This is a genomic window from Legionella longbeachae (assembly GCF_004283175.1).
Lineage (GTDB): Bacteria > Pseudomonadota > Gammaproteobacteria > Legionellales > Legionellaceae > Legionella > Legionella longbeachae.
The window spans coordinates 1-57,671 of sequence record NZ_RXNW01000002.1 but is presented as its reverse complement, the minus strand read 5'-3'; the positions used below and the strand labels follow the sequence as shown (position 1 = coordinate 57,671).

Sequence of the window (57,671 nt, the reverse complement as noted above, 5' to 3'; positions counted from 1 at the left end):
TGAGCGGTGCGATTATGTCCGGTTCAGGCTCCCTCACTGGCGGATTAACATCACTCAAAAACTCAAGCTCACCACTTAACTATACCGTTCCTTCCGGCTTTACTCCTCCTGTACAGGCAGCAAATAGCAGTGGCCAAGCTCCTTATACAGTCAGTCAAAATGGTGTGCTTGTAGATAATAGCGCAAGTCGCCTCAATGTAGCTAAATCCGGGGTACAAGCGATTATCAATACCTTTATGCAATCTACTGATTTTGCATTAGCTACTTATAAAACAAGTTCTGTAGGTATTTATAATACCTGGGTATACCATATGTCTCCGCAAGGCAGTAATTTTTCGTTTACCAATACACCTGTTGCCGGTAATACCTATGTGAATAACCCTTGTTACAATTACACTTCGGCCTCTTCGACGATTCAAAGCAATTGCAGTTCGATTGCAAGCTTTTATGGTTCATCGGTTCTCTCTTCCAATGCATACATGCAAATAGGAGCAACCAGTGACAACCCTGCCATTAATGATGTCCTGTATGCCGGAAGTGGTTTTCCTGGGGTATTTCTGACTTATAGTGGACCAAGCCCTGCTACGCCCTACCCTCCTAATTTCTCAATAAGCAATTATAATAATGGCAATGTGTTGATTTCCTATTCGAAATCACTACCCAATATTGGTGGTTTTGGCACCAGTCCGACTAACGCTGGCTTTGTTCCATATTCTCCCCAGGTATTATATTCCCAACGTGGATTTGGCTACTCCGGTACTCAATCAGCGACTTCAGGAAACGTACTGGTTCCAATGACTTCTGCGGGCACAAATCCAACAACAACCAGCATAAATAACGCTATTGGGATATTTACACCCTATTTGCAACCCGAAACTAATTCAACATCAACCAAAGAAATTAAAGCCAGTGCGGTACAATCACCTGTTGCCGGTTTGATGACCACAGCAAAAACTTACCTTACCTCATTAGGTAACACCAGCGGTAATGGTTGCCCACAAAAAAAATATGTCATTTTAATTTCCGATGGTCTTCCTACCCAGGATCTAAATGGTAAGTTATGGCCACCATTAGGGAGTGCCGCTGCTACAGGCTATGGTATCACAGCTACTTTTAATCCTGACGGCTCTCTGCAAAGTACTAATTGTCAAGCATTAACAGACGCAATTAGTGCGATTACTGCACTAAAACAACAAGGAATTCCAACTTATATTATAGGGCTTGGTGCAGGCGTTAATCCCTCCTTGAACCCGCAAGCAGCAGCATCACTCACAGCAATGGCTGTAGCTGGTGGTACAACTAATTACTATCCAGCAACGAATTCAACTGATTTGGTTAATGATCTCAATGCAATCATGATATCAGTGCAAAATGGCTCTTTTACGACATCAGCGGCAGCAGTAAGCTCCACACAACTTAATAACAACAGTGTCGAATATGAAGCAAACTTCATTTCAAATGATACCCCTTATCAGGATTGGACTGGAAATTTGCTTGCTATGCCTTTAAACCCTACGACTGGCTTGCCAACTGGTGCAATAAACTGGCAATCCCAGCCCTTATTAGACACTTTGGTATCTGGCTCAGGATGGTTCACAAATCGTTTTATAGTTACCTGGAATCCCTCAACCAATTCGGGTGTTCCCTTCGAATGGACCGATATAAGTACCACACAACAGGCAGAACTCCAACCCTCAGACTCTCTTGGCCAACAAAGATTACAGTATCTTCGTGGTAATACTTCCCTGGAAATGCGAAATGGTGGGAGCTTTCGCAATCGCTCTCACATTTTAGGGGATATTATAGATAGTCAAGTTATTTATATAGGCCCACCATCAGCACCTTACACCAGTAGCAGTTATCTTTCTTTTGCACAAACTTATGCCAATCGTACTCCCCTACTTTATGTAGGGGCAAATGATGGTATGTTGCATGCCTTTAATGCAACAACCGGCAATGAAGTTTTTGCATTTATTCCTAACGCTGTATTTGCTAATCTTTACAATCTTACCAATCCGCTTTACAACTTAAGCCATCGTTATTTTGTTGATGGATCGCCTCAAACAGCAGATGTTCAATTTTCAGACAGTAGCTGGCACACTCTACTTGTAGGAGGAGAAAATGCTGGAGGGAACAGTATTTATGGGTTAGATATTACCAATCCCAATACTTTTCTTAATGAAACTAATCTTGCGCAAAAAGTACTGTGGGAATTCACTGACAGCGATATGGGCCTTAGTTATAGCCAGCCTCAAATTGCACAAATTGGAGCAAATACCAATCCGGCTACTTTTGCCGTTTTTTTTGGCAACGGCTATAACAGTCCTAACAACACTTCGGTACTATACGCCATTAACCCGCAAACAGGGACTCTCATTAGCAAGATAAATCTGTGTAATGCAGTTCCTGGAGCCTGCAGCAGCTCGCTTCCACAAGGACTATCATCAGTAGCAATAGCAAATCAAAATGGGTTTCAAGGAGCCCCTATAACCAATGTTTATGCAGGTGATTTACAAGGAAATATGTGGTCGGTCAATGTAAGTGATCCCAGTCCCACAAATTGGACAGTGCGCTTATTATTTCAAGCAAAAGATTCTTCAGGAGCAATACAACCGATAACAACAACTCCCGTGGTGACCCTTAACCCCGCTTATCCACGTGTTCCCGGGTTATTCGTACTGTTTGGCACTGGACAATTACTGCAAACCAATGATTTGATAGATAACCAAACTCAGACAATCTATGGTGTTTTGGATAAACCATTAACGAGTGCTACATACACGCGAGCTAACCTGCAACAACAAACACTAAATCTAATTTCAACTTCAACTTCTGGTCTATCTGTACCCATAGTTACCGCCTCATCAACACCAATTAACTGGTACAGTCAAGTTGGTTGGTATGATGATCTTGTTGTCTCAGGACAACGCGTAGTGACTAATCCCACAGTTTTTAATGGTGCCTTTATTAGCACTCTAAATACTCCACCCCAATCATGCAGCACGACATTTACCTCTATGCTTCTTGAACTCAACTTCAAGACAGGGGGAGCGTTTTCTAATCCTCAAATTATAGGAGTTAATGCAAATGGAACACCTAATAATCAATATAATTATTCAGGAGTTGTAGGGGTTCAATTGTCAAATAGCTTTGCTAATGCAGCAACTTTGGTTGGCCCTAATCAAAGCAATAATATCGTTCTGCTGATTACCCAGTCTAATGGAAGCCAATCTACTATACTTAATCCAAACAGTACACGAAGAAAAACGGGATGGTGGCAACTGCAATAAGGGAATTGCACAATGAAACAACCTCGAATAAATGGTTTTACCTTAATTGATTTAATGATAGCTTTAGTGGTTATGGCGATACTGGTGACTATTGCCTATCCCTATTACGTGGGTTTTTTGCTAAAAACACGACGTTCTGATGCTTTGGCCACACTAGCCCAAGATCAAATCTATCTTGAACGCTGCTATGCACAAAATTTTTCTTATAATACATGCACATCCTTACCCGCATTTCCGCAAATATCGGCGCAAGGATTCTACAGCATCACCCTAAGTAATCTTGGGCCGACAACATATACCCTCACGGCAACACCGCGAGGAAGCCAGACCGAAGATACGACATGTGCACGTATGACAGTGGATCAAGCCAACGTAAAAACCGCGGTAGATTCCTCAGGAACTACGCAAACTATTTGTTGGAATCCTTCATGAAACCTTCATAAGACATGGCCAATATTTTAAGTGAGAAGTGTAAGACTTAATTTATGAATTCAACGTGCCTTCAACAATACCGAGAGACACGTTGAAATAGTATAAGTACATTCCAAAAGAACTCATTAATGTGGGTTCGATAAAAATTGAAATTCCATTTTTTATGTCGAACTGAATTCATTTAAAATTGAACTCTGTATAAATGCCACGCATTTTATAGGATATCGTTCGTTTAGCAACGTAAAGGCAGCATGATGGAGCTACCCTTACGCAGAACTTATGTTAATCAGCAGAAGTTGTTCAAACCAGAAGTTTTGGAGTCTTCTTTCTTTGTCACAACTGTTTTTGAGGATGCAGCAAGGAAAAATCCTCTTCTAAAGCCTCCGAAAGTAACTTCATCATCTTTCTGTTTCACAGATGGTTTTTTAGAAGGTGTATCACCTGGAGCTACTTGACTCTTTTCTTGTTCTATAAAGACCACTTTTGTTGAACTTGTAAGATCAAGAGGAATAGTATTCGCTTCATGGTAAGCCCTGATGAAACTCTCATGCTCTTCCGATGAAATCAGATTATGCTTCTCTAATATTCCTAAAATATCTTCTAATTTAATTTCATCAATAGTTTTCGCAAATTGCGCATGATAATGATTGTCATCCATATTAAAATTATCTTGATGATACAAATGATGATCGTAGTCATCACGATGTACAAAGCGATAAACACCCAGTTCATTTTTGCGCATATCAAACATTTTATCTATTTGCGCACTCACACAATCCATTTGCGAAAACAATAAAACCATGAGTAAATCCAACTCGGTACGTATCGGCGGAAAAGACATTTTTGATTTTGTATAAACAGTAAGGGTATTGTCATACAAACTTAAATTAACATTTTTGCATAAATGGGTGAACGCCTTAGGCATATAAAACTCCTAATTATAATAAACACAAACTGACTAAATTGTGAGCCCGAAGTTTAATATAGAAACATTAAGGTTTTATTAAGAGCTCCACACATTAAGAAAAAATTTTGACCGCCACTTTTCAAAAAAAGTATTGAAACAGGTCCCCTGGAATGCATCGTCAACACATCAAAGAAGTGGAGGGATATAAGCTCACAATGCACCTGAAAAAAATAATCTAAACGTTAATAACGCTATAAAACTAAAAAGCCAGCTTTAATTGTTCCCAATACCGGTTATAAAGCATTAGTGTATCTTCTCCAACATCGCGTTGGAATTGGCCTTTTTTCATGATGTCTTCAGAAGGATAAATCATGGGATTATCTTTAACTGATAAAGGCAACAAAGCACGACCTTTCTCATTAGTGATAGCATGTCCTTCCTTTAATGCCATTTGTGCGCTTGCCTCAGCTTTAAGCATAAAATTAATAAATTGGAGCGCCTCTTTAGGATGCGGGGGATTTTTAGGAATTGCGAAACAATCCACCCAAATCACAAAACCATCTTCAGGATAAACAAACCCAATAGCCTTGTTTTCAGCCTGAGCTTTAAATGCATCACCATTCCATGCAGAGCCAACCAGGGCATCCTCATCAATAATAATTGCCTGAATACTGTCACTCGCAAATAATTTAATATTAGGCACAAGTTGCAATAAATGCTCATAAGCTTTTTTAATATGCTCTGGATTATTGTCATTTGGGTCAAATCCCAAACTCATTAACGCAATTGCAAAAATCTCCCGCGAATCATCCAGGAGCATAAGCTGATTGCGCCAGTTTTTATCCCACAACTCGCTCCAGGCTTTCGGTGGTTGATGTATCGCATTACTGTTATAAAAAATACCCGTTGCTCCCCATATAATAGGTACACTATAATGATTGTCCTTATCATAATCATTATTAACAAAACGTTTATCCAAATTATCAAGATTTGGCAGTTGTTTATGATCCAGCGGCTGCAGCATATCTTGTCTTTTCATCCGCTCCACGAAATAAGCAGAGGGAAGAATCACATCATAAATTGTTTGTTGGCTTGCTTTTAACTTTGCATACATTGTTTCATTACTGTCATAGGTTGAAAAATTAACCTTGATTCCAGACTCTTGTTCAAATTGTTGAATCAAACTTTTAGGAATTTCCCCTCCCCAAACATATACATTAACGACTGGATTGGAAAAAATCTTGGAAGTAAAAAAAAAGGACAGTGCGAGTAGAAGATATTTCATACCAGTTTTCCTGATAATCGATGAGAAATAATAACTAAAATCATGGATAGAACAAAGATGATCGAACACAGAGCATTCAGTTCAGGGGTAACTCCTGTACGTACTAATGAATAAATGGTTAAAGGTAAAATCGTAAAATCTGGCCCCGCCACGAAATAGCTGATAATGACATCATCAAACGATAAAGTGAAACTTAAAAGAAATACACTTAAAACGGCAGGCCAAAGTAAAGGTAATAAAATCCTGGTAAGTGCCACATAACGGCTAGCGCCTAAATCTAGGGCACTAAAATAAATATTAGGATTTAACGTATGGATTCGAGCATTAATAGTTAATATCACAAAGGGTATTGAAAATGTAATATGGGCAATTAATAAACTTAAAAAACCTATAGGAACCTTAGTTAGATTAAAGAAAATTAATAAGGCAACACCAAGAACCAAATCAGGAATAATAATGAGTAACAATAACAAGGTATAAAAAATTTGGCGACGTTTTGAACGAAAAAGGAATAAATAGATTGAGGCCAAAAGCCCCATAGTGGTTGCGATTAATGCCGAGCTCAAACCCAGTATGACTGAATTTAAAAAAGCCGACCATAAATCGCGATCATGGAAGAGTTCGTAATACCATCTTAGAGAAAAACCATGCCACTGCAATGAAAATTTTGCGTCATTTATGGAATATAAAACCAATATGATAATTGGAACATAAAGTGAAGCATATACAAAAAAAAGAAAAAGACGCTGCATGAATGTTTTCATCGTATAACCTCATTTTTCTGGCGTCGGAAAAAAAACAACAACAAAAGCAGCAATAATGTGAGTATGACACTGGTTGCAGAACCTTGAGGCCAATTACTTAAAACAAGAAACTGATTTTGAATTAAATTACCTAATAAAATAGAACGAGCGCCTCCCAATACATTTGGAATATAAAACAGGGTCATCGCAGGTAATAAAACTAATAAACACCCTGATAAAATTCCAGGTGCCGTATTAGGTAAAAACACTCGCGTAAAAATAAACCATTTGCTTGCCCCCAGATCTCGAGCTGCTTCAAATAATCTGAAATCAAATCGTTCCATATTGGTAAAAATAGGAAGCACCATAAAAGGAAACAGATTATAGACCAAACCAATAATTACAGAAAAATTGGTATATAATAAGGACAAAGGTTCATGGGTTAAATGTAATTTCAATAGGAGCGCATTTAAAACACCCTTATATTTGAGGATTGCAATTAATGAATAAGTTCTTATCAAAGAGCTTGTCCAAAACGGAATAAAAATCAACAACAACAAAATCGATTGACGTTTTGATTTAATCATTAAATAACTAAAAGGATATGCAATTAACAGGCATAACAAGGTAGTAATACAGGCAATAATTAGGGATCGAAAAAAAATTTTAGCAAAAAGCGGGGTAAATAAATCCGCATAATTGTCGAATGTAAAAGGAAAAGCAACCAGATGCATACTATCCTTTGAGAGAAAACTAGAAACAAGCATCATCAATAAAGGAATAACACCAAAAAAAATTAACCAAAAATACAGGATGTAAAGCGCAATAGATCTAGTCTTCATAAGGCAATAAAACCTCCCAACCGGATAACCATTGCACCCATACATTTTCATTGAGGGTATATTCTAATTTATCATCATCTTCGTCAAAAAACTCTGATGCATAGATCATTTTTCCCGAGGGCAGTATCACTTTCAAATCTACGGTTGAACCTTTATAAATAATATCTGCGATATGTCCGGGTAACATGCCTTCTGTCTTGTCCACTTCCGATAAACTCCAGACACGAATGTCTTCTGGACGCACTATTAAATGAATACGATCACCAACCACATAATTCCCACTGTTTTTACAAAGTAGGGGTACACCTTCGATAGAGGTAATAAGATTCGCATCATCTAAAGAATGAACTTGAACATCAAATATATTGGCTTCACCAATAAATTGGGCTACATATAAATTTGCAGGCGTTTCGTAGACACATTTAGGAGTTCCAATTTGTTCGATATGACCATGATTAAACACAACAATCCGATCTGACATGGATAAAGCTTCTTCTTGATCATGGGTCACAAAAATAAATGTCATATTCAAAGTTTTCTGTAACTGTTTTAATTCTGATTGCATGGCTTTTCTAAGTCTATAATCAAGAGAACTTAATGGTTCATCTAACAAAAGTACTTGTGGCCTATTAATAATTGCTCGTGCAATAGCAACACGTTGCTGTTGGCCGCCACTTAGTTGTTTGATGTTGCGCTCTGAAAAATCCTGAAGCTGGACTAATTTTAAAGCATCAGAAACCCGTTCTTCAATTTCTTGATGAGGAACTTTCTTGCATCGCAAAGCAAAAGCCACATTTTCAAAGACTGATAAGTGTGGAAAAAGTGCATAGCTTTGAAAAACAGTATGTACATCCCTTTTTTGAGGGGGCAAGCGGTTAATACATTGACCATTAATATAAATTTCCCCCCGAGTAGGACTTTCGAATCCGGAAATAAGGCGTAATAATGTCGTTTTTCCGCAACCTGAAGGTCCAAGTAAAGTCAAAAACTCACCGTGATTAACACTTAAAGAAATATCATTCAAAATTGGGGTATGGCCATATGATTTATAAACATTTCTGATTTCAATGAGGGGTGTGGTCATGTGTTTCTTTAAAGACAAAAACTCTAATTATCCCTGCTGTTTTCTTTCTTGTCTAGTTATCTAAAGCAGATACCCAAGACTCATTGCCATTAATTTAAGGAAAAAATAGCATTCAATTTTGCTTTACAAAGATAAGATAACTCCCTACCATCTATTCCCAATGGACAGTCCAACTTGAAATGAAATGGAAATTTTTTGCTTTTTTATAGGCATATTGTATCGATATACCTTACACGGATTATTGCCTATACTTATTTTATTTATTTTTTTCATTATTCCCAGGTATGCGAATATCCTGTTTTTTCTTTTAGGCATCTTCATCGCGACTGTGCACCAATCTCAAAATTTACCAAAAGGATTACCCGATGTTGAAGTAATACCCCAAGTCAGCATCCAAGGAACAATTGCATCTATTCCGCTCCAAAGTCCATCTAAGACACTCTTTTTATTGGCTTTAGAACAATACGACAATCATCCAGCACAAGGGATAATACAATTATCATGGTATAACAAAGCCCCCAAAATCCATGTAGGGCAACGATGGAAATTTAAAGTGAAATTGAAAAAGCCAAGAAATTATCTAAATCCAGGGAGTATGGATTATGTACGTTCACTCGCAACACGCCATATATTGTGGACTGGATATATTCATTCTAGAGGAAATAAGCAACTCCCAAAAGTCCCCTCATCTTTCAATTGGCTAGAACTAAGGGAACAATTAAGCGAGCAACTCGGCTTGTTGGCACCTGATCAAAAAACCGCTGGAATTGTAGAGGCTTTAGCTTTAAATATAACAACCCATATTGACCAGAAAAGCTGGGATTTGTTTAGACGTACTGGCACAACCCATTTATTTGGTATTTCAGGTGAACATATCGCCTTAATTTCAGGTATTATTTATTGGTTACTCCGTTGGATATGGACTCGAAGCTCTCGTCTTTGCTTACGCATTCCAGCCCCTCATATTGCAAGTATGGGTGGCCTTTTGGCTGCATCAGGATATGCGTTTTTAGCAGGTTTTGCACCTCCTGTCCAAAGGGCACTTATCGGATGTTTTTTTTATACCCTTTATAGCTTGGGCTACCAGCGTTTTACTCCATGGCAAGTATGGCGCTATGCTCTATGTGGTGTCTTATTGATTGAACCACATGCCGTATTTATGCAAGGATTCTATTTTTCTTTTCTTGCAGTAGCATGCTTGCTCTTAACACAACAACGCTGGCGTTTAAAAGGATATAAAGCCTCTTTAGCCCTACAGTTAAGCTGTTTAATTGGGTTAATGCCCCTAACCTTATATTGGTATGCTTATGGCTCAATTAATGGATTTATTGCAAACCTTTTCGCTATACCTTTGGTGGGATTACTCATTGTTCCGTTGTCATTAATGACAATGACGGTCAGCTCTTTAAGCATTGCAAAGATACTAATGAAGGCCGTTTCTTTACTCATTACCCTATTGTTTAAAGGGCTATCCTTGTCAGAATATTTAGCTGCTCTAAATATTAATTGCCCCATTTATTCTATAGAACTGGCTCTTGTTCTAATTGGAGCTTTATTGATGTGGGTTTTACTACCCACTAAACCTTTTCAATGGATCGCGATGCTTTGGTTATTGCTCCCGTTTTTTCCACCGCGAACAATCATTCAAGCAGGCGAAGCCAAAATAGATGTTTTGGACGTAGGGCAAGGCTTGGCTGTTGCGATTCGAACGCAACACCATGTATTGCTTTATGATACAGGAGATCGTTTCTTTCAAGGAAATGATTTAGGGAAAATGGTTATTTTGCCTTATCTTAACACTTTGGGTATCAAAAAAATTGATACCATAGTTGTGAGCCATCCTGATAAAGATCATCTTGGAGGACTTAAATCACTGGAAAAAGAAATACCAGTAGAGAGGCTATTAGTCAATGAGCCTCATTTCTATCATCGTGGTTTAAAATGTCATGATTATCCACCATGGCAATGGGACGGTGTTTCGTTCCGTTTTCTGCCAATAAAAATTCCCCTTAGAGGAAAAAACAACAGTTCTTGCATTTTACAAATAGAAACACATGCAGGACGGATGCTCTTAGCTGGCGATATTGAAAAAATAGCTGAAGATTATCTGGTGCAGACTTATGGCAATATTCTTGAATCAGATGTGCTGCTTGTTCCTCATCATGGCAGTAAAACTTCATCATCCTACAGATTCTTATTAGAAGTTGCTCCGCTCTATGCTATAGCCTCCCTGGGCTTTGATAATCGCTTTCACTTTCCCCATGACAAGACTTTAGCAAACATGAAAAAACTGAATATCCCTTTTTACAGAACAGATACTTGTGGCATGGTACAGATTACTTTGCCTGCCCAAGGAGCACTCACTCATCCCACTTGCTTTAGTGGACAGAGGTTACAACCCGTGTAACTATGTGATTCTAAAATCATGGTTCAAACCAATAAAAATTCAATGCCTAAATTTCGGTCGCGCTTTTTTTAAAAAAAGCTATAGTAATTAAAAAGAGAATGAGCATTTTATGTTAACTGAAACAGTAAAAAATGAATATTATCAAGCAGTACTTACTAAAGACTCGGAATATGAAGGTATTTTTTATGTTGGGGTAAAATCAACCGGGATATTTTGTCGACCAACCTGTCCTGCCAAAAAACCCAAACGTCAAAATTGCGAATTCTTTCAAACTGCTCAGGAGGCACTCCTGGCATCATATAGACCTTGCTTGCGCTGCCAGCCATTATCTCATCCCAATCAAGTCTCTCCTTTGATTCAAACCCTGGTTGCTGCTGTAGAAGCAAATCCTGAAAAAAGATGGAAAAATAGCGATTTCGCCGTTTTAGGAGTGGACTCATCAACCGCTCGCAGACAATTCAAAAAGCGGTTTGGGATGACCTTTGTTGCATATGCACGTGCACGCAGAATGGGTATCGCCATGAAACAAATTCGTGAGGGTAACATAGTGATTGAAACACAACTTAATGTCGGATATGAATCAAGCAGTGGTTTTCGTGATGCCTTTTCTAAAATTATGGGCGCAGCCCCCTCTCAATTGACTAAGCATCCTGTTGTCTTGAAAGCTTCTTGGTTTGACTCTCCATTAGGACCAATCCTTGTCGTCGCTAGTGAGGAGGCATTGTATCTTTTGGAGTTTGTAGATAGACGAGGGTTAGAGCGTGAAATTGAACGGTTGAGGCACAAAATGAATGCTGCAATCATTCCCGGCAATACGCCTCCCATACATTCGATTGAAAAAGAACTCCAAGAGTATTTTGCAGGACATCTGAAAAAATTTAATACACCAATTAATATGATAGGAAGTCCTTTTCAAAAGATGGCCTGGCATGCTTTAACCATGATTCCCTATGGAGAAACCAGAAGTTACGCACAACAAGCTCAAACTATAGGAAAACCAACTGCATACAGAGCAGTTGCCAATGCAAATGGGGCAAATCAACTTTCCATTATAGTTCCGTGTCATCGTATTATTAACACTAGTGGAAATTTAGGAGGATATGGGGGTGGTATTGCACGTAAGCAATGGTTACTTGAGCATGAGAAGAAATATAAATAAATATGTATAGCAAATATTAGGATAAAAATTGATAGATACGTAGCCTAAATGTAACGAAGAAAAAACGAGATTTTAAATTATTGTAAATCCTCTACTTTACTTCCCTGCATTTATGCTACGAACTAACAATTGCGAGCGCCCTCTCCCCCAAAAGTATTAAACAACTCTTGCCAGTTTCTTTCATATTTTAAAGCATTAGCTGTTCTAATTTGGAGCTTGCTATTCGAACAATCTCCAAACATGTTGTACATAATAACAAGATAAAAACCAGCTTAAGATGCACGCTGTAATTATTTACATTTTTTTTACTATTTCGTTTTAAGTCATTAAAAAAGCGGCAAGCTAAAAAATTACAACTAAGTACGGGCACTTCTTCTTATTTCAAAAATCCGATATAAATTTAATGGTAATAAAAATGAATGTAGAATAAAAATCGGATAGAGTGTACTTCCAATCGCATACAGAATAAACGCTACATTAGAACAGATTGCTATTAAACGTAATGTCAAGATTCGTTTGACATAAAAAGTTGCAAAAACCAAAGAACAAGCCAAATATCCAATAATTTCGATCGTTGCTTCCATTTCAACTCCTACTTCCAATCCCTTCATTATTCAACATACACCTAGTATGCTTGAGCCGCAAGTGGCTTTACTTTTTTGTTATCTTTATGAAGTAAAGCAGAAAAGAACTATGTCTGCATAAGATTTATCAAAAAATTTATTACTAACCTGCGGAATGAAAAAACTGGTCTTTGTGTGCACACCAGCCTAAACAGAATCAAGAAACCGAATGTTACTAAGCACTTATTGCTCCTTCCCTTTTAGGCGTCGATGGGGCTCTATCAATGCCAAATCACCCATGGAAATTGAAGATCAGCGATTTTCTAATGCAAACTCTAAATTATCGCACTAATTTAATCGCTCTTAAGCTGGTGCCATTGGGATTTGAGCCAATGGCACTATCTATTTTTTAGGAATGATTTTCGTACTACTACGCGCAACCACCATTATAAAGACAATGGGGTTGTTGAGGGGGCAAGTGGAGGAATAAAACCTCGTTCAGGCACAAAAGTAATTGCTTCCAGTTCAAATGTAGTTTTAATGGCAGACAGTACCTCATCCCTTACTGTTGCAATATCAACACTGGACCAATACAACACTTTAAGTTCTATACCTCCTCTATCAATCATTTGTGAAAATAAAATTTTTGTACTTGGCATAGGTAAAATATGACAGCATTCGTCACAAATTTTTTGGATCAATGATTTAATATTATTAACATCATGCGCCGCATCAATTCTTAATATTATTTCATCACGTTTTTGCGGATATGTACTTAAGTTAGTGATTTCTGACTTGATTAAACCCTCATTGGGTATGCGAATCAAACGGTTATCATTTGTTTTAATTTTTGTAGATAACCAATCAATAGTCTCTACAGTACCTTTAATATCTTTAATGGAAATAACATCCCCTACTTTAAAAGGTCGTTCAAAAAGTAAAAATACCCCACTAATCAAGTTAGACGCTGCCGTTTGCGAAGCAAAGCTAAGTGCCACAGTAAACAAACCTGCAGTCCCTAACAATATAGTTAATTTGAAACCCATTTCATGTAGTGCTGAAACTAAAAATAACAAAAATAAGCTATAAAAGACCACGCGGCTTGATAACATAGCCTGATGCTTTGAAAATCTACTCTCAATAAATCTTTCAACCCAATGACTGATTTTTTTTCCAATGAAATAGCCAAAAAAAAGCAGCAACACCGCAAATACAATGCGTTCCCAGTCAACCTGTTTCAAATATTCTAAAGTGCTATCCATAATAAGACCGTTTAAATTATGAAAAATCAAACATAAATTGTATCAATTTTCACCAAAAGATACCACAAGCTTTTCCCTCAATTAGTTTAGCTGTTTGCCTATGGTAGATTGAATTACAAGGCATAAACTATCATCTATAGCGCCACCTGCTACGTATTAACTTAGGTACAAGCCCTTTCGACTCAATCATGTACTCGTGCATTCCTTCACATCACTTTACTTTTGCCTTGTTTGGAACTTGGTAGATACCCCTTTAGCATATTGTTTAAAAACAAAAAGCCCACAAAGCTATTGTGGGCTTTTTGATGTAGCTGTATTTTAATTAATAACAGGAATCTTGATACCAACAGTGCCCATAAGCATTGCAGACTCGGATAGTTTGACAAGCGGGAGGAGCATAATAATAACCCGGTACCCCTATGACAACACCTGTGCCGCCCCAGCCCCAACCACCACCATGGTAATAGCCACCATGATAGCCATAATAGCCGCCATGATAACCACCATAATAACCGCCATGCCAACCACCCCCATGATAATAGCCGCCATGATAGCCACCATACCATGCTAGACTTGTACCAGCACAAATCATACCTAGAGCAAAAACTGCAACGCATATGATTCTTTTCATAATATTTCTGCTCATAATTATTTCCCTTTCCTAATATCGATACACAAATTATAGCTTAAATAAGCTTTAAAAATAGATAGATTGCCATATTTTTGTCATCAAATAAGCCTCAGTCCAAATGAGTTATGTTCAAGAATTGGCTCAAAAAAAAGAACTGGACACAAAAATTTCTGACCAAAAAAACATCATGCAATCACTTTCCTTTATGATGCCCAAAACAAAAGGCATCGCAATAGCGTAGCCCTGCCAAATATTATAAAAAGATTAGAAAAATAGAGTTCCTTTTAAAGTTGTATTTAAAATAAAACTTAAGTATCATTTGCTAATTATTTACATCAGTAAATCATTTATGACTGAGCTAAATAAAACACATATCGAAAACCTAGTGACTCATTTTTACCAAAAAGTGCGCAAAGATGAAGTCCTTGGACCTATTTTCGATAAAGCTAAGGTTGACTGGAAGGAACATATTCCTCTCCTTTGCCAATTTTGGAATAGTGTGATGTTGAAAACTAACGAATACCACGGCAACGCTTATCAAAAACATATTTCACTACAAAAGCTTGCTCCAATTGAGGCACACCATTTTATTCGTTGGCTTAATTTATTTAAAGACGAGGCCTTATACCATTTACCTATTGAATCTGCTCAAGAAATCATACACCGAGCCTCATTAATTGCCGAATCGTTAAAATTTGGAATACTGAGTCAAAAAAAAGAGGTAGAAACATGCTAAAACCATTGGCTCGTGATATTATAGTAACCTTAATTATTAAACTTATCTTATTGATTTCCCTATGGATAATTTGCTTCAAAGATGTGGAAAAATCGCATTTAAGCAATGAACAATGGTTGCTGGGAGTGCAAGATAAAGAATATCTTCATTCTAAAGAGAAGTGAATTAGGGAAATCGATCCCCTATTTAGGGGATTATAGCAAGGACTTTATCAACAAAGTACATGACATGTGAGGTGCTCAATGATTCCTGGTAGTGAACTAGTCGATCTGTCGCGTTTACAATTTGCCCTGACAGCGCTTTATCATTTTCTTTTTGTCCCACTCACTTTAGGCCTCTCATTGCTTTTAGCAATAATGGAAACCATTTATGTCATGACTGGCCGAGATATCTGGCGACAGATGGTCAAATACTGGGGTGTTCTTTTTGGAATCAATTTCGTTTTAGGTGTAGCAACCGGCCTGACCATGGAGTTTCAATTTGGTACCAACTGGGCTTATTACTCTCATTACGTAGGTGATGTATTTGGAGCTCCCTTAGCTATTGAGGGACTCATGGCCTTTTTTTTAGAAGCTACTTTTGTTGGTCTTTTTTTCTTCGGCTGGGATAGGTTAAGTCGGTTGCAACATATGTTTTGTACGTGGCTCTTGGCTTTAGGTACCAATCTTTCAGCATTATGGATTTTAATTGCCAATGGATGGATGCAAAACCCCGTTGGGGCAGAGTTTAATTTTCAGACCATGCGTATGGAAGTGACTGATTTTGTGGCTGTTATGTTTAACCCAGTAGCTCAAGCAAAATTTGTCCATACCATTAGTGCTGGATATGTTACAGGGTCTATTTTTGTCTTGTCTATAAGTGCTTATTTTTTATTGCGCGGCAGAAACATTAATTTTGCGAAACGATCAATGACTGTAGCTGTAAGCTTTGGACTCGCTTCTGCATTGGCAGTAGTAGTTCTTGGTGATGAAAGCGGCCACCTCGATAACGAAAACCAAAAAATGAAATTCGCCGCTATAGAGGCAATGTGGCATACTGAAAAAGCCCCTGCAGCACTTACAGTTTTTGGCATTCCCAATGAAGAAACAATGCAAACTGATTATGCTATTGAAATCCCTTATGTATTAGGCTTAATAGCGACGCGCACATTCACCCAACCCCTACAAGGTATTTCAGAGTTAATTGAGCAAGGAAAGGAACGAATCAAAGAAGGAATACAGGCTTATGAAGCATTAACGAGATTACAAAAAAATCCAACTGATGAACAAGCAAAAGCCGATTTTACGGCACATAATAAATATTTAGGCTATGGTTTGTTGTTAAAAAAATACACAGAAAAAGTAGTTGATGCAACTGACGATCAAATCAATCAAGCGGCACATGATTTAAAACCACGTGTTACTCCTTTATTTTTCTCATTCCGTATTATGGTTGCCTGTGGGTTTTTCTTCATTTTTCTATTTGCAACTGGCTTTTACTTATCGATGAAACGCAAATTACATACTTCTCGTTGGTATTTGCGTGCTGCATTTTTCGCATTACCTCTACCCTGGGTCGCAGCAGAGCTAGGTTGGGTCGTTGCAGAATATGGACGCCAACCCTGGGTAGTACAAGATATTTTACCCACTGCCATGGGGACCTCTAGCCTAAGCTCTGCTCAAGTCCTTACTTCAATTACTGGATTTGTCCTTTTTTATACAATACTTGCCGTGGTTGAAATCTACTTAATGGTTAAGTACATCCGTCTTGGCCCTGATAATATGGCTCACTAGGAGAGACTCATGATGCCTTTGGATTATGAAACATTACGAATTATATGGTGGGTACTACTTGGTATATTATTGATTGGTTTTGCAATAATGGATGGTTTTGATCTAGGTGTAGCCATGTGGTTGCCTTGGCTTGCAAAAACCGACACCGAGAGACGAGTGTTAATTAATAGTATTGCACCCACCTGGGAAGGAAACCAGGTTTGGTTTATTTTAGGTGGAGGAGCCATTTTTGCGGCATGGCCAACGTTATACGCATTATCCTTCTCTGGTTTTTATTTTGCTATGCTCCTTGTGTTGCTTGCCTTAATCTTGCGTCCAGTTGGATTTAAGTATCGCTCAAAATTAACAAATCCCCAATGGCGTTTGTTCTGGGATTATTCGTTGTTTGTTGGAGGATTTGTACCTGCACTTATCTTTGGTGTTGCAATAGGAAATGTCCTGCAAGGTGTCCCATTTTATTTTGATGATTATTTACGGCCATTTTATACGGGTAGTTTTTTTAGTTTACTTAATCCTTTTGCTTTATTATGTGGCCTATTATCTGTGGTGATGTTAGCCATGCACGGCGCTTTTTTTCTTAACTTAAAAACAGAGGGGCATCTACAACAACGAGCCATTAATGCGGGACAAATAAGTGCATTATTCACTCTTTTGCTTTTTATTGTTGGTGGATTTTGGCTTCATTATGGTATTGACGGTTATATCTTAAATAGTGCCTTAGCTCATGATGGGCCTTCAAATCCCCATTATAAAACAGTAATCCAACAAGCAGATGCCTGGTTTTCTAACTACCACTCTTATCCTATTACTTTATTAGCTCCTGGAATAGGAATTATTGCTGCATTGTTGGCCCTCATTACTTCAACAAAACATACTAAAACCGCCTTCCTTTGCAGCAGCCTTTCTGTCGCTGGTATCATTACGACTGTAGGAATAAGCATGTTTCCTTTCATACTACCCTCTTCGACTCACCCAGAACAAAGTTTGCTAGTATGGGATAGCTCATCAAGCCAATTAACCTTATTTATTATGTTAGTTGCTACTGTTATTTTATTGCCCGTGGTATTACTTTATACCGCTTGGGTTTACCGGGTATTACGTGGAAAAATAACAGAAAAAACCATCATTAAAAACAAAGATACTGCTTATTAGGAGGCTTATCGTGTGGTATTTTTCCTGGATTTTAGGCACAGGCTTAGCCTGCTGCTTCGCTGTCTTGAATGCAATGTGGCTTGAATTAAGAGATTCAGATACAGAATCATCTAATAAAGACTCAAGGTAGAGAGAACTTAAATTGAGTCTAAATATGCTCTATTTTTAGAGGATATAGCCTTAAGGAACTTTTCTCCATCAGTTGCTTTAATGATAGGGATCGTTTATGTATGTATCGTTATATTATCTGTATCGCAGAATCAAACGATCAAAAGTAGCCGATGCTCCTGATCGATAGCGTTTATGTACTGCTGCTTTTCGCTCATGTAAATTCAATGAAGTATCAGTATCTTGCATGGACTGGAGTAAATTGAAGAACCTAAGAAACCATATTTTTTAAACATGTCAAAATAATATCGGATTCAATTTGAAAATTCCCTTTTGTTCCTTTGATAATTCCTGAGAATAAACAATGGACTGTTTTATAGCCATAATTTATTTTATGGACATTCAAATTGAATAAGTTCTCTGCTTGAAAAGTTAAAAAATCGTAGCATCGCTTATAATCCCACCCAGCGGATAAACTCCTTACTTGCATTTAAATTAACCGCTGGTTTTCCTTCAAAATAAACAGTGTAACTGGTAGCAGATCCATTTTCGCGAACAGAATCACCATTGACTTTAACTTCTTTAATTTTGCCTAAATTGACAATCTGCATTTGCGTTTCGTAATATCCGCCACGAACCACTTTAAGAACAGGGATAACAAAATAAATGTGACTGAGTTCATTATCGTGTCCTGGAGCTTCCACACTGTTTCTCGCTAAATAACTTAGTTCGTCGGTACTCAATGCAATGTATTCATGATGATCGATTTGGCGGCGTAACATACGTGTTAGCGGTGCTGTTCTGTGAAATATTTGCGCATAATCATCCGCTGAAATTACTGCCACAGGTTTGCTTTCCGCAAGCTTGCTTCCTTTATAACCACTACCCACAAATAAAATGGCATCTCGATGATCATCAGGAGCAGAGGCTGGAATTTGTACCGTTTGATAATTTTCATATTGGGGTAAGGAAGACTTATCGCAATTTAAAAACTTTGATTTTGCAAACCACATATCACTAGGATAATAAATAACTAATAAAGACTTATCTTTTATAGTATTGATAATTGCCTGGGAGTTTTCCATAGGAAGTGCTGGACACCCCCAACTGCGTCCAGGTCTTCCGTATTTTTTAATAAAGCTTTCCTCAACATACCAACCTGAATGCATCACTACAGCACGATTAGAGGCATTATCATTAAAGCTCCTGTCCAAACCATCTAATCGTAATGAAAGTCCATCTCGGCCATAATAAGCCTGCTGAGTTTGGTAAACACCAATACTACTCGCTTTGCTATTATATTTATTAGAAAAATAATTGGTCATTAAAGATCCAGATTTAATACCATGCGATACATAAGTATAAAACAACAGTCTTTTTGCTGTTAAATCAAACACCCATAAACGCTTTTCATTTGAAGGCAGGGAATAATCAATAACCGTTAAAATATTATTATGATCCACATTATATTGATCCGCGCATTTTAATGTTGTCATTACTTTATCAATCACCAATGGATTTAAATTAGGTGCCTCATGCTTCAACATTAATTTGATTTCGTTTAGGGACTGTTCATTAATTTGTATTGGGCCTGGAAATGGAGTAGCCTCATTAACCAATAAATCATAAATCATTGACTGTGCTTGAGAAAACCTCAAAGGCGATTGAGGCAAATAATTTGTTGTTACTGCTAAGATGAATAGCAGAATAGAGCCCATGATTTGTCCTTCTTATAGTTATCAAATCCCATATGTTTAATATAGCTCAAAAATATAATTACAATTGATATCCGGTTGAACGATCTTATCAAACGATCCAGGCTTCACACCTGCTTCCTCATCCTTCGACCAGGTTAGAAAATGAAAGCTATAAAATTTGTACGCTAAATTCAGCCAAGTTAAGGTGATGGGTAAGAAAATCAGAAACATCCCCGCGTTAAAGTTCGGTATAAGGCTGAGTGACACCGCTTAGCGCTTCTCCTCAACCCCAAGAGCAACAAGGAAATACCCCTTTATTCTACTTTTTACATAGAGGGGGTTTGAGTTGTGTTTTCGTGTTTGATCGTGTTGTCGGTTCTATAGCAAACGCTAGTTACAGCATTAGTTACATGTAAAAGCGCGTCTGCCACATTTACCATTACTGGCCGTGAAGAACCACCCGAAGCAACCCAACCATATATTGAACCTAGACTTGAAAAATTAAGTGCCGCATTTCCGATACTTGTTAATGCATTATCATTACCTTGAAATGTAATAATATTCAATGCATGCATTGCTATTTCAAAACCATTTTCCCAGATTGTCTCTGGATTGTTAATCATTTCATAAGCAGCCAGTGCAAGAACCAGACCATTGGCAACTTGCATCGTAGCACGCCATCTATTTTCTTGATTAAAAAAACCTAACATATGAAATCCTCCTTAATAACGTTAAGTTGATCGAACTTTAAACATATCGATCATAAAAATCAAGTCATTTTATAATTAATGAGAATTTACTTCTTTATTCAGGAGATTTAAAAAAGAGAGCATAAGTTGCTTTTAATGCTTTGCAATGTCAACCAATTGATTCTAAAGATGAAATCATCAGCTTAGAGCGTTTTTGAACTGGAATTTAAAAACTCATACAAATCATGGTGAATAGCATCGGATAATTGTTTTCGAGAATAATGAGATAGTGAAGTATGCGATTTATTAAAAAATGAAGATTTCTCTTTAAGCCTGTTTTTATCTTTCAAAACATCTTCAAAAATAGTTGGCAGACATTTAAAAGAACACCCGCAATGTGCACTATCTTGAAAGGCGTTAAGAATGGGATCTAATTCTTCTTGTAAAGTAAAGACTAAATTTCTTGGGAAAAAAATATGGCTACTAATCAGCTTATCCAGAATTTCTATTAAATAATCTATTTTAGAATTCAAATCGTCAATACTATCAAATTTATTTTTATAAAGTTCTTTTTTATTGGTTAAAACCATATAATCGTATTGACCTGTTAACTCTCTATCAGGAGCAGAATAGGAAAAAGAACTTGTAATTGAAGGAGTGCTATCTTCGTTTAAATAAATTGAAACACTATTTTGTATCCTGCCTTGAAGCCCTGGATCATAGAGCTTATCTTTTGAACTCAAGGCCACAATATGGGCTCCTCCGCCTATAAAGATAGGAAGAATATCTTTACTGCAAAAACTATTAATCAGTTTGGCAAACTCACTGTTAGTAACAATAATTCGTTCAGGGCTTCTTTGATATATTTCCATTTTTCTTATAACTTTTTGAGTTATCTCTTTGGCTTTATAAGAACCAAAAGGATTTGACTTTTTATTTTCCGCACCTAAAACGGGTACTCCCTCAGAAAAAGCAGCATAAATCAACTCATAAGTATCTATTGTCTTTTCTTTTAAAAAAGATGCTTTTTTTAGGGGATTAACACCTCCTTTAATCGCATTTTTTAATGAACTTTTTAAGGCAGAGTTCTCAGCTTGATTTAAATTCTCACTGATAATTATGATACGACGTCGTGAGTTGGCAAGAAGATCTAAATTGGACAAAATAGCGTCTTTAGTAGGGCTAATATCATGAGTTTCCCCAATTAAAATACTTGAAACCGAGTCATCATTTATCAACGAATTTAATAAACCCCGAAATGATGAATGAGTATTTTCTATATGAGCCCTAGCGTCAGAAGATGATAACATTTTGTGTAAATATTTAATCTATAATGCTTAAATATATACCATATATTCTCCTGATGCGAATATTTTTTGTACATATCTATATAAAAGTCAGGCGGGATACTGACCTGGTCTTTCGATCTTCCTCTTGGTCAGAGGTTAAAAATTAATGGACAAAGTCAGATTTGGATGGGAAATATTTTGGGCCCTCTAAGAAAATACTAAACCCTCTTCTTTTGTGGTTTGCGCTCCTTCTAAATGCTCTTTAACAAAATAGGTTTTTTTAGTAAATAAATCTGACAAACTGTCCATCAACAAACGTACACTTTGTTTATCAGGCACAATACAATTTTTATTATCCAGGTTCTTGTCTCGATCTTCAGCTTTAAGGCGTCTTTTTATATGATTTTTAGTCTTTTCATCAAGTAAAGGATTTTGATCCATTTGGAGCAATTTATGATCAATTGAGCTTTGATACTCTGCAGCAAGTTTATTGACTTGCTTTTTCAAAGTAGTCGCCTCATCAATCATTTGCACCTTTTCTGTTTTAAAAAACGAAAAAAATTGCGATAGAAAATGACAGATTTTAACCAGAATGGTGTCATGCAAACGAATGAACTCTTTTAATGTTTCTCTCTTACTCTTAAGATCATTAAGAAAATTTAAATTTTCCTTTATATGTACCACTAGTTTGGTGCTTTCTTGTACAGATTCTTTTAATGCGTCGTTTGCTTTCAGTAAAACAGAGAGCTGCTCCAAACTTTCATGAGCAATAAACTGTTTAATCTTTTCATCCTGATTAAAAAATCGATTATTTATCGCAATAATTTGATTTTCTTTTTTCTCTAGTTGCTTTTTCAAATCAGATACACAAATTTGTACAAGCTCTTTTAATTTGGTTTTACAATCACTATCTAAAGTGGCAGGTAGAGTAGCAGAAAATACATCCTGAATCATTTGAGGTGTGGCCGTTCTATATGCAATGGTAAGCGGCGAAGCTACCCAAGAAAGACCATTAACGACTCCAGAAGACAAATCAGGAGACTCAATCGCATTCTCTAATTGCTCTTTCTTTTCGAGTAATTGTAATTTCGCAGCTCCTTCGGTATTCTCTAAAAGAGTTGCATATAATTGCGAATGACTCGATATAAAATCAAGAAAATATTTTCTTCCAGTAATTTTTCGATCATTATCTTGTATTGCTGAAATTAATTTATTGATATGTTCTATTTTTGCTTCAATTTCCGCCTTGTTACTTTTCAGTTCAATTAAATTTTCAATACCTGAAGAAACCCTTTCTATATCGGCTTCAAATTCAGCAAGGCTTTCTAAAATCCCTTTTTTCTTCGATTTTATTTCCATGGGATAAAGCATAGATGTTTGTGGAGGGTCACGAAGCAAGGGAGTCTGGCTCAATACTTTAAAATAACGCTTGTTTAAATATATTTTAATCGAATTTAATGGATCTTTATCAGTCTTATCTACCCCTGTTTCAAGTTGCCTTTCCTCTCCTAATAGATGCTCTTTTTCTTCAATTTTTTCTAAAAAATGGGCAATCTTGAGCTTCATTTGTTCGATATCGATGATAAGAGACGCCATCATTTGCATCGACCAATTAAGTTCATTAAGTGACAGCCTTATTATGTGAAACAACATATAAGAAGAAAAAAGAAACGATTTATACTGTTTTTTATCTGTAAAGGGTATTTTGTCTAGTGCAATTAATTTTTCAATTGTATCAATTAATACAGTAATATTTTGCGTAGTATCATTTTTCCAATTCTCATACAATTGGGTCAATGTAGTACTTAAACGAATAAGTAATGCTTTTTCTTCAGCCGCCGCCTCTGGTAATTGTGCTATTGCTTCATCTATAAATAATTTAGTAAAGACCGCCGTAGCCCAGGAGCGAGAATTATCCTGATTAAAATCATTAAATTTAGATTCAGCTTCGTTCTTGATTACTTTTAGCCCATCAACAGAATTCACATACTCACTGATAAGGAGCGCGACTTCCAGAATCTGGAGTTCATCATCCGATTTAATACCACGCCATTGCTGAAAACGTTCCCTTTTACTTAGCATATTAACTCAACTCTCTAGTTGATTGGATATATCCCTTATATGGGAAAAATTATGTCATTAAGATGAATTTTATACAATATGAAATGCATCAATTATCAAGATCACTTGCTTTACGGTTTACACTGTCAATGCGAGTATTTTCTTCAATAAGTTGATTTATTAATACATTTCCATACCCAACCCATGCATTTTTTTTAATGGTTGTACCTGGTCCAACAACAGTAGACACGCCAATAAAAGCATTATCCTCAATAACAACAGGAGATAAAAGAAGTAAACCACCAATATCGGAATGGCAACTGATTGACACCTGACTTGCCAAAGTGACATTTTTTCCAATACTAATCAATGGGCAATCGACAAAATCGATATCAAACGAATTCATAATTTGAAAAGAAACTTTTGCTCCCAAGGCTCGCCAATAAAAAAACTTAATACAATGAAATGACTGGAATAAAGGATTGAGTCCCCAAATTTTAGCGGAGCGAGACAGAGCAAAATGGCAAAACCAGGCGAGCATCATTTTACTAAGCTCCCGTTTATATCGTCCTGGTTTGAGGGTAGGTAAACATAATCTAATCGCTGCGACAATGATAATAAATGAAGCAAAAAAAACAAATGGTGCCAAAGGTAATACCGCCCAGGTATAAGCATAACCATGATAAATAAATAACCCGGTTAAACTAAATGCAGCAACACCAGGCATCAAGCTCAACAAAATAGAAATAACATCACTCACTATTAAAAGTGACAACGATAACTCTGTTTTGCGAGGAGCTTTTTTAGTTTTTTTCTCGACCATAATATCTACCTTCAAATAGGACTGGTTAAACGACTTTTGCATATAAAATCATTACTTCTCAGATCACAGCTCTCGAATAACTTGTTGCGAAATTAACCTGGGTTTTGTTTGTGCGTGGTTATCTGCTAATAATTGCTTGCGTGGTAATTTCAACCAAACCACCGGAACGACTTCTTTTACAACCACACTATGTGCATAAGGCTCATTAATTTGCATTAATCCTTCATGCAATTTCATTAACAGGGCATCAGGTATTTCCACTGTATCATCAGTCACTAAAACGACCCTATTTCCCAAAAGGTTACGTGCAAAATACCAGTGAGGTGCCATTTCAAAAGCAACATCGTCGAGCACTTTCATTAATTCTTGTCCTGTGATGGAACAACTTTCCAATTTGAGCATCTGCGTCTTATAGCAAAATTCAAGTCTAGGTGCCCTATTTAAAAAACCAGTACATTTTAATACGTCCTTTAATTGATAACGAACAAATCCCATCGCCGTCGTTAAAAAAACCTCGTAACTCTTTCCTTGTTCTAATTCCCAAGATTGTAAGAGATTACCCTGATTAATCTCTTTACCTTCCTCAATGAATTCAGCTATATGCGCACCAGGATGTAAGATTCCGCCAAGTTGATTATCTATGGGGACAGTAAGCCATCCTTCGGTAGCCGAAAAAGTTCCATCAACCAGGGGAACTCCAGCCCCTAACCGTTGTTGTAATTGCTGGGCGGGGTACTCACAAAGCCCCGAAGCCCAACATCCCGCGAAGCTCATTGAAGGCCAAAAATCTTTAAAAGTACTGGGAGCGCCTTGTACGAGCTGACGCAAATGCTGCCTTCGCTTATTACTGATATGAATAGGTGGCAAGAAATCGGGAACCGCCTTTTCACCAAATAAATAAGGTAAAAATTGCTTAAAATGATTCATGCAACGCTCAAAAAGAGCATCGATCACCATAGGCGTGACTGCAAAAAAAGCGCTAAGATCATAGGCTAATGCATATAACGCAGACCATTGCTCATAAACCTCAGCATTATCGAAGACCTCATCAGGCATTGCATAAAAACGTTTAATAAAAAACGGTAAATGACGATAATTAAAATTGCTAATCCAACCTGAAGGTATACCCGCTGCAGAATTTTTATGAGCATCTACCGCAACAAGATAGAGAATTTTTTCTTTAAAAAAACCAGGGAATCGTTGCGTTAATGAATAGATATAAGGAGCCATTGTGCGCTGAAATTGTTTCTGAAAAGAAGCCGTAATTGGAAAAAATTTTCTTACTCCAGAGGTACCGGAAGTTTCTGACCAAAATATTAATCGTTCCCCATTAAAAGGCTGAATAAGGCTTTGTTGTGCTGCTAACAGCCCTTCTTGATAATCCTCATAAACGGTAATCGGAAAATCATCTAAGTGAATATTCCCTTTGTGATGCAATAAAGGTTGCCAATAGCTTGATTGTCGCAATAAAGGTACTGTTTCTTGGGTCCATAATCGCTTCCGAGCATGTTCAGGATGCATGGTGTCCTCAATAAAAGCTTGATACTTTTTTTGGGTCATTGCTGCGATTAACATTCTTTTCCAGTTCATACTCAAAACTCCACCAATTTATTTTAATCGGGTATTTGTGCGGGAAGCACTGAGAATAGTTTATTCTGTTGATAAAAAACAACTAGCTTTTTTGCCATAGATTCTTGCAGTTTCGTGTCTATTTTTGAGTTTGCATGTAATTTATTAAGAATTAACTGAATAGCCAATTGAATCCAATTTAAATCAAGAGACTCTTTACACAGTACTTCCTGATTAAAATGCCAAAAGTGCAAACAACAGCTGGCAGCAAAAATCCAACAATATTGTTCTGCCAGGCGAAAAGCAGCTAAGCTACGTGGTTCTAACTGTTTTTGTTCATGCAAATGTATTATCTGCTGATCAAGTCTATCAATTTCATGGCGAATAGCAATGATTAAAGGGGCAAGTTGTTCTGATTGCAAGATACTTAAACCAGCCAGAATACTGTCTTCCTCATGCATAAATAGACCCAAATCAGTTATGTTGAATACAGGACAACCTTTTTTAAGATCAAAAATTTGCTCCAGTTGCATGAGTTGCTTTTCTGGACAACCTCCTCTCATTCGAGCCTGGGGTAATAAACTGGATGCAATTAAAGATAAATTAACCTGGCTACTCCCATCAAATAAGCCAACTACTTTAATGTCACGTCTTATTTTCTGAAACATTGCCCATTCAGTGGTTCGTAAATAGGCGCGCGCCCCCAAAACTAATCCACACTCTTCAACGATGTCTTCGGTCATTTTAGGAATGAGGAATTTAATAATTGCAGACCAAAAAGATAATTTTTTCGGCATCACTGAACCGGCACGAGCGATGGCTAACCCCATGCAATCCGCAATAAGTAATTGAGTAAATTGCTCTCCTAATCGTTGTTTTACGACAGGAATGTCATATGCAATTTTACCGTACAACTCCCTTTTCAAGCTAAAAGAAAGGGCGTGACGTAAAGCGGTGTCTGCGCCCCCCACAGAAAAAGAAGCACATAATGTCCGTGAAACTTGTAATATTTTGTAAGTGATTTCTAAACCCTGTTTTTCTATACCTACCAACGCATCTTGAGACAAAAACACTTTATTTAAAGAAAAGCCACTAATGTCTAACCCTCTCACACCGAAAGTAGGTAGCTTAGGAGTAGGCGTAAATCCAGACTCCACAGCAGATTTATCTAAAAGGAATACTGAAAAACCTAATGGACCGCCTTTATCATGAGTACGGCAAAGAATACTCACAGCATGGCCTAGGGTAGCAAAATTAACACACCATTTTTTTCCTGATAATTGCCAACCATCATCATAAGCTTTGGCCACTACCTCATTAGCCATAATATCTGAACCGTGCTCCTCCTCAGTCAAGGCAAAAGCAACTATTTCACCACGTCGAAAAAGTGCAACTATTTTTTGTTGCTGCTTTATATTCCCTGCCAACCAAAGAGGCAAAGCACCTAAAAAAGACAACCCTACTGCAACCGCGGTAGTTAGATCGCGTCTACTAATTGACTTAACCAAAGCATAAGTAGAGTCAAGTGAATCCAGCTTCCCTCCCAGCGCGCATGGAATTAGATATTCCATAACCCCCCATTCCTGAATGAATTTGATTTGCGGCCAAGCAAGGGACTCTTGCTCATCAAAAATTAAACTGTGTTCGAAATTAACTGGTGTATTTTGAGTTTCAGGATTACCTAAATAGGCTTCAAAAGAGTGAATTAATTGCATTAAACTAATGTACGAAGGCATTTTAATCCTTAAAATAATAGGTCAATGTCTGCTGATAAATAGCCTAACATTTTAAGAATAGATCGCCACTTTCTTTCTTTTGTTCATGAAGAATATTATCTCACCCAGACTACAAATCTATAAAACTCAATATCGCACTAGAGCACCGAATCATTTGAATTTACACAGTCAATAATTATCCAAGAATACATTTAGTGCATTGATTTAAATCCTGTACCTACGTCCTGGTGGAAGCATGTGCATATCTAAATTGTATGGTGTCTGGTTTAGAATCCTATACAATAGAGTGTCTTGCCTCTCCCAGGTTATCCATTTTGCGGTATAAATACTCCAAATGTTGGGCCAAACGCCCCCGTACTAGATTTGGATTAATAATTTCATCAATCAACCCAGAAGCAAAAGCATCCATTAAGGAAAGATTTAGAGGTAAAGTTTCTGGCGTCTGAACTTGCTCATCAGTCGCTACCTGGCCATCAGTATCCTGAACTTTTTTAGTCGTTTCTTTACCCATGACTCCCAAGTTTGCTGTTTCCAAAGCTAAAACTAAATCTCCATTCTGAGAAACGGTCTGCATCATTAAAAATGCTGCGGCTCCATAGCACTTGCGCACAACAACACTCATCCTTGGTACTCGGGTTTGCATAGCAGTACATAATCGTGCACCATGCTGCAGTAATCCTTTTTGCTCTTCTCGTTTGCCCGGCATAAATCCTGGCACATCAATTAAGGTAAGAATGGGAATACAGTAAGCATCACAGATACGAATGAACTTAGAAGCTTTTTGTGCCGCATCAGAATCAATTGCGCCACTAAAACGAATACTTTGATTGGCCACAATCCCCACTGCATATCCATGGATATGCACAAAAGCACAAATCATCGCTTGGCCATAGGTACTTTTATATTGCCAAACATCAGAGTTGTCTACAATGGCTTGAATTAATTCAAGCATATTAAAGGGAACCCTGGGATCAGCAGGAACAGTGGGCATCGAATGCAGTGGTTCAAGAACCGCATGTATGGGTGGATGTTCACGATTATGTGAAGGAAAAAAATGAAGCATCGTTTTCACATGATTAATTTGCGCTGCCAAGCTGTCATCCACAAAATCAGCCAAACCAGTTGTACTCGCATGCATGGCCGTACCACCTAAATCGCTCATACTAACTTTTTCACCAATTGCTTGCTGTACAACCATAGGGCTAGTTACCATTAGATAACTACGATGTTTGTTGAAAAAAAGCAAATCCATTAATACTGCAGAATAAGCCGGTGCACCAAGTGTTGGCGCAACAAGAATAGCAAATTGTGGAATAAGCCCAGATAAATTGATATTGCGTGCAATAACCTGGGTGTATCCATCACCACTTAATAAGTTTTCTTCTAGAGAAATACCTGGTGAAGCAAGAAATGCAATAATAGGGATACGTAACTCTTTAGCCCTGTCCATTAAACGGATTATTTTTCGAGCGCCTTGACTGGTAATATAACCACGATTAACTGTATTATTATGGGCATAGACTGCGACAGGCCTTTGATTTACTTTAGCTAAACCTGTAATTACTTCAGCACCATAATGTATACGAAATTGATTATCAGGTGCATACTCTGCAAACAATGGAATAAAACTATGCTCATCGATTAGACTTTCTATCCATTTCATTGCAGTTCTATCAGCAGACAATGAAGACATATTTATTCATTTTTAAATAAAACTATATAAAATATACACCTCGTAATTATCTAGGTCAATTTTAGAAAAATAGCTATAATTGCAACACATATGCATCCATCGTTTTAAAAAATAATATAACTAAGGGTAAATTATGGTTATTTTACGACCAAATATTCGCTTTGATATTACCGCTACATCTCGAGTTCTACCTGACTCTCCCCCAATTTCTAATCTAGAAATTTTACAAAACTTTCCAAGAACATCAGATAAGTCTCCGTCCTTTTTAGAAAAGTTTGCCGAAAAAATTGGAGAGGAATTTGGGTTTTATTCACGTTATTGGTGTCATAAACCATGGGAAGCTATGGATAAGTCAAGGGAGTTAACTGCTGAGTCTTTAGCTACTGCAGCCGTACGAAAGTTATTTACAGATAATGGTACCTCCAAGATTAATGCTTTTTTACTGGGCTCTACAACTAATAAACGTTTCACAGGATCACAAGCTGCTGCTGTTTTGGGACAACTAGGAGTTGATGCTCCAGCTTACGATTTAAAAACGGGATGCTCCACCTCATTATCCACTTTGCATCTTGCTTATGCCTTAATGGCCCTTGGTTATGAAAATGTGCTGGTCAGCTGCGCAGAAACATTATCCAAGGTTATTGATCCCGAAAATGAAAAGACATGGATTGGCTTGGCTGACGGTGCTGCGGCCCTACTTCTGGAAAAAAGTCAAACGGGTGCATTTTCTGTTGAAAAGACCTTTTTTTCTACTGAGGGAAAATACGTTGATGCGTTTACAACCCAAGGTGTTTTTCCACCCACACAAGAACAGTTAGATACAATAGGTTATCATCTTGTCGGTGATGAAACACTCATGAAAGAACTCGCCTATAATAAATACAAGCACATGTTAGCTCATTTATTACCCACTGAGGAAGACAGAAAATCCATCACCTGGATTATCCCCCATCAAGTAAATCGCAAACTAATTACTCAAGTCCTTCAAGAGCATCACATGATGAACAAGACAATTATATGGGATGCAGACTTAATTGGAAACATCGGTGGTGCATCTATTCTCTATTCTTTAGCAAGAGCAGTAGAAGAAAAAATTTTTGACCGATCTGGAAAGATACTCCTGATGAGTGTGGGTGGCGGGCTCTCTTATGCAGGACAAATTTTGCAATTTCACACGAATTAAGGATAGAGATGAATAAAGAAATAATTCACTGTCCATCTCTAGTCGATGTAGTTCGACTTAGAGCCCAAAATACTCCAAACCAGGTAAGTTGTACTTTTATTAATAAAGATTTAGAAGAGAAAATGACTTATTCTGATTTGGATCAGCATGCCAGGGCGATTGCTGCCATGTTACAAAAGCATGGTGCCCAACCTGGAGATAGAATCCTATTATTATTTTCTCCTGGGTTTCCATTCATTAAAGCTTTTTTTGGCTGTCTTTACGCAGGATGCATTGCAGTTCCTATTCATCCCCCTGCTCAAAAAAAACTACTTGAAAAAGCACATCGAATTATAAGTAATGCCAAACCAACATTTGCAATTATGACCCTGGATCACGTGATTAAATTCAGTGATTCAGGCCCAGAGGAAGTCCCCCATATTGATCAAATACCATGCCTCACCATCGATACAATAAAATTAACACAAAGTCTTGAGTGGAAACCTCCTAAAGTAAACAGAGATACCATCGCCTTCCTGCAATATACTTCAGGATCTACTATGCATCCCAAAGGGGTGATAGTCAGCCATAATAATCTACTCGATAATTCACATAAGATATACCACGCTTATGCCATGAGTGATGAAACTATATTTTTTAGTTGGCTTCCCCCCCATCATGATATGGGGTTAATTGGCTGTATTCTGACGCCTATTTATGGAGGCTTTCCAGTTTTTATGATGTCTCCATTCTCTTTTTTACAAAATCCCCTGTCCTGGTTGCAAAATATCAGCAAATACAGGGCAACAATCAGTGGAAGCCCTAACTTTGCTTATGATTATTGCGTCAAACGGATTAAAGAAGAAAAAAAACAAGGATTAGACCTAAGCTCATGGGGGATTGCCTTTAATGGAGCTGAACCCATTCGCAAAGAGACTCTGGAACATTTTTATCACGCATTTAAAGATTATGGATTTAAGAAAAATGCTTTTTATCCCTGCTATGGTCTAGCAGAAGCCACTTTATTTGTAACAGGCCACACTGCTTTTACTCCTTACAACACGCTTACATTAGCCAAAGAACATTATCAAGATCATCGCGTACGTTTCGCTGAAGAAGGAAGTCCTCAGAGCCATAGCTTAGTCGGTTGTGGAAAATTGATTCAAACAGTAAAAATTGTTGATCCTGATACATTGAGTCTTTGCACTCATGATCAAGTAGGTGAAATTTGGGTACAAAGTGATAGCGTAGCGCATGGTTACTGGGAGCAAGAAAAAGAAACAAAACATGCGTTTCATGGAAAAATTCAAAATGATGCTACACTTCAAGAGTACCTAAGAACAGGCGATCTGGGCTTCATTCATGACGAAGAGCTCTACGTTACTGGTCGTCTTAAAGATTTAATTATTCTCTATGGAAAAAATCATTATCCTCAAGATATTGAATATTCTATTTTGCATCACCCAATACATAAGCATCTTGGGAAGTGTGCTGCATTTGTCATCCAAGCCGACCATGAATATGAGCTGACTGTGATGTGTGAAGTAAAAAACCGTTTTATGGAGACTGAAGAGCAAGATATGTTATTCAATACTATTTTTGAGCTGGTTTATCAAACACACCAACTTGAGATTCATCACATAGTACTAACTCCACTTAAATCCATGCCCCATACAACAAGTGGTAAAATTCGACGAAATTTTTGTCGCCAACATTTATTGGATAATACACTTCCAGTCGTAGCTACCTGGAAATTAAATAAGGTTGAGGGATAAAGCATGCAATTTCTGGCTCAAAACCTCCCTCACAAAATCGCATTAAGCAGTGCGGATCGAAATTTAAACTTTGCTGAGTTAGCTGCAGAAATACAAAAGATGTCCTTGCAATTGAAAAAACTACCTCCAGGAATACTGGTTTTGCAAGCAAGGAACGACTCCTTATTTGTCATTCAATTATTAGCCTCTTTAAATATTGGCAAACCCGTCGCTCTCATTTCTCATCAAGATTGCGACCTGCAAAAAAGAAACATTTTAAGTACCAACATGACCATTAATGCAGCTGGCGAGCTTCTAGAGCTGCAAGAGAATAAACACAATCAGCATCATCCAGAATTAGCCCTTGTACTTTTTACTTCAGGCAGCACCGGACAAATGAAAGCAGTTCAGCTTTCTTTAACCAATATTGTTGCCAATTGTCATGCAGTAATCAAAGCATTAGAGTTTCATAAGATAAAAGATCAACTATTATTTCTACCCTTATCTTACTCGTTTGGTTTACTGGGCCAATTACTACCTGGATTAATCGCTGGAATAAAAACCCAATTAATAACCCAATTTACTGACATTAAAAACCTTTTGGAAACTGAAGTAGTTCCTCAAATGTGGAGTGGCGTACCATCTCATTGGGTCGCTATGACTAAAATGGCTGCACTTTATCCCGACAGCGCAGCAAAAATAAAGGCAATAGTTTCTGCCGGAGCTCCTTTGGCCATACACTTACGTGAACACCTCATCCAAACTTTCCCTAATGCTCTCATTTATAATAATTACGGCTTAACTGAAGCGTCTCCTCGCGTTTTAACTTACTCCAGTAGCGACCCGTTATTTCTGAATGATTACGCAGGATATCCAGTAGGTGATTGGCAAGTACGCTTATCGGAGGAACAGGAGTTACTCATCAAAGGTAGCCAGCTTATGCTCGGTTATCTTGGGGAGGAAAAATCACCAAAAATCAAAAATGGTTGGTTTTACACAGGGGATTTAGCTGAAATACTCCCTTCTGGTTTGGTGAATATTAAAGGTCGTCTGGATTATGTAGTGAATATAGGTGGTGAAAAAGTAAATTTAATTGATATAGAACACAAAATTTGTCAATTTGCAGAAATTAAAGAAGCAATGGTACTCCCCATAGCTGACGAGCTTTATGGTGTGCGTTTACTTGTCTATTTGGAACAAGGGGCGTTCAGCACCAATAAGACGGAGCAAATGCTTACTGAACAAATAAAACAACATTTTTTACCCAAAAAACTTCCTATTCGTGTGCAATTATTAGAAAAGCTCCCCCGTAATCAACATGGTAAGCTTGATAGAAAAGCACTACTCTTAAGCACCCACAAGGAATAAATACATGCATACTCAACGAATTCGCAACGTACTAGAAAGAATTGGTTTAAATAAACTTTCAGAAGAGCCGCATGCTCAATTGGAACAAGGTGGACTCGATAGTTTGATGTTAGCCTTATTAATCATTGAGTTGGAGCGTGAATTCAAGATTAAAATTCCGGTAATGCCCCTAGTTAAAAAACATTATGAGACCATAGAGAGCATTGCCAAACACTTAATCGATTTGGGGGCTCAATGAAGCTTTTAATTACAGGAGGATCTTCTGATATCGCCCAAGCCATTGCGAAACGACGTTTACAATTTGGCGATAAAATCATTATAACCTGCTCTAATGAGGCCAGCTTAAACAAAACATTGGCACACTATAAGCATCAAGGTATGGATATCCAGGGTTTCGTGTATCACTTTTCCAACCCGGAAGCCAGTCAAGATGCACTGCAAAACCTACTTCAGGAACCATTGGACGGTGTCATTTTCAATGCGTTTACGCGGGTAAATCAATTGCGTAAATTACACGCCTTATCTTATCCATCATTGCGTACCTATATTGATGACAATTTGCACGGAAATATTTGGTTAGTTCATCAATTATTGCCTTCCTTATTAGCGAATAAATTTGGACGGCTCATTTTGATTTCCAGCCTTTCCGCCATCACAGGAACCAGCCGTTATGGTGCATACTGTACGGTTAAAGCCGCTTTAGAAGGTTTATTTTTAAATCTGGCAGTAGATTACAGTGCGCAAAATATTTTATCCAATATCGTGCGGGTTGGATTGATTAAAACCTCAAGAACAGAGCAATTCTGGAAAAAAGAATCCTACCAAGAAAAAATGGCGCAAATTATTCCTCAAGGAAAGATGGGAGAAACTGATCAAGTCGCTGAAGCTCTGGATCCTTTATTGTCCCAAACTTCATTTATGACCGGCTCAGTTATCACCGTAAGTGGTGGTTTACCACTCATGCGCTCAGAAGGATTACTCTCATCATGAATTTGTTGCGTGCAGAAAAAAATATTTATCTTAAAGGGCCATTCACTGCATTGCCAGAAAAGGTGATGAATAACCAAGATGTACTAAATTGGATGAGTAGCACACAAAGCCCTACTTTGATCAGTTTCTCAACAGGAATCAGAAATAGGCGCTGGGTCAATGAGGATCAAGCCTGTAGTGATTTGGCAGTGCTTGCAGCAGAAAAGCTTTTTGCGGCAAAACCTTCCGAAAAAAATAAAGTCAACCAGCTGATACTGGCCACAATTTCAGGGGATTACCTTGCCCCCCCCACTAGCCCTCTAGTGCAGCATCGGCTCGGAATGCAAAATATTGGTGCTTTTGATGTAGGTGCTGCATGTGCAGGTTTTGTTGTCGGTTTGTACACTGGGGTGGCCATTACTCAGGCAAGCATGGGAAACGTTTTATTAATCGCCAGTGAAATTCGCTCCAAATTTTTAAATAAAAATAATTTTGCGACCAGTGTTCTTTTTGGTGATGGAGCTGCTGCCTGCATTATTTCTACCGATAAGGAAAATGCAGATTTTCGTTTTATTGCCTCTTCTTTGTTTGCTGATGGAGAAGTCGGTGATACGGTATCTACTCCAGCAGGAGGATCGCGATTACCTGCAGCAAACTGCACTAACCCCGATCAGTTTTACATCACCATCAAGGAAAATACAGCCTTATTTGTTAAAGCAGTGCATGGTATGGTGGACGGAGCGCAAGAATTTCTCAAGGCATTAAACCTTTGCACTACAGACATTCAATGGTTGGTGCCTCATCAAGGAAACAAGAACCTAGTATTATCTGTAGCAAAACAATTAGGCTTTCCTGAAGAGCGCGTCATCAAAACAGTAGAAGAAACAGGTAATACATCCGGGTCAAGCGTAGGCATTGCTCTTGATTATTTGCGTGAACATGCAGACATAAAGAATAAAGATAAAGTACTATTGGTTGCTGCAGGTGGTGGTGGAATTGCTGCCAGCGCTCTTTTAGAAGTAATTTAAAACAGTTCAGGCAAACCAGAATTCAGCCAAGGGCGTTCCTTTGTAATGCCGCAAATGAAGGTTAAAATAATCTTTAGCCGCTTTTTTCTTGTTTGTTTGCAATAAACAAAGTAAATACGTTTGCGCTAAAATTTCAGATTGGGCATCACTGCCTCCAATTTCTGTACGTCTTGCAATACAAGGAGTCATAAAATCAAGCGCTGTTTGGTAATCATTGGTAACAAAAGCATGTATCCCTTTGCTCAAAGGTAAAACTACCTTTTGCCAAAGTGTCCGCCTATATCCTTTGCACAGGGTTTTAGCGTATTTTTTAATGGACAGGATGGCATTTTGCACCTCATTTTCACGCCCTAAACGCGCGAGACAATATATATAATGAACTGTATTAAAACCTATATAATGGGCATAAGGATTCGCATCTAGATAACCCGCAATTATTTTCAGTTGGTTTAATTGAGGAAATCCGGCCATGTCCAATCGCCATAATAACGATAGAGCATCTATTTGCTCAGTAATCACCTCTGGAGCGCGACCAAAAATCGCAGGGTATAAGGCCATTACCTTTTCTGCTTGTCGTAATGCAAGATAAAATAAAGCTAAATGCCAACTATTATGACCTCGTAAAAGTGGTGAAATTTCCTTCCAACTTACTTGAAACGTTTCTAATACAGCAATTCCTTTTGCCAAATTATTGGTATTAAGATAAATGTGGGCTAGAGTATGGTGAGCCCATGGCGTGAGTGTTTCGAGTAAAAGCGCTTTCTCAGCCAAACATTGTGCTTCTGATAGATGTCCCGATAACTCAGCTGCAAAAGAATGCATGGCTATAAAATGGGATTCATCTTGATTATAAGGAGCAATACGCTCACAAAATGCTAAATAATGATGGCTATTGTATGCTTGCCCAGTACAATAATATAACCATTCAGCAAATTTTGCAGCTAAAGTATCACGTGGATAAATCGTAGTCAGAGCAGCCAAAATAGTTAAAGCAGTTTCATAATCCAAACACATCCAGGCTTTAGCTGCCTGATAAACTAATTTTTCTCTTAAATTTGCTGAGTACAAAGATTTTTCAGCATGAAATAAATGTTCCTTTGCTTTCGCTGTAGTAGGATTGGTTTGCCCATAAAGGTAAAATGAGGCGGCATATACTTGGAGAAGTAAATTATCAGGATATTTTGTAACAGCCTCTAGAATCAAATGAGGTTCTTTACCTGCTGCAAGGATTTGATGATGGAAATGATCAATGCTTTCTATGACTTGCGATGACTGGGTGGTCACCAATAACCCGCGCTCGGTTTCCATGGTATTTCCTAACAAATATCCCCTCCTTATATAGAATATAGTCCTTTTTAAGATAAATGGAGAATAATAGGTTACGCCCCGACAAATGTAGAAATATAAACTCAAACAAAATGATTTAATTGCATCAATTAAAGTCATAAGATAATCTATCTGCTCAAAATTAGAAGGGAAACACGATGAAAAATCAAAAAGAATTATTCGAATTTTTAAGTCAATTGATTGATATTCAAATTAAAAAATATATTACATTAACTACTGAAAAAGTGGTTCAGGATGCACGCTATAATACAAAACTTGTCTTCGCTGAAATCAACGAATTATTGGGATTTGCAGAACAGCTGGTTACTGATATGGAAAATCCATCGGCAAGTAAATTAAACGACTCCAAACATTTTGGCGCGCTACTTAACCAAGTAAAATTTTACTTAGAGCAAGAACATACAAGGGCTTATGCCGGATGGATACTTGACGAAAAAAATTCAACAAGTGAAATTGAAAAGCAATTAATTCAACTCCATAAAATAGGAAAATCTGCTGGAATTGATTGTTCATCTGCCTCTATAGCAGTTACTGAAACTCAAAAGCTATGCGAATATGACAGTGCGCAGATTGCTTTTCAAGTATTTGATTTGGTTAAAAAAATCAAAGAAAATCCAGATATGGATCTAGATAATTCAATACCAAAACAAGCACAAATACGATTAAAACATAACGCCAAAACACGTTATAGCGAAAAAGAATTTGCAGAATCTATTGATGGCATACATCTAAAGTTTCTGGAGTTTTTTGAGCAGTCCGCTCTCGATAACAACCCGGGTACCATATCTAAAGAAGAAGCGGGGATCCATGAGGAGAAACATAGGAATCAATGGGAAAGTTTACTACAGCGCTACCAAGCTATTACCAATCCATCAAAACCTTCCCTCGTTGAGAAAGAGGAAATTCAATCTCCAGTCAGGACTAGTGACGAGCATCAAATCACAATTCCTCCTAAAGAGAAAAAAATAAAAATCCCTGACTCCCCGGATGGGAAAAAACCAGAACCAAATAGTTATCTAAAAAACTCTATATTTTATAGCGGATTAGCTTTTGCCGGAGCGGTTGCTGTTTACATGTTAATGACGTATTTTACTAAGGGAAGTAAGAGCGACTTGGGCTCTATTTTAAAACCCTAACAAAAATATCTGATAAAAGAGATTTGGACAAGCATATATTTTTTAGTTGAACTCCTGAGCTATACCTTGCTACAGGTTAAATTTGTAGAAAGAACCTGGGTTGAAGCGCGAAATGACTCTAATTGGCACATCTTACAAATTTTTAAGATGGGCCATTAGAAATTTTAAGCTTGAGTAAAATCAAATATATCCTTAAAAGTATGGAAATTCATCGCATCATCTTCGGTCACTGCTAAATTATATTCTTCACTGAGAATGGCAAGTAGTTCTACAATCTTTAAAGAATCTAAATGTAGGTCCTCTATTAAAGCGGTTCCATGATGAATTTCCTCCGCCTTACAACCAGATAACTTGGCAATAATATTCTTTAATTCACTCTCAGTAATTTTCATAAATGCACCTTAAGGTTCTTGAGAGGCTAAATAATACCATGAAACAAAAGAACTCACCCCCAAAAGGAGAAATATTGTCGCTAATGAATATTGTCCGTACCATTGGCCAAGCGCAACAATCCCCGTAGATAATGCCGCACTTAAATCCTGCATACAGGCATATAAAGCACCTACTGTGCCTGCCATATGTGGGAACGGATGGAAGGCGCCAGCAAAAGCATTAATAAAGGTAAAACCAACTCCCATACTAAAAAAAGAAACGGGAATCATAATGGATAAAACATTTTTCATTCCTAAAAAGGCGAGGCAAAGCATGGCGAGACCACCAATGATCATAAAAATTATCCCAATAAATACCATATGAGATACTCCTTTGCCCATCACCATTTGACTATTGATTATGCCACTCACACAAATTGCTCCTGCAATAAATATAGTTAATTGGCCAAACTCTATGGGACTCAATCCTAAGACATCTTGAAAAAGAAAAGGCGCAATTGCGAGATAAGCGAGTAAACCTGCGCAAGCAAAACACGCGCACAAGGCATAACCCAAAAAAACTTTTGAGCGCAATAATGTAAAGTAATTATCCCGCATGACTCGTATTTTAGTTGCCTCTGGATTAAGGTTTTTATTGGTTTCTGGAAGAGTAAATAAAGCAAAAAGCCATATGACAATCCCAAACAGGAATAAACACAAAAAATTATTGCGCCATCCAAAGTGCTCTTGAATATACCCACCTAAAACAGGAGAGGCAACCATAATAAAAACGCTCACGATGCCTACATAGGAACCAATTTTTGATAAAACCCTGTCTGTGAACAGATCACGAACTAAAGAGCGCCCTACTGAACCACAACAACCGATACCAAAACCTTGAATAAAACGACCAAGGATTAAAACAAAAACTGTAGGTGCTAAAAAGCAGCATAAGCTTCCCAAAATACTTAAACCAACGCCAAACATTAACGGAGGTTTGCGGCCAATTTTATCGGACAAAGGACCATAAAATACATGTGAAATACTTAGTCCAAGCATAAAAAGAGAAAGCGTTAATTGAATTGAAGCTTCATTCGTATTAAAAACTTTAGTGATGGCAGGTAAGGAGGGAACATACTGATCTGTAGTCATTTGCATCAACACCATGAGCATTAAAACCACAGAAACCAACAAAGGCTGTAATGAGACTTGTTGCATATTATTTTTTTCGTGCATTAAAAACCCTTTCCAACATAATTACGCGTTAATTCTTATTTCACAAAAATTAGATCATACATAACACTAAAACAGTCAAGCAACAAAAAAAACCAACAAACCAAATTGCTGATCTTAACGAAGCCATATCCATTATATAAAAAAAGCTATAAATGATTCGTGAAACAATATAAATAAGCGCCAATACTTGGACTGCTGTGCTCACATGATTTGTAGCAATTGCAGCCAATGCAGCAATGGCAAATATAAGCAATGACTCAAAACTATTTTGATGCGCAGCCAAAGCTCTTGCACCCATTCCTTTTAATCTAGACTGTTGCAATCTTGGATAATGATTGTCGTATTTCCCCTCTTTTTGCATAAAACTGGCAACAACGAACTTTAAAAGATAAGGCAACAGGGTTGCAATAAACAAACATACAATTAAAGTTGTCATCAACCAATCTTCCTGATTGTAAATAAAAATTGAATCATCATAACGGTAATGTCACCCCAGTACAATAATCTCTCGCTTATAAATACTTCGATCCTTAGTCTTAATTATCTAAAGAACATCAGACTTCTTGCATAGAACACTATCTACCTGTGAATCTCTTCTGTTATGATAAGTTTATCAAGTAGTTATCATTTAAAGGATTAATATCATGGTGCAAGAGGAATCAAAAAAAAAATCCAAAGGTCATATTGTTTTATCATCACATCCAGCTGGGCATACAGCTGCACCTTTAAAGATAAAATGGGGAGCCCAAGACCCTAAGGAACGAGGACCAGTAATTGCTTCACTGACCAATATAAAAAATCGCAATGCTGTTGGCACTCATTCCGGATCCTATTCCGTCTACCGAGCGCTTGCGGTTGCCGCAGGAGTTTTGGATCCTGAACATGTTCCAGATCTGACCGATACCACACCGCCAGTTGCCATAGGCCCACACACCCAATGGAGTGGCACTCAAAAAATAATCTCTCTCGATCCATGGGGTCATCTTGTAGCCAGCGTATTTGCCGAAGAAATTAAATCAGGATACGATATTCGTCCAACAATTGCTGTGACAAAAGCACATATAAATATCCCTGAACTCCATACAGCGATGCAAAAAGGCAGATTAAAACCCGATGGAAAAATATTAAAAGAATCCGGTGATGTGGCCGTTACTAAAGCAGCCATAGAACCAGTTTGGTATCTACCGGGAATCGCCGAGCGCTTTGGTGTTTCAGAGTCACGTTTACGTCGCACTTTATTTGAACAAACAGCAGGAATGTTTCCCGAGCTGGTTACGCGCACCGATTTGGATGTTTTTTTACCTCCTATAGGAGGCTTAACCGCCTATTTTTTTGGCGATGTGACGACCATACATGACCCAAAAATCGAACTTACTTGCCGTATTCATGATGAGTGTAATGGTTCGGATGTTTTTGGTTCTGATATCTGTACGTGTCGACCTTATTTAGTTCATGGAATTGAGCTGTCTATCGAATCAGCACAAAAAGGTGGGGCGGGATTGATTGTTTACAATCGCAAAGAGGGCCGAGCTTTAGGGGAGGTCACTAAATTTTTGGTCTACAACGCCCGCAAGCGACAAAAAGGCGGGGATACAGCAGCCAAGTACTTTGAACGAACAGAATGCGTCGCAGGCGTTCAAGACATGCGTTTTCAAGAATTAATGTCCGATGTCCTCCACTGGCTTGGTATCACTAAAATTCATCGTTTTGTTTCCATGTCGAATATGAAATATGACGCCTTACTCAAATCAGGCATTAATATCTCAGAGCGTGTCACCATACCTGATGAGCTCATCCCACCCGATGCGCAGGTAGAAATGAATGCTAAACGAGCAGCAGGTTATTACTCCCCAGAGCGTATTGTAGATATCAATGAACTAGCGAAAACCAAAGGACGTGATCTCCATGAGTAATAAACAAGTAGAAATTGACCAGGTTCTTGCGACACTTATGGATCCATCTTCAATCCGAATAAGATCACAAGCAATTCTAGAGCTGATTAAACACGATAAATCAGCATATTTCGCCTTGGAAACTGAAAAATTGACCAGCACCGCATCTTTTATTATTGAAGTGATGCAAGATAACTATCCAGATTTAGATATTCCTTATCATAGTCGTTGGCGACATTTTGAAGCGGGAGGTATCGATCGCATTAAAAGTATGCAAGAACAATTAAGCGCCTTATCTATTGATGAGCGTGGAAAGATTCTTTATGAGCTCGTTATTATCAGCGTCTTTTTAGATGCGGGTGCAGGGCCATACTGGTGTTACAAAGATCCAGAAACAGGAGCTACCTATTCTCGATCAGAAGGCTTGGCTTTAGCCAGTTTATCATTGTATCAAAAGGGTATTTTTAGCTCCCTTCCATCAGAACCATTCAGAGTAGATGCAGCGCGCTTAGTAACATTTAATGAACATGAGCTAAGACAAGGTTTTCAAGTCACCCAAAGCAATCCTCTGGAAGGTATTTCTGGACGGGTCGCCTTGTTAAATCGATTAGGATCATTAATACAGCATGATGAGCAACATTTTGGTAAAGAGCACCGATTAGGCAATTTTTTTACTTACATAAGCTCATTAGCGAACCATAAGCAACTCACAGCAAAACAAATTTTTCAAACCGTACTTAATACATTTAATGAAATTTGGCCAACGAGACTTTTATTTCATGGCGTTTCCCTCGGTGATGTTTGGCAACATAAGGCATTAAAAACCAATGAACCTGGTTCTGAATACATTCCATTTCATAAGTTATCCCAATGGTTAACCTATTCATTAATCGAGCCTTTAGAGCATACTGGAATATCAGTGACTCATCTGGATGAACTTACTGGATTACCTGAATATCGCAATGGCGGATTACTTATTGATTGTGAGTTACTCCGAATAAAAGATAATAAAGATCTGGAAAAAGCATACTTACCTGATGCAGAAATTATCGTAGAATGGCGAGCCTTAACTGTAATTCTATTAGATGAATTAGCTGAAGTAATCAGAAAAAAATTACGAAAAAACCAGACTGAATTACCCTTAGCTAAAATTTTACAAGGAGGCACTTGGGAAGCAGGACGGCGTATTGCCAGACAAAAGCGACCTTTAGGCTCCCCTCCTCTCCAAATTATTAGTGATGGAACCGTTTTTTAATCCACTAGATGACAGCCTCAACGAACAAGTTTTCTGGAGTAAAGCATGAATAATCAACAAGTAGTTGTAGTCAAACACCCGTTAATTCAGCATAAATTAACAATTATGCGTCGAAAAGATACAAGCACAGTCAAGTTTCGCGCCTTAATGCACGAAATTAGCATGCTTTTGGCTTATGAAATAACACGCGACTTAGAAATAGAGTATGAAGAAATCGAAACCCCTTTAGCATTAATGCAGTCTCCTGTTTTAAAAGGAAAAAAAATGGTTTTTGTTTCCATTTTGCGTGCTGGAAATGGATTGGTCGATGGCATGTTACAACTTGTACCCACAGCAAGAATTGGCCATATTGGTTTATATCGTGATCCTTTAACACTAGAGCCGATTGAATATTATTTTAAACTTCCAGAACACACCCAAGACCGAGATGTTATCGTAGTTGATCCCATGTTAGCCACTGGTAATTCTGCAATTGCCGCGGTCAATGAAATCAGAGCATTAAGTCCTAAATCCATAAAGTTTCTTTGTCTTCTTGCTTCACCTGAAGGAATAACGGCCTTCCATGAGGAGCATCCAGAGGTTCCAATTTATACTGCAGCAATAGACCAACAGCTCAATGAAAAAGGTTATATTATCCCAGGCTTAGGTGATGCGGGAGATAGACTTTATGGAACAAAATTGGAGTGTTGAGCTTTAACCTAGAAAAAACAGTGGAGTCTGTTGCATTCATTGTAGGTTTCAACAGATTTTTTCTAGGTTTAAAACTAAATTTACTTTACAGATGAGTAAAAATTGCTGTACAAAGCAAATTGATCTTTATAATTTTTACTCGGATACATATAGAACTGTTGAGATATCGCTCCAATAGTGTTAAAATTGAACGGAATGTACTGGGTATACATCTAAAGGGTTGTTTTAATGGCATCAAATGAATCTACAACGCTACTCTCTCCGCTAACCGTAAACAAAAAAACTTCCTGGACAAAAAATAATACCACCTGGATGTTAAGCTTGTATGGTACCGCAGTTGGGGCAGGAACTCTTTTTCTTCCTATTGATGCTGGACTCAATGGAATTTGGCCGTTAATTATAATGACTCTGCTCGCATTTCCGATGACCCACTATTCTCATCGTGCTTTATGCCGTTTTGTTTTATCAGGTTCTACAACAAAAAATGATATTACCAATGTAGTAGAAGAACATTTTGGTGTTTTTTCAGGACGAATCCTAACCGGCTTGTATTTTTTTGCAATTTACCCCATCCTGCTCATGTATAGTGTAGCAATTACCAACACAACTGAAAGCTTTCTTGTACATCAGTTAGGCATTTCAGCACCACCAAGAGCACTTTTAGCCATTATACTTATTCTCGCTTTAATGGCCGTAGTCCGATTTGGACAAGAAATTATAGTAAAATCAATGTCAGTATTGGTTTATCCATTTGCAACGATTCTTTTATTTTTATCACTTTATTTGATTCCCCATTGGAATGATGCCATTTTGCAACAAAGTAATTCATTGCATGCTAACGGTGGGCATGGATTACTCATGACGTTATGGTTAGTTATCCCTGTGATGGTATTTTCGTTTAACCATTCACCCATTATTTCTTCTTTTGCTGTAAATCAAAAAGAGCGATATGGTCATGATGCTGATCGTAACAGTACTTGGATTATGCAATACAGTCATTTATTGATGGTATTTTCTGTCATGTTTTTTGTATTTAGCTGTGTTTTTAGTCTTTCTCCTCAGGATTTATTGCAGGCAAAAGAACAAAATATCTCCATACTTTCATATCTGGCAAATCATTTTAAAACACCTTTAATTGCTACTGTTGCGCCAATCATTGCTTTTATAGCAATTTCGAAATCGTTTCTAGGCCATTACCTGGGTGCGAAAGAAGGATTAAGCAGTATCATTATGAATGTGTTCAAACCCACAAAAACAACCATCAGTGACACTAAATTACAACGAATCGTTGAAATTTTTATGATAGTAACCTGCTGGCTAGTCGCTACAATAAATCCCAATATCTTAAAAATGATAGAAACTCTTGGAGGCCCTATCATCGCCATACTCCTGTTTATCATGCCCATGTATGCGATTGCTAAAATTCCAGCAATGAAAAAATATCGCACGGATGTAATTAGTAATGTGTTTGTTACAATTATGGGCATTATTGCGATTTCAGCTATAGTGTATGGGTTATTTTGAGCTTACAGGCATATTGTACTGATATTGCAATAAACTCTTCCAAGCCTATAGAGAAAATCTTTAGTTATTAGTACTGTGTTGATGAAAAGGAGAACTTGGAGAAATTGTCCCCTGCAATTCCTCCCCTTCACCCTTAGGTTTAATGTTGTTTAAAGCATCTTTGATTGAGTTCACTTTCTGAATTGACGTTGTTTGTTTCGTATAGAACCCCACCGTAGCTACGAAAGCTACTGCTTTTGCTATATTGAAAAATATACTTTTCCATCCTCTGGCGTTTTTTAATTCACTATTTTGAGCTAGTTCAATATGTTTACTGCAATTATCAACAAATGCTTTTTTATTTGTGGTATTAGGTTCTTGCTTAATAAATTTATTTCTTTCATCTACTAAATTATTGTAAAATTTTTCCGCTTCTTTAGCAGCAGTGGGATAGCCTCTAGTCTCGAGGCTCAAAGCCTGCTCTTTCACTTCCTTTAATTGTTCATCGAAACATTTTAGTAATGGCTTAAAGTTTTCGGGTACAGGATCTAAACTATGAAACTCAAGTTTTGTTTGTTGTGTTGGTTTACTTGAACTTCTTGGAGTTTTAGGACTAGCTGAGAATTGAAGAGTGGAGTCATCTTGATTAGCTACGGATTGTACGTGCTCAACTTGTTCTGGATGATCTTTAGATTGATAATGAACAGTCATGGGTTTTAAACTATTCCTGAAAGCAAATTCATCTGGGCTGCAACCAAAACTTGAGTCAAATGATTTCCCCATCCCTAATGCCCAAGGATCAATCATCAAGGAACCTTTCGGCAAATTTCCTGTAAACGTAGGAGGAGTTTTTTCGGTATTAAGCGCTAGTGTATGTTCTTTAGGAATTAAGATAGCAATGTTATGAGCTCCCCCCATAATGCCTGCGTAAACTGTATTATAATAATCTGTTATATCCTTATTTTGAATCATTGTACCGATGGCATGTCTGGCAAAATTACTACATTCTGAAGATTTAGCCTCTGTTGTTTGCTTTCGCGCATTCACGAAAATATTTGCCGTAATAAGACCAGGTGGAGGTGACAATCCAGATGCCTTTGCATTTTTTGCATTGTCGTAAATCTTCTGCCCTTCTTCACTTAAGTTTTTTTTGGCCCATTTTTTAAATTCTTCAAAACTAAGGTCTCTGGGTGGGTTTCCTTTTAAAGGCAAGCATTGAGGGAAACTTCGAACATCATTCACTACATAGTCCTCATAGTGTTGTTTGCGCATTAACTCCCTTATTTGCTCCACAGTTGGCTTAGGCATAATCAAGCTCTACTTTACATCACCTATATGTTCAATTTATAGACAGTTTTGCCAGCCAATACCAACCTAGAGAAGATATTAACACTATTGCCTTGCAAGAACTTGCCCAATCTATTGAGCTACAAAGCTTAATCGAATCGCTCATTGTACGTACCATTGCGAAACAACTCTAATTCTGATCAATTTTAATCGTATTTTTCAACAGGCGAGGCTATTTTAATTCTCACCAAAATGTGAAACAATTTCCCATTCTCCATTTGAGTGTTTTTTCCATGCACGTTGAATTTCACCACTTACCCATTGAAAGCATTCAAGCAGGCCAATATCAATCAAGAGAAGATTTTAATACCACAGCTTTGCAAGAACTCGCCCAATCTATTGCTTCACAAGGCTTAATTGAACCGCTCATCGTACGCATAATCGCCAAAAATCGGTATGAAATTATTGCCGGAGAAAGACGCTGGAGAGCTGCAAAAATAGCAGGATTGCAAACTGTGCCTTGCCTTGTAGGAGATTACACTGACAAGCAGGCTTGTGCTCTTACCTTGATTGAAAACATTCAACGCGAAAATTTAAATTTAATTGAAGAAGCAAGTGCCTACAGACGTTTAATTGATGAATTTAATTATCAGCAAGATGAAATAGCTACACTGGTAGGAAAATCACGGAGCCATATTGCTAATATTTTACGATTATTAAGCCTAAGTGAAAAAATAAAAAATTTAATTCGTGATAAAGCATTATCTCTAGGCCATGCACGAATGCTCGTAGGACTTGATGTTGCCCAACAAGAATATTTGGCGGTTCAAACGATAAACGAACAGTGGTCAGTAAGACAACTGGAGCATGCCGTAAAAATACAAAAAAATAATGACCGCGCTTCGCCAAAAAATGCCAAAAAAGATCGTGATGTTGAACGCTTACAAAGTGTTCTAGCAGAACAAGTAGGTGCTCCCGTACAAATTATAAATGATAATGATGATGGCGGATGGCTAAAAGTAAAATTTTATGATAATGATACGCTTGCGGGGCTTTTGGAGCGTCTGGGCTTACGATATGATTAGAACATGCTTACCTCCCCAAAAAAATGAGGAACAACATTGATGAAAAAGACGTTAATTAGCGCATTTTTCGTGACATTATCCTCGGTATCACAAAGCGCCCGGATACAAAATGAAGTAGATAAATTAATTAACCAAATTAATCCAAACGTTAATCTTGGAGCCGTTGTCGTTGATCTTACCTCAGGAGAAACTTTATATCGACGCAATGCCGGGCGATTATATATCCCTGCAAGCAACATGAAGCTTTTTTCTGAAGCGGCCGCCTTAATGGTTCTTGGACCTGATTACCATTTTAAAAACCAACTCAGTATGGGAGCGGGTAAAATACAACAAGGTGTTTTGCAAGGAAATGTCTATATACAACTGAGTGGCGATCCTTCATTTAACCGAGAGAATCTAAAAAAATTACTGTCTTCTTTAAAAGAATTAAATATCAATACCATTCAAGGTAACGTATATATTGACAGTAGCGTAGCTGGAGTTACCCCCTATCCTCCTGGGTGGCTCACCTCTGATTTAACGTACAGCTATGGCGCACCTAACGCACCAGTAATGCTTGACGCGAATCGCTTGACCGTCACCGTAAATCCCGGAGCACGCATAGGGGATCCTGCGATAGTTGAAGTAGACGATGGAGGGGGAAACATCACGTTAAACAATCAAGCAACCACTAAAGCCAAGGCACAAGGTTGTGGTGTAGGCTTTAGTTTAGATAAAGAAAATCATTTAACAGTACGCGGTTGTGTGGGCGTTGGACAATGGGCAGTACAACAACGAATGGCAATCAAAAATCCTTTAATGTATGCCCGGGCAATGATCCAAAGTCAATTAGCCAAAGAACATATCCAACTTAATGGCCAAGTTCAATTAGGCAAAACTCCGGGTCGCTCTTTATTAATTGCAACACAATACTCTAAACCTCTGTCAGAATTAATGGCTGATACGTTGAAGCCCTCTGATAATTTATACGCGGACAGCTTATATTTACATGCTGCGGCTAAACTTAATGGCGCCCCTGTCAATTGGCAATCAGCACAACCTATAATTAAGAATTTTTTACAATCTCAAACCGGTATTGATTTTACGAATGCAATCTTTACTGATGGTTCAGGTTTATCTCGCTACAGCTTAGTCACCCCTGAGCAAACTATATCCTTATTAAAGTTTTTATATCAACGATTTCCTTTATCCTACGAATATATAGCCGCTTTACCTATATCTGGACGTGATGGAACCTTGCAAAAGAGGTTTCGTATCCCAAGCCAACAAGGCTTTGTTCGTGCTAAAACAGGTACTATGGTAGGGATAAATAGCCTTTCTGGATATCTTTATACAGCTAATGGCCATACATTAGCCTTTGCTTTGTATATCAACCGGCAACCCGGAAAACCATCAGGTCCTGGACGACCTGTTTTAGATGCGTTATGTACTTATTTCTTAAAAAATAATCCAAGTAGTAGCCGATTGAGTCGAGTTTTTTCACCGCATCAGCGCATTAGTTTTCAATCAAATCCGACCCAAGCGGAGAGACAAAAAACTCATCAAGCTAAATGGAGGCGTTTAGAGTCTGTAATACGTATGACGTTAAAAGACCAACCAGTCAATGTTGTGTATCGTAATAATGAACTGGTCGTAATCGACAACCAGGTAGATCCTGGCAAGGTTTGGTCTGCTTTACAGTCTGTTATTAAAAAGTATCCATTTGCCGTGATGCTATCATCCAAAACTTTATCGATAAATCCTGCTGGTAGCCCAACATTATTGTGGGTACAAACATCAGAGAATCCAAATCAGGTACAGCGAATTTGGAGCATTCACGAAGCAACTTAAAATTTGATAAAAATTATATCCCTAAAGTTTAATTAAAAAATTACGGAGAAATTGATTGAAATCACTCTTTAAGCTCATTTCTTTAATCAGTTGGTTTATTCATCCTGCATATGCAAATTTGAATTTTCTCACAATCAGCGACATTCATTATGGTGAAACTAACGTATCACGTGATGGAGAAGATACAGGACCAGAATTTCTCAACATTACTATGAAGAAATTCAAACAATTAAGTAAAAAGGTGAACTTTATTCTTTGCTTAGGTGATTTACCAACCCATTCTTTATTCAATAGCTCTATCAAAGGAGCATATGAAAAAAAGGTATTTGACGAATTATATATCAATGATCCGGGTTTAAAACCCATTTTTTACATTACTGGCAATAATGATTCTTTAAGCGGAAATTATCAACCATTTACATCAAATGGAGTTTCTCCTTTAAATTACGCAATAAATTGGCATGGAGCATGCACACATTGTAAGGGATTAATTATTAATGATAATCACATGTATCGCGATGGCTATTATTCAAGTTACGTCATCCCTGGAAATAAAAAAATCATATTAATCGCACTCAACGCCAATCAATGGGCAAAAACCCCCCTGCTCTCGCGATACCCTAAGCAGAAAAAAGACGCATTAGAACAGCTATCCTGGCTTGATCAACAATTAAATGAACATCATGCCGAACAATTATTAATTGCAATGCATGAGCCACCAGGCAATTCATATACAGGAAAAGCAGTTTGGCACAAAGAGTATTTAAAAAAATTTATCAATATTCTTAACAAATACCAACAATCATATGGGGAGATTACCCTGTTAACCGCACATTCCCATATGGATGAATTTAGAAAAATTCATTTGGAGAATGGCACAAATATCTATGCCTTCTCTACTCCAGGCATCAGTCGTAACCATCATAATTATCCTGGCATGAAGATCTTCTCGCTAAACAAAAAAATGAAAGTTGAAAATTTTACCACTTATTATACCAGTCACTTAGATAAGTGGGAAAACCAACAGTATCAGGCTGCAAATAATCCAGATGCAATTTTCCCCCATTGTCAAAATAAAAGATTATCTCAATGCCTCAATAAATTGGATAAGCAACAAATTTGCAATTATGAAGATCAGGGGTTATTTTACGGGGTAAAAAGCCCTATAGTTCCAAATGACTGTAACAAAATATATAAGGTTAACTAGATAATATTTTTTATATCTCACTAAATCAAAGGACTAATATGAAAGCACTTTACACAGCCACAGCGCGTACACACGGCGGAAGGAATGGGCATATTGAAACATCAGATGGCTTACTAAAAATCGACTTGGCAATGCCCAAAGAGCTGGGGGGACAAGGTGGCGGTACAAATCCCGAAGAATTATTTGCTGCAGGTTATTCTGCTTGCTTTGAAAGTGCCATTCGTCACGTAGCTCGATTAGAACACATACCTCTTAAAGAAGCATCTATTCTCTCTCAAGTCTCTTTATATCCAACACCTGAAAAGGGATTTAAGCTTGGGGTTGAAATACACGCCTATATAGAGGGTTTAAATCAAGAAGATGCCGAAGAACTGGTAGCAAAAGCGGATAAGGTCTGTCCATACTCCAATGCAATTCGCAATAATATTGCGGTAGAATTTAAAATAATTACGGAATAACCAAAGCATATTATTTAATTCCAGAGCCTTAGAAACATCACCTTCCGCAAAAGCATGGGGGTCTTAATAAAAAAAAGGCCTTGCCAGATACTTCCTCTCGCAGCTTAGTATCAATAGACCCCCTGCTTGCGCAGAGGGTGACGTTTCGCGCTACCTAAACCCTCCTCGCAACCGTCACCTTCGACAGCAGCGGGAGGTCTTAATAAACAAAAAGGCCTTGCCAGATACTTCCTCTCGCAGCATAGCATCAATAGACTCCCTGCTTGCGCAGAGGGTGACGTTTCGCGGTACTTAAACCGTCCTCACACCCGTCACCTTCCGCATCAGCGGGAGGTCTTAATAAACAAAAAGGCCTTGCCAGACATTTCCTCATACGGCTTAGCGTCAATAGCCCCCCTGCTTGCGCAGAGGGTGACGTTTCGCGGTACCTAAACCCTCCTCACACCCGTCATCTTCCACAGCAGCGGGAGATTTAAAAAAACAACAAACCTTACTGGTACTTCAATTTGGAGCATCGTTTCTTACCAGGTTTAAGAGCTAATTCGGGTCATCGGTTTTGAAACACAAAGATGCGCTTCAACGGCCATTGTCAGTGCATTAATAGCATCTTCCAAAGGAGTAGTTTGCTTACAGGCAAAAAAATCATAAATAGGATACTGATGTCTTTTTACTATTTTCATATTCTCAGAGTCATTAGTAAATTTCTTTATAAGTGAATCAATTTCGTGCAAATTACCACTTTGACATTTCAGTTCAAAAATAAACTGTTTTAACAATTCTTCTTCACGACGTTGTGGGCACCTGGATTGCTCTAATTTTTTCGCAACTATACAAATATTATTTATTAATTTTGCCACTTCTGCAGGCAAACGAGTAAATGGAGCTGAGCTACAAGGGCGCATCCTATCTTCTGCTTCTTTACTGCATTTTCTTTTTATGGGTTCTGGTGGGGTAAATTTAAAAACCTTGTTATAAGTATCTTTAAACATTACAGCTAGCCAACTATGGGTATCCATACTGGGATGTATGTCATCCCAAAACATATAACCATCCGCAGGAGAGATATGTTGCTTTTGATATTCTGGATTATTTTGATTTTGTTTGAATTCTGCAGAATCAATATAGGGTGATTTTAATTTATCCTTATCAAATCCGTATTCTTCACAGTTATTATATATGTTTTTAAATGGTGTATTGGCATCAAATATCGAAAGATTCAAAGGGATATTTAAATCCTTATATTTTTCAATCAATTGCTTTGTTCTGGCAGCCAATTGCTCATTAAAATAATCAGAACATTTGGCTGCGTTTGCCTGTTCTTTTTTACTTTTTGCTTGAAATCTTGGAGTTAACGAAAGATCGGGTAAATTTATCAATACAAAATTTCTATAACCTTGCTGAACTAGAATTTCAAGATTTGCAATACGCGCACTCACTGCATTATCAGCCTCGATTAAAGTTGGTTCTACATTCACAGTTAACAAATCATTTGCTCCAGACCATTCAATAATCAATGTTTCAGATTTTTCTCGTTGTTTAATTTTATATTTCTTATCCTCATCAAAAAGTTGTTTGCGCTTATCTTCTAATCTAGCCACTATTAGTCTTAGAAATTCATATTTAGGATTTATTGTAAATTGCCTATAGTAATCATCAGAGGTTAACCCAGCCTCACAATAAAAACGTGCAAAACGCTCACCTTTAAATAAAATATGTTTATCATTATTCAAACTAAATGCTTTTTCATTTTTTTTCCGTATATTTAAATCATTAACTAAAATTGCATCGGCTATATCAGCATTGCCTCTCGGATCATGGTTAATTTTTAATTTTTTTCGTATATAATCGATTTCAAAATCCTCAATAATCGCCGTCACGAAGTAGTCTCCCCAAACAAATCCATTAGTAAACCTGCCTCTGGGAGCATCAAAACCTACTTCATAAAAATCACCTAAAGGAATAAATCCAAATAATTTACGTTTATTAAAAGTACCCCTATCGGACAAACTATCTCCAAGTACAACAATACGGCTAATCTTAATCATGGTCACATTAATCTCCTTATTAATGATTATTGATTTTTAAAACTCACCTAAATTGCACAAAAAATATATAACCAAATCCCTTAATCCTTGAATGTTCATAAGGACGAAAGATCCGAAATATAAGATTACAAATTTTATGTAAAAGATAATCAGTATCGAATAAAACTACGGCTAGTAAAAAAGAAACATCACTACTGAAAAGTAACCTGAGGTGCTAAGAAAAACCTCGACTTTATCCATCAACTAATTATTTGAGGGAGCACTCATTTTAAAATAATGAGTTGGTTACTTGGACAGTTCCTGTTAATATAAACTTATTTCTCCAAAAAAGTCTATGAAAAACAAACATTTTGATCTTATTGTACTTGGTGGCGGAAGCGGCGGTATCGCCAGTGCTGTTCGCGCAGCAAAATATGGTTCCAAAGTAGCTGTAATTGAAGCAAGCTATTTAGGAGGAACTTGTGTCAATTTAGGTTGTGTTCCTAAAAAGATCATGTTTAATGCATCAATGATTGCTGACATGCTTCATCATGCTCCTGACTATGGATTTAATTCTGTGTCCATAGAATTGGATTGGAATACTCTTGTCCATCAGCGTAATGCGTATATCGATCGGCTAAGAGAAAACTACGCCAAACGCTTTGATCAATACGGCATTACTCTCATTCAAGGTAAAGGTGAATTTTATGACGAACAGACAATCAAAGTAAATGATACGCTTTATCAAGCCCCTCATATTATTATTGCGACTGGGGGTGAACCATCTCAACCGCAAATTCATGGAATACAGCATGCAATCGATTCAGATGGTTTTTTTTCCTTGACAAAGCAACCCCAAAAAGTGGCAGTAATTGGTAGTGGCTATATTGGTGTTGAATTAGCAGGAGTATTACATAATTTGGGAAGCGAAACTCATCTTTTGATGAGAGGTACCAGGCCTTTAAGTCGCTTCGATTCCATTTTAGGGGACACTCTGTTAGAAATCATGCAACAACAAGGAATTCATATTCACCAAAATCATCGTGCGCAAGAAATAAATTTACATAGCGATGGTAGAAAATCAATTTTATGCAAAAGCGGCTCTATTATTCACGATATAGATGTGATCATTGCTGCTGTTGGGAGAACTCCCCGAACAGCCCAGCTGCGTCTCGAAAAAGTGAACGTGACGACCGATAAGCAGGGCTTAATTTTAGTCGATGCTTTTCAAAATACAAGTACTAAAGGAATTTATGCTATAGGAGATGTTACTAATGCACCTGCACTTACTCCAGTAGCAATAGCAGCAGGACGTCGTTTGGCCGATCGCTTATTTGGTCAACAACCAGATGCATGTCTAAGTTATGAGAATATAAGCACGGTAATCTTTAGTCACCCACCTATGGGAACGGTAGGTTTAAGTGAAGAAGAAGCAATTGAGCGATATGGTAAAGATCACATCAAGATTTATCAAACTCGTTTTACCCCCATGTTTGATGCTTTTGCCTCTCAAAAGACACCTACTGTAATGAAATTAGTTACACTAGGACAGGAAGAAAAAATTATTGGGCTCCATGTTATTGGCTTAGGAGCCGACGAAATGCTCCAGGGTTTTGGGGTTGCCGTAAAAATGGGGGCATGTAAAAAAGATTTTGATAATACTGTCGCTATTCATCCCACAAGCGCAGAAGAATTAGTAACTATGGTGTAGCTGATATGAATGATGCAGTTCGTAGTTTTCAAGGTAAATCCCCATCTTTGGGGCAAAGAATCTATATTGATCCTAGATCTCTAGTCATTGGCGATGTAAGCCTAGGAGATGATGTTTCTGTTTGGCCTATGGCTGTTATTCGCGGTGATGTCAATTCCATTAAAATTGGGAATGCATGCAACATTCAAGATGGTTCTGTTTTACATGTTACGCATGAAGGTCCATATACTGCTGAGGGCCAGCCCTTGATTCTAGGTCAAGGAATTACAATCGGTCACCAAGCAGCATTGCATGGGTGCGTGATTGATGATTTTTGCCTTATTGGTATGGGAGCAATTATCTTAGATGCTGTTCACATTCAACATCATGTAATGGTTGCTGCTGGTTCGTTAGTAACACCAGGTAACATACTTAAGAGTGGCTATTTATATCTTGGAAGCCCTGCTAAAGCTGTTAGAAAGTTAACAGCTCAAGAACTAGATCACTTGGAATATTCCGCACATCATTATGTGCGGTTAAAAGATAAGTATCTGGATTAAATTGTACTTTTAATTAAATTGTCTACAGGAGTATCATCTATAAACTCATGCCCCTGTTGTTTTTGCTGATTCATTATGCCAAAAGCATGCAGTAACTCTCCATGATTCATCGCTGCCTGCTGTTTTTCTTTTTCATATTGGCTAAGCCGTTTTGCCATTCGCTCTAGAAGTAATTCTGAGTTTTTTATGTTTGTAGCTAATAAATGACTCATCTCTTTAATTGATTCAATCTCTTCTTCCAGTTCAATCATTCGCTTTTCAATTGTCATTTGGAGTCCTTAAGATAAATATTTTATAAAACAAAAAATTATTGGGCTAAATATTTCATTAAAAAATATCTGGGTCTTTTTATGTGAGTGTATCTTGTAAATTGGTTTTTATCGAGATAAAAATTTAATCACTATTAATTATCTTAAGTCCAGATTAATCGACTTTCGTGTATAATTTAATCTTTTTTATAATTGAGCTTACCATGCCATATAGAGATTTCTCGTCTTTTCATAACATCAAACTGCTATTTGGTAATCCCACGGATGATTTCAACTATGGTTACACCTGTACTCCAAATTTTCAGACCGTTCAAAACTCTTTTTTCGACGATGATTACTTTCTTTTATTCAGACGGAGTGAATATGCTGCTCAAATTGAATTAGCTTGCTCTAAAATGTTTAAAGGTCTTATGGGCTATGGCCCTGAATTGGAGATTATTAAAGAAAATAATGAATTTTATATTGCGAGCAGGAAGATAAAAAATTTTAGAGAAGGTTGTCCAGATTTAAAAGATCCAAGTCAATTTCAAAAGATTAGCGGTTTAGCTGCAATGTTTATTATTTGCTATTTTCTTTGTGAAACCGACATGCATTCGGGTAATTTTGGCTTGCAGGATATAGGAGAGGAAAAAAGAACTTTTAGGATAGATATGGCTGAATCTCTCGACTTTGACATGTTACGAACTTCACTTACATTATCAGCGCTACAAAAAATTCCCTATATCGTTGAACAGCACTATCATGGCGTCGATCAAGGATCTTTACCTCAAAATTATGTGGGATCAGAGAGTTTTCAAAGTGAAAAAATAGCTATGATAAACCTAATTGCAGAAACTCCTTTTTCATTTTTTGAAGATATCATTCGTACCACGATAACATCTGATTTATACACGCACCACCAAATAATGTTCAATAAATTTCTTACTTTAGTTGAAGATGAAGAGAAAATTATTTCAATGAAGAAAGATTTTTCTAACATAAAAGTTAGTGAATATGACCTAGAGTCTTTAATAAAGTTATTAAAAAATAGGCATGAACAATGGCAAATATTAGCGCTTGAAAACAATCTTGATCAAGATTTTAGTTTAGCAAATCCGTCACTCTTCATGAAAGAAGTAAATTTATATTATCAAGATACGTCTGATAGCGAGGAAGAAGACGAGCGTTCTTATTCTGAACAAGACACAAATCCAAATCACTCATATTCAGGCATCAGTTTTTTTCCATCGCCAAAGAATGTCCGCACTAATAAGGATGGTGAATATACCCCTGATGAGTTCACAGCCCTTACAAATGTACATTGAGGATAATCATTCTGGGGCAGGGCAAAGCAAAAAAGTTTTTCTGTGTCGCCGTATTAACGAAGACCTAATAAAGAACTTTCTCTGCCCTTTAAAAGTTAATATGGCGAAGTAGAGTAGGCATGGTGCATTCTCGTTAAAAGGGGATTACTACGGAATATCGGAGAAGGGGAAGACTCGATAAAAATACGATAAAAAAAAGCGGCTAAGAAGCCGCTTTGGTAAAAAGACCCTGGCGATGACCTACTTTCACATGAGGAAGCCTCACACTATCATTGGCGCATGTTCGTTTCACTTCTGAGTTCGAGATGGATTCAGG

Annotated in this window: 51 protein-coding genes and 1 rRNA gene (1 of these 52 running past the window's edge); 28 read left to right on the top strand and 24 right to left on the bottom strand. The window is 37.6% G+C overall.

Annotated features, from left to right (window positions below; translation table 11 throughout):
* Positions 1-3,290: the 3' portion of a pilus assembly protein gene (locus tag EKG34_RS02290; protein WP_003635609.1), read on the top strand. It extends 190 nt beyond the left edge of the window; only the last 3,290 of its 3,480 coding nucleotides appear in the window; its start codon lies beyond the left edge, outside the window; its stop codon occupies positions 3,288-3,290.
* 12 nt (positions 3,291-3,302) lie between these two features.
* Positions 3,303-3,722 carry a type IV pilin protein gene (locus EKG34_RS02285; protein WP_003635608.1) on the top strand — a complete coding sequence of 140 codons (420 nt, stop codon included), beginning with the start codon at positions 3,303-3,305 and terminating at the stop codon, positions 3,720-3,722.
* A 286-nt stretch (positions 3,723-4,008) separates the two neighbouring features.
* Here the strand turns inward: EKG34_RS02285 and EKG34_RS02280 are convergent, their stop codons facing one another.
* From EKG34_RS02280 to potA, 5 genes are all read right to left on the bottom strand, one after another.
* The gene (locus EKG34_RS02280; RefSeq protein ID WP_003635606.1) at positions 4,009-4,647 is read right to left on the bottom strand and encodes a hypothetical protein; all 639 of its coding nucleotides are present in this window, start codon (positions 4,645-4,647) and stop codon (positions 4,009-4,011) included.
* A gap of 241 nt (positions 4,648-4,888) precedes the next feature.
* On the bottom strand, positions 4,889-5,914 hold the full coding sequence (locus EKG34_RS02275; protein WP_003635604.1) for an ABC transporter substrate-binding protein: 1,026 nt from the start codon (positions 5,912-5,914) through the stop codon (positions 4,889-4,891).
* Positions 5,911-6,678 carry an ABC transporter permease subunit gene (locus EKG34_RS02270; RefSeq protein WP_003635601.1) on the bottom strand — a complete coding sequence of 256 codons (768 nt, stop codon included), beginning with the start codon at positions 6,676-6,678 and terminating at the stop codon, positions 5,911-5,913. Before EKG34_RS02270 ends, EKG34_RS02275 begins: the two co-directional genes overlap by 4 nt.
* Positions 6,675-7,499 carry an ABC transporter permease gene (locus EKG34_RS02265; RefSeq protein WP_003635599.1) on the bottom strand — a complete coding sequence of 275 codons (825 nt, stop codon included), beginning with the start codon at positions 7,497-7,499 and terminating at the stop codon, positions 6,675-6,677. The genes EKG34_RS02270 and EKG34_RS02265 overlap by 4 nt, the downstream gene beginning before the upstream one ends.
* Positions 7,489-8,583 carry a spermidine/putrescine ABC transporter ATP-binding protein PotA gene (potA, locus tag EKG34_RS02260; protein WP_003635598.1) on the bottom strand — a complete coding sequence of 365 codons (1,095 nt, stop codon included), beginning with the start codon at positions 8,581-8,583 and terminating at the stop codon, positions 7,489-7,491. The genes EKG34_RS02265 and potA overlap by 11 nt, the downstream gene beginning before the upstream one ends.
* Before the next feature lie 184 nt (positions 8,584-8,767).
* Here potA and EKG34_RS02255 point away from each other — a divergent pair, with 184 nt between their 5' ends.
* Both EKG34_RS02255 and EKG34_RS02250 read left to right on the top strand, forming a co-directional pair.
* Positions 8,768-10,990: a DNA internalization-related competence protein ComEC/Rec2 gene (locus tag EKG34_RS02255; RefSeq protein ID WP_003635596.1), complete on the top strand. Its 2,223-nt coding sequence runs from the start codon at positions 8,768-8,770 to the stop codon at positions 10,988-10,990.
* A 109-nt stretch (positions 10,991-11,099) separates the two neighbouring features.
* Entirely contained in the window at positions 11,100-12,149 is a 1,050-nt protein-coding gene (locus EKG34_RS02250; protein WP_003635594.1) for a bifunctional transcriptional activator/DNA repair enzyme AdaA, read from the top strand.
* A gap of 356 nt (positions 12,150-12,505) precedes the next feature.
* Here EKG34_RS02250 and EKG34_RS02245 read toward each other — a convergent pair whose 3' ends face one another.
* The 3 genes from EKG34_RS02245 to EKG34_RS02235 all read right to left on the bottom strand — a co-directional run bounded on the left by EKG34_RS02245 (position 12,506) and on the right by EKG34_RS02235 (position 14,620).
* Positions 12,506-12,733, bottom strand: a complete 228-nt coding sequence (locus EKG34_RS02245; protein ID WP_172622913.1) for a hypothetical protein — start codon at positions 12,731-12,733, stop codon at positions 12,506-12,508.
* 425 nt (positions 12,734-13,158) lie between these two features.
* On the bottom strand, positions 13,159-13,974 hold the full coding sequence (locus tag EKG34_RS02240; RefSeq protein WP_003635585.1) for a mechanosensitive ion channel family protein: 816 nt from the start codon (positions 13,972-13,974) through the stop codon (positions 13,159-13,161).
* A 322-nt stretch (positions 13,975-14,296) separates the two neighbouring features.
* Complete coding sequence (locus tag EKG34_RS02235; protein ID WP_003635583.1) at positions 14,297-14,620, bottom strand: hypothetical protein; 324 nt, start codon at positions 14,618-14,620, stop codon at positions 14,297-14,299.
* Positions 14,621-14,954: 334 nt separating this feature from the next.
* Here EKG34_RS02235 and EKG34_RS02230 point away from each other — a divergent pair, with 334 nt between their 5' ends.
* From EKG34_RS02230 to cydX, 5 genes are all read left to right on the top strand, one after another.
* Complete coding sequence (locus tag EKG34_RS02230; protein WP_003635579.1) at positions 14,955-15,341, top strand: group III truncated hemoglobin; 387 nt, start codon at positions 14,955-14,957, stop codon at positions 15,339-15,341.
* Positions 15,335-15,505 (top strand): cytochrome oxidase putative small subunit CydP, encoded by a 171-nt coding sequence (gene cydP / locus EKG34_RS18130; RefSeq protein WP_003635577.1) that lies wholly within the window; start codon positions 15,335-15,337, stop codon positions 15,503-15,505. The genes EKG34_RS02230 and cydP overlap by 7 nt, the downstream gene beginning before the upstream one ends.
* Before the next feature lie 78 nt (positions 15,506-15,583).
* Positions 15,584-17,113 (top strand): cytochrome ubiquinol oxidase subunit I, encoded by a 1,530-nt coding sequence (locus EKG34_RS02225; RefSeq protein ID WP_003635575.1) that lies wholly within the window; start codon positions 15,584-15,586, stop codon positions 17,111-17,113.
* Positions 17,114-17,125: 12 nt separating this feature from the next.
* Entirely contained in the window at positions 17,126-18,265 is a 1,140-nt protein-coding gene (cydB, locus tag EKG34_RS02220; protein ID WP_012979332.1) for a cytochrome d ubiquinol oxidase subunit II, read from the top strand.
* A 10-nt stretch (positions 18,266-18,275) separates the two neighbouring features.
* Positions 18,276-18,395, top strand: coding sequence for a cytochrome bd-I oxidase subunit CydX (cydX, locus tag EKG34_RS02215; RefSeq protein WP_080619953.1), 120 nt, complete (start codon positions 18,276-18,278; stop codon positions 18,393-18,395).
* Between the two features lie 430 nt (positions 18,396-18,825).
* Here the strand turns inward: cydX and EKG34_RS02210 are convergent, their stop codons facing one another.
* From EKG34_RS02210 to EKG34_RS02175, 8 genes are all read right to left on the bottom strand, one after another.
* Positions 18,826-20,091 carry a murein L,D-transpeptidase catalytic domain family protein gene (locus tag EKG34_RS02210; protein WP_003635568.1) on the bottom strand — a complete coding sequence of 422 codons (1,266 nt, stop codon included), beginning with the start codon at positions 20,089-20,091 and terminating at the stop codon, positions 18,826-18,828.
* 305 nt (positions 20,092-20,396) lie between these two features.
* On the bottom strand, positions 20,397-20,780 hold the full coding sequence (locus EKG34_RS02205; RefSeq protein WP_003635567.1) for a hypothetical protein: 384 nt from the start codon (positions 20,778-20,780) through the stop codon (positions 20,397-20,399).
* 182 nt (positions 20,781-20,962) lie between these two features.
* Entirely contained in the window at positions 20,963-21,997 is a 1,035-nt protein-coding gene (locus EKG34_RS02200) for a hypothetical protein (RefSeq protein WP_003635565.1), read from the bottom strand.
* Positions 21,998-22,255: 258 nt separating this feature from the next.
* Complete coding sequence (locus tag EKG34_RS02195) at positions 22,256-24,130, bottom strand: hypothetical protein (protein WP_003635562.1); 1,875 nt, start codon at positions 24,128-24,130, stop codon at positions 22,256-22,258.
* Positions 24,131-24,218: 88 nt separating this feature from the next.
* Positions 24,219-24,932, bottom strand: a complete 714-nt coding sequence (locus EKG34_RS02190; protein WP_003635561.1) for a DapH/DapD/GlmU-related protein — start codon at positions 24,930-24,932, stop codon at positions 24,219-24,221.
* A gap of 63 nt (positions 24,933-24,995) precedes the next feature.
* Positions 24,996-26,522, bottom strand: coding sequence for a GH3 family acyl-acid amido synthetase (locus EKG34_RS02185; RefSeq protein WP_003635560.1), 1,527 nt, complete (start codon positions 26,520-26,522; stop codon positions 24,996-24,998).
* A gap of 23 nt (positions 26,523-26,545) precedes the next feature.
* Entirely contained in the window at positions 26,546-28,237 is a 1,692-nt protein-coding gene (locus tag EKG34_RS02180) for an acyl-CoA dehydrogenase family protein (protein ID WP_003635558.1), read from the bottom strand.
* A 274-nt stretch (positions 28,238-28,511) separates the two neighbouring features.
* Positions 28,512-29,930, bottom strand: a complete 1,419-nt coding sequence (locus EKG34_RS02175) for an acyl-CoA carboxylase subunit beta (RefSeq protein WP_003635556.1) — start codon at positions 29,928-29,930, stop codon at positions 28,512-28,514.
* A gap of 133 nt (positions 29,931-30,063) precedes the next feature.
* On the opposite strand from EKG34_RS02175, the gene EKG34_RS02170 reads away from it, so the two are divergent.
* From EKG34_RS02170 to EKG34_RS02145, 6 genes are read left to right on the top strand one after another with little or no spacing between them, the layout of a single operon-like run.
* Complete coding sequence (locus tag EKG34_RS02170; protein ID WP_003635555.1) at positions 30,064-31,113, top strand: 3-oxoacyl-[acyl-carrier-protein] synthase III C-terminal domain-containing protein; 1,050 nt, start codon at positions 30,064-30,066, stop codon at positions 31,111-31,113.
* A gap of 8 nt (positions 31,114-31,121) precedes the next feature.
* A complete protein-coding gene (locus tag EKG34_RS02165) occupies positions 31,122-32,867 on the top strand; it encodes a fatty acyl-AMP ligase (RefSeq protein WP_003635553.1) in 1,746 nt (581 codons plus the stop codon).
* A gap of 3 nt (positions 32,868-32,870) precedes the next feature.
* A complete protein-coding gene (locus tag EKG34_RS02160; RefSeq protein WP_003635552.1) occupies positions 32,871-34,214 on the top strand; it encodes a class I adenylate-forming enzyme family protein in 1,344 nt (447 codons plus the stop codon).
* 4 nt (positions 34,215-34,218) lie between these two features.
* Positions 34,219-34,452: an acyl carrier protein gene (locus EKG34_RS02155; RefSeq protein WP_003635549.1), complete on the top strand. Its 234-nt coding sequence runs from the start codon at positions 34,219-34,221 to the stop codon at positions 34,450-34,452.
* Positions 34,449-35,204: an SDR family NAD(P)-dependent oxidoreductase gene (locus tag EKG34_RS02150; RefSeq protein WP_003635547.1), complete on the top strand. Its 756-nt coding sequence runs from the start codon at positions 34,449-34,451 to the stop codon at positions 35,202-35,204. The genes EKG34_RS02155 and EKG34_RS02150 overlap by 4 nt, the downstream gene beginning before the upstream one ends.
* Positions 35,201-36,211, top strand: a complete 1,011-nt coding sequence (locus EKG34_RS02145) for a 3-oxoacyl-ACP synthase III family protein (RefSeq protein WP_003635546.1) — start codon at positions 35,201-35,203, stop codon at positions 36,209-36,211. Before EKG34_RS02150 ends, EKG34_RS02145 begins: the two co-directional genes overlap by 4 nt.
* A 6-nt stretch (positions 36,212-36,217) precedes the next feature.
* On the opposite strand, the gene EKG34_RS02140 is transcribed toward EKG34_RS02145, so the two are convergent.
* Positions 36,218-37,519 carry a tetratricopeptide repeat protein gene (locus EKG34_RS02140; RefSeq protein ID WP_012979335.1) on the bottom strand — a complete coding sequence of 434 codons (1,302 nt, stop codon included), beginning with the start codon at positions 37,517-37,519 and terminating at the stop codon, positions 36,218-36,220.
* A gap of 176 nt (positions 37,520-37,695) precedes the next feature.
* Here EKG34_RS02140 and EKG34_RS02135 point away from each other — a divergent pair, with 176 nt between their 5' ends.
* Complete coding sequence (locus EKG34_RS02135; RefSeq protein WP_003635542.1) at positions 37,696-38,694, top strand: hypothetical protein; 999 nt, start codon at positions 37,696-37,698, stop codon at positions 38,692-38,694.
* A gap of 164 nt (positions 38,695-38,858) precedes the next feature.
* Here EKG34_RS02135 and EKG34_RS02130 read toward each other — a convergent pair whose 3' ends face one another.
* From EKG34_RS02130 to EKG34_RS02120, 3 genes are read right to left on the bottom strand one after another with little or no spacing between them, the layout of a single operon-like run.
* The gene (locus EKG34_RS02130) at positions 38,859-39,086 is read right to left on the bottom strand and encodes an acyl carrier protein (RefSeq protein ID WP_003635540.1); all 228 of its coding nucleotides are present in this window, start codon (positions 39,084-39,086) and stop codon (positions 38,859-38,861) included.
* A 9-nt stretch (positions 39,087-39,095) separates the two neighbouring features.
* The gene (locus EKG34_RS02125) at positions 39,096-40,301 is read right to left on the bottom strand and encodes a multidrug effflux MFS transporter (protein WP_003635538.1); all 1,206 of its coding nucleotides are present in this window, start codon (positions 40,299-40,301) and stop codon (positions 39,096-39,098) included.
* 49 nt (positions 40,302-40,350) lie between these two features.
* Positions 40,351-40,737, bottom strand: coding sequence for an MAPEG family protein (locus EKG34_RS02120; protein ID WP_003635536.1), 387 nt, complete (start codon positions 40,735-40,737; stop codon positions 40,351-40,353).
* 208 nt (positions 40,738-40,945) lie between these two features.
* On the opposite strand from EKG34_RS02120, the gene EKG34_RS02115 reads away from it, so the two are divergent.
* From EKG34_RS02115 to EKG34_RS02100, 4 genes are all read left to right on the top strand, one after another.
* Positions 40,946-42,214, top strand: a complete 1,269-nt coding sequence (locus EKG34_RS02115; RefSeq protein ID WP_003635535.1) for a GTP cyclohydrolase II — start codon at positions 40,946-40,948, stop codon at positions 42,212-42,214.
* Positions 42,207-43,448: a URC4/urg3 family protein gene (locus EKG34_RS02110; RefSeq protein WP_003635533.1), complete on the top strand. Its 1,242-nt coding sequence runs from the start codon at positions 42,207-42,209 to the stop codon at positions 43,446-43,448. Before EKG34_RS02115 ends, EKG34_RS02110 begins: the two co-directional genes overlap by 8 nt.
* A 45-nt stretch (positions 43,449-43,493) precedes the next feature.
* Positions 43,494-44,138, top strand: coding sequence for a uracil phosphoribosyltransferase (upp, locus tag EKG34_RS02105; protein WP_003635532.1), 645 nt, complete (start codon positions 43,494-43,496; stop codon positions 44,136-44,138).
* 228 nt (positions 44,139-44,366) lie between these two features.
* A complete protein-coding gene (locus tag EKG34_RS02100; protein ID WP_003635529.1) occupies positions 44,367-45,662 on the top strand; it encodes a serine/threonine transporter in 1,296 nt (431 codons plus the stop codon).
* A gap of 60 nt (positions 45,663-45,722) precedes the next feature.
* Here EKG34_RS02100 and EKG34_RS02095 read toward each other — a convergent pair whose 3' ends face one another.
* On the bottom strand, positions 45,723-46,949 hold the full coding sequence (locus tag EKG34_RS02095; RefSeq protein ID WP_003635527.1) for a hypothetical protein: 1,227 nt from the start codon (positions 46,947-46,949) through the stop codon (positions 45,723-45,725).
* 38 nt (positions 46,950-46,987) lie between these two features.
* Here EKG34_RS02095 and EKG34_RS19085 point away from each other — a divergent pair, with 38 nt between their 5' ends.
* From EKG34_RS19085 to EKG34_RS02070, 5 genes are all read left to right on the top strand, one after another.
* A complete protein-coding gene (locus EKG34_RS19085; RefSeq protein ID WP_455583565.1) occupies positions 46,988-47,122 on the top strand; it encodes a ParB N-terminal domain-containing protein in 135 nt (44 codons plus the stop codon).
* A gap of 99 nt (positions 47,123-47,221) precedes the next feature.
* Positions 47,222-48,013 (top strand): ParB/RepB/Spo0J family partition protein, encoded by a 792-nt coding sequence (locus EKG34_RS02085; protein WP_003635526.1) that lies wholly within the window; start codon positions 47,222-47,224, stop codon positions 48,011-48,013.
* A gap of 39 nt (positions 48,014-48,052) precedes the next feature.
* A complete protein-coding gene (gene dacB, locus EKG34_RS02080) occupies positions 48,053-49,843 on the top strand; it encodes a D-alanyl-D-alanine carboxypeptidase/D-alanyl-D-alanine endopeptidase (protein WP_003635523.1) in 1,791 nt (596 codons plus the stop codon).
* Between the two features lie 55 nt (positions 49,844-49,898).
* A complete protein-coding gene (locus EKG34_RS02075) occupies positions 49,899-51,050 on the top strand; it encodes a metallophosphoesterase (protein WP_012979336.1) in 1,152 nt (383 codons plus the stop codon).
* Positions 51,051-51,088: 38 nt separating this feature from the next.
* Positions 51,089-51,508 (top strand): organic hydroperoxide resistance protein, encoded by a 420-nt coding sequence (locus tag EKG34_RS02070; protein WP_003635519.1) that lies wholly within the window; start codon positions 51,089-51,091, stop codon positions 51,506-51,508.
* Between the two features lie 530 nt (positions 51,509-52,038).
* On the opposite strand, the gene EKG34_RS02065 is transcribed toward EKG34_RS02070, so the two are convergent.
* Positions 52,039-53,553 (bottom strand): SGNH/GDSL hydrolase family protein, encoded by a 1,515-nt coding sequence (locus EKG34_RS02065; RefSeq protein WP_003635518.1) that lies wholly within the window; start codon positions 53,551-53,553, stop codon positions 52,039-52,041.
* A 334-nt stretch (positions 53,554-53,887) separates the two neighbouring features.
* Between EKG34_RS02065 and gorA the strand changes: the two genes are divergently transcribed.
* Together gorA and EKG34_RS02055 are read left to right on the top strand one after the other, a co-directional pair.
* Positions 53,888-55,243: a glutathione-disulfide reductase gene (gorA, locus tag EKG34_RS02060; protein WP_003635516.1), complete on the top strand. Its 1,356-nt coding sequence runs from the start codon at positions 53,888-53,890 to the stop codon at positions 55,241-55,243.
* A 5-nt stretch (positions 55,244-55,248) separates the two neighbouring features.
* On the top strand, positions 55,249-55,782 hold the full coding sequence (locus tag EKG34_RS02055; RefSeq protein WP_003635514.1) for a gamma carbonic anhydrase family protein: 534 nt from the start codon (positions 55,249-55,251) through the stop codon (positions 55,780-55,782).
* On the opposite strand, the gene EKG34_RS02050 is transcribed toward EKG34_RS02055, so the two are convergent.
* The gene (locus EKG34_RS02050; protein ID WP_012979339.1) at positions 55,779-56,051 is read right to left on the bottom strand and encodes a hypothetical protein; all 273 of its coding nucleotides are present in this window, start codon (positions 56,049-56,051) and stop codon (positions 55,779-55,781) included. The genes EKG34_RS02055 and EKG34_RS02050 overlap by 4 nt on opposite strands.
* Positions 56,052-56,218: 167 nt before the next feature.
* Here EKG34_RS02050 and EKG34_RS02045 point away from each other — a divergent pair, with 167 nt between their 5' ends.
* On the top strand, positions 56,219-57,355 hold the full coding sequence (locus EKG34_RS02045; RefSeq protein ID WP_125461289.1) for a hypothetical protein: 1,137 nt from the start codon (positions 56,219-56,221) through the stop codon (positions 57,353-57,355).
* Positions 57,356-57,582: 227 nt separating this feature from the next.
* On the opposite strand, the gene rrf is transcribed toward EKG34_RS02045, so the two are convergent.
* Positions 57,583-57,671: ribosomal RNA gene (gene rrf, locus EKG34_RS02040) — 5S ribosomal RNA — on the bottom strand; the annotation flags it as partial.

Excerpts from the sequence above, each read along its gene's own strand:
- EKG34_RS02225 (WP_003635575.1), top strand. The coding sequence starts at position 15,584 with ATGATTCCTGGTAGTGAACTAGTCGATCTGTCGCGTTTACAATTTGCC.
- EKG34_RS02100 (WP_003635529.1), top strand. The coding sequence starts at position 44,367 with ATGGCATCAAATGAATCTACAACGCTACTCTCTCCGCTAACCGTAAAC.
- EKG34_RS02255 (WP_003635596.1), top strand. The coding sequence starts at position 8,768 with ATGGAAATTTTTTGCTTTTTTATAGGCATATTGTATCGATATACCTTA.
- EKG34_RS02135 (WP_003635542.1), top strand. The coding sequence starts at position 37,696 with ATGAAAAATCAAAAAGAATTATTCGAATTTTTAAGTCAATTGATTGAT.
- EKG34_RS02245 (WP_172622913.1), bottom strand. The coding sequence starts at position 12,733 with ATGGAAGCAACGATCGAAATTATTGGATATTTGGCTTGTTCTTTGGTT.
- EKG34_RS02210 (WP_003635568.1), bottom strand. The coding sequence starts at position 20,091 with ATGGGCTCTATTCTGCTATTCATCTTAGCAGTAACAACAAATTATTTG.
- EKG34_RS02095 (WP_003635527.1), bottom strand. The coding sequence starts at position 46,949 with ATGCCTAAGCCAACTGTGGAGCAAATAAGGGAGTTAATGCGCAAACAA.
- EKG34_RS02085 (WP_003635526.1), top strand. The coding sequence starts at position 47,222 with ATGCACGTTGAATTTCACCACTTACCCATTGAAAGCATTCAAGCAGGC.
- EKG34_RS02175 (WP_003635556.1), bottom strand. The coding sequence starts at position 29,930 with ATGTCTTCATTGTCTGCTGATAGAACTGCAATGAAATGGATAGAAAGT.
- EKG34_RS02050 (WP_012979339.1), bottom strand. The coding sequence starts at position 56,051 with ATGACAATTGAAAAGCGAATGATTGAACTGGAAGAAGAGATTGAATCA.
- EKG34_RS02110 (WP_003635533.1), top strand. The coding sequence starts at position 42,207 with ATGAGTAATAAACAAGTAGAAATTGACCAGGTTCTTGCGACACTTATG.
- gorA (WP_003635516.1), top strand. The coding sequence starts at position 53,888 with ATGAAAAACAAACATTTTGATCTTATTGTACTTGGTGGCGGAAGCGGC.
- EKG34_RS02165 (WP_003635553.1), top strand. The coding sequence starts at position 31,122 with ATGAATAAAGAAATAATTCACTGTCCATCTCTAGTCGATGTAGTTCGA.
- EKG34_RS02250 (WP_003635594.1), top strand. The coding sequence starts at position 11,100 with ATGTTAACTGAAACAGTAAAAAATGAATATTATCAAGCAGTACTTACT.
- EKG34_RS02240 (WP_003635585.1), bottom strand. The coding sequence starts at position 13,974 with ATGGATAGCACTTTAGAATATTTGAAACAGGTTGACTGGGAACGCATT.
- EKG34_RS02180 (WP_003635558.1), bottom strand. The coding sequence starts at position 28,237 with ATGCCTTCGTACATTAGTTTAATGCAATTAATTCACTCTTTTGAAGCC.
- cydB (WP_012979332.1), top strand. The coding sequence starts at position 17,126 with ATGCCTTTGGATTATGAAACATTACGAATTATATGGTGGGTACTACTT.
- EKG34_RS02270 (WP_003635601.1), bottom strand. The coding sequence starts at position 6,678 with ATGAAAACATTCATGCAGCGTCTTTTTCTTTTTTTTGTATATGCTTCA.
- upp (WP_003635532.1), top strand. The coding sequence starts at position 43,494 with ATGAATAATCAACAAGTAGTTGTAGTCAAACACCCGTTAATTCAGCAT.
- EKG34_RS02130 (WP_003635540.1), bottom strand. The coding sequence starts at position 39,086 with ATGAAAATTACTGAGAGTGAATTAAAGAATATTATTGCCAAGTTATCT.
- EKG34_RS02070 (WP_003635519.1), top strand. The coding sequence starts at position 51,089 with ATGAAAGCACTTTACACAGCCACAGCGCGTACACACGGCGGAAGGAAT.
- EKG34_RS02120 (WP_003635536.1), bottom strand. The coding sequence starts at position 40,737 with ATGACAACTTTAATTGTATGTTTGTTTATTGCAACCCTGTTGCCTTAT.
- EKG34_RS02160 (WP_003635552.1), top strand. The coding sequence starts at position 32,871 with ATGCAATTTCTGGCTCAAAACCTCCCTCACAAAATCGCATTAAGCAGT.
- EKG34_RS02190 (WP_003635561.1), bottom strand. The coding sequence starts at position 24,932 with ATGGTCGAGAAAAAAACTAAAAAAGCTCCTCGCAAAACAGAGTTATCG.
- EKG34_RS02140 (WP_012979335.1), bottom strand. The coding sequence starts at position 37,519 with ATGGAAACCGAGCGCGGGTTATTGGTGACCACCCAGTCATCGCAAGTC.
- EKG34_RS02125 (WP_003635538.1), bottom strand. The coding sequence starts at position 40,301 with ATGCACGAAAAAAATAATATGCAACAAGTCTCATTACAGCCTTTGTTG.
- EKG34_RS02275 (WP_003635604.1), bottom strand. The coding sequence starts at position 5,914 with ATGAAATATCTTCTACTCGCACTGTCCTTTTTTTTTACTTCCAAGATT.
- EKG34_RS02205 (WP_003635567.1), bottom strand. The coding sequence starts at position 20,780 with ATGTTAGGTTTTTTTAATCAAGAAAATAGATGGCGTGCTACGATGCAA.
- EKG34_RS02155 (WP_003635549.1), top strand. The coding sequence starts at position 34,219 with ATGCATACTCAACGAATTCGCAACGTACTAGAAAGAATTGGTTTAAAT.
- EKG34_RS02145 (WP_003635546.1), top strand. The coding sequence starts at position 35,201 with ATGAATTTGTTGCGTGCAGAAAAAAATATTTATCTTAAAGGGCCATTC.
- EKG34_RS02115 (WP_003635535.1), top strand. The coding sequence starts at position 40,946 with ATGGTGCAAGAGGAATCAAAAAAAAAATCCAAAGGTCATATTGTTTTA.
- EKG34_RS02230 (WP_003635579.1), top strand. The coding sequence starts at position 14,955 with ATGACTGAGCTAAATAAAACACATATCGAAAACCTAGTGACTCATTTT.
- EKG34_RS02265 (WP_003635599.1), bottom strand. The coding sequence starts at position 7,499 with ATGAAGACTAGATCTATTGCGCTTTACATCCTGTATTTTTGGTTAATT.
- dacB (WP_003635523.1), top strand. The coding sequence starts at position 48,053 with ATGAAAAAGACGTTAATTAGCGCATTTTTCGTGACATTATCCTCGGTA.
- cydP (WP_003635577.1), top strand. The coding sequence starts at position 15,335 with ATGCTAAAACCATTGGCTCGTGATATTATAGTAACCTTAATTATTAAA.
- EKG34_RS02285 (WP_003635608.1), top strand. The coding sequence starts at position 3,303 with ATGAAACAACCTCGAATAAATGGTTTTACCTTAATTGATTTAATGATA.
- EKG34_RS02055 (WP_003635514.1), top strand. The coding sequence starts at position 55,249 with ATGAATGATGCAGTTCGTAGTTTTCAAGGTAAATCCCCATCTTTGGGG.
- EKG34_RS02235 (WP_003635583.1), bottom strand. The coding sequence starts at position 14,620 with ATGAGCAGAAATATTATGAAAAGAATCATATGCGTTGCAGTTTTTGCT.
- EKG34_RS02280 (WP_003635606.1), bottom strand. The coding sequence starts at position 4,647 with ATGCCTAAGGCGTTCACCCATTTATGCAAAAATGTTAATTTAAGTTTG.
- EKG34_RS02170 (WP_003635555.1), top strand. The coding sequence starts at position 30,064 with ATGGTTATTTTACGACCAAATATTCGCTTTGATATTACCGCTACATCT.
- EKG34_RS02185 (WP_003635560.1), bottom strand. The coding sequence starts at position 26,522 with ATGAACTGGAAAAGAATGTTAATCGCAGCAATGACCCAAAAAAAGTAT.
- EKG34_RS02065 (WP_003635518.1), bottom strand. The coding sequence starts at position 53,553 with ATGATTAAGATTAGCCGTATTGTTGTACTTGGAGATAGTTTGTCCGAT.
- EKG34_RS02195 (WP_003635562.1), bottom strand. The coding sequence starts at position 24,130 with ATGCTAAGTAAAAGGGAACGTTTTCAGCAATGGCGTGGTATTAAATCG.
- EKG34_RS02150 (WP_003635547.1), top strand. The coding sequence starts at position 34,449 with ATGAAGCTTTTAATTACAGGAGGATCTTCTGATATCGCCCAAGCCATT.
- potA (WP_003635598.1), bottom strand. The coding sequence starts at position 8,583 with ATGACCACACCCCTCATTGAAATCAGAAATGTTTATAAATCATATGGC.